The organism is Flavobacterium muglaense, from assembly GCF_014305155.1.
Taxonomy (GTDB): Bacteria; Bacteroidota; Bacteroidia; order Flavobacteriales; family Flavobacteriaceae; genus Flavobacterium; species Flavobacterium muglaense.
In genome coordinates this window covers 1-44,964 of the sequence record NZ_JACRUK010000032.1, presented here as the reverse complement: position 1 = coordinate 44,964, position 44,964 = coordinate 1, and the positions used below count along the sequence as shown (strand labels likewise).

Annotated in this window: 32 protein-coding genes and 3 pseudogenes; 22 read left to right on the top strand and 13 right to left on the bottom strand. The window is 35.3% G+C overall.

What is annotated here, in order from left to right; all coding sequences use genetic code 11:
* Positions 1–143: 143 nt before the first annotated feature.
* The 13 genes from H8R24_RS12460 to H8R24_RS12400 all read right to left on the bottom strand — a co-directional run bounded on the left by H8R24_RS12460 (position 144) and on the right by H8R24_RS12400 (position 17,635).
* Positions 144–1,316: an acyl-CoA dehydrogenase family protein gene (locus tag H8R24_RS12460; RefSeq protein ID WP_187021259.1), complete on the bottom strand. Its 1,173-nt coding sequence runs from the start codon at positions 1,314–1,316 to the stop codon at positions 144–146.
* Between the two features lie 202 nt (positions 1,317–1,518).
* A complete protein-coding gene (locus H8R24_RS12455; RefSeq protein WP_187021257.1) occupies positions 1,519–4,572 on the bottom strand; it encodes an efflux RND transporter permease subunit in 3,054 nt (1,017 codons plus the stop codon).
* A 79-nt stretch (positions 4,573–4,651) separates the two neighbouring features.
* Positions 4,652–5,602 carry an efflux RND transporter periplasmic adaptor subunit gene (locus H8R24_RS12450; RefSeq protein WP_187021256.1) on the bottom strand — a complete coding sequence of 317 codons (951 nt, stop codon included), beginning with the start codon at positions 5,600–5,602 and terminating at the stop codon, positions 4,652–4,654.
* Positions 5,571–6,809 carry a TolC family protein gene (locus H8R24_RS12445; protein WP_187021254.1) on the bottom strand — a complete coding sequence of 413 codons (1,239 nt, stop codon included), beginning with the start codon at positions 6,807–6,809 and terminating at the stop codon, positions 5,571–5,573. The genes H8R24_RS12450 and H8R24_RS12445 overlap by 32 nt, the downstream gene beginning before the upstream one ends.
* Positions 6,810–6,837: 28 nt before the next feature.
* Complete coding sequence (locus tag H8R24_RS12440; RefSeq protein WP_187021252.1) at positions 6,838–7,854, bottom strand: YncE family protein; 1,017 nt, start codon at positions 7,852–7,854, stop codon at positions 6,838–6,840.
* Between the two features lie 52 nt (positions 7,855–7,906).
* Positions 7,907–8,527 carry a phosphatase PAP2 family protein gene (locus H8R24_RS12435; RefSeq protein ID WP_317172594.1) on the bottom strand — a complete coding sequence of 207 codons (621 nt, stop codon included), beginning with the start codon at positions 8,525–8,527 and terminating at the stop codon, positions 7,907–7,909.
* A 42-nt stretch (positions 8,528–8,569) separates the two neighbouring features.
* Positions 8,570–9,064 carry a PepSY-like domain-containing protein gene (locus tag H8R24_RS12430; protein ID WP_187021250.1) on the bottom strand — a complete coding sequence of 165 codons (495 nt, stop codon included), beginning with the start codon at positions 9,062–9,064 and terminating at the stop codon, positions 8,570–8,572.
* Positions 9,065–9,150: 86 nt separating this feature from the next.
* Positions 9,151–10,443: a sensor histidine kinase gene (locus H8R24_RS12425; RefSeq protein WP_187021248.1), complete on the bottom strand. Its 1,293-nt coding sequence runs from the start codon at positions 10,441–10,443 to the stop codon at positions 9,151–9,153.
* Positions 10,440–11,120, bottom strand: coding sequence for a response regulator transcription factor (locus H8R24_RS12420; protein WP_187021246.1), 681 nt, complete (start codon positions 11,118–11,120; stop codon positions 10,440–10,442). The genes H8R24_RS12425 and H8R24_RS12420 overlap by 4 nt, the downstream gene beginning before the upstream one ends.
* A 240-nt stretch (positions 11,121–11,360) precedes the next feature.
* Positions 11,361–12,785 (bottom strand): TolC family protein, encoded by a 1,425-nt coding sequence (locus tag H8R24_RS12415; protein ID WP_394354175.1) that lies wholly within the window; start codon positions 12,783–12,785, stop codon positions 11,361–11,363.
* Positions 12,772–15,951: an efflux RND transporter permease subunit gene (locus H8R24_RS12410; protein ID WP_187021242.1), complete on the bottom strand. Its 3,180-nt coding sequence runs from the start codon at positions 15,949–15,951 to the stop codon at positions 12,772–12,774. Before H8R24_RS12410 ends, H8R24_RS12415 begins: the two co-directional genes overlap by 14 nt.
* Before the next feature lie 28 nt (positions 15,952–15,979).
* Entirely contained in the window at positions 15,980–17,062 is a 1,083-nt protein-coding gene (locus tag H8R24_RS12405; protein WP_187021240.1) for an efflux RND transporter periplasmic adaptor subunit, read from the bottom strand.
* 168 nt (positions 17,063–17,230) lie between these two features.
* Complete coding sequence (locus H8R24_RS12400) at positions 17,231–17,635, bottom strand: hypothetical protein (protein WP_187021238.1); 405 nt, start codon at positions 17,633–17,635, stop codon at positions 17,231–17,233.
* Positions 17,636–18,512: 877 nt separating this feature from the next.
* Here H8R24_RS12400 and H8R24_RS12395 point away from each other — a divergent pair.
* The 22 genes and pseudogenes from H8R24_RS12395 to H8R24_RS12295 all read left to right on the top strand — a co-directional run bounded on the left by H8R24_RS12395 (position 18,513) and on the right by H8R24_RS12295 (position 44,767).
* Positions 18,513–18,851: a P-II family nitrogen regulator gene (locus tag H8R24_RS12395; protein ID WP_187038206.1), complete on the top strand. Its 339-nt coding sequence runs from the start codon at positions 18,513–18,515 to the stop codon at positions 18,849–18,851.
* A gap of 34 nt (positions 18,852–18,885) precedes the next feature.
* Positions 18,886–20,091, top strand: coding sequence for an ammonium transporter (locus H8R24_RS12390; protein WP_187020771.1), 1,206 nt, complete (start codon positions 18,886–18,888; stop codon positions 20,089–20,091).
* Between the two features lie 349 nt (positions 20,092–20,440).
* Positions 20,441–20,722 carry a DUF3667 domain-containing protein gene (locus tag H8R24_RS18195; RefSeq protein WP_225876840.1) on the top strand — a complete coding sequence of 94 codons (282 nt, stop codon included), beginning with the start codon at positions 20,441–20,443 and terminating at the stop codon, positions 20,720–20,722.
* Positions 20,723–20,804: 82 nt separating this feature from the next.
* The gene (locus tag H8R24_RS12385) at positions 20,805–21,524 is read left to right on the top strand and encodes a hypothetical protein (protein WP_225876841.1); all 720 of its coding nucleotides are present in this window, start codon (positions 20,805–20,807) and stop codon (positions 21,522–21,524) included.
* 174 nt (positions 21,525–21,698) lie between these two features.
* On the top strand, positions 21,699–22,031 hold the full coding sequence (locus H8R24_RS12380; RefSeq protein ID WP_187020773.1) for an ArsR/SmtB family transcription factor: 333 nt from the start codon (positions 21,699–21,701) through the stop codon (positions 22,029–22,031).
* Positions 22,032–22,050: 19 nt separating this feature from the next.
* Positions 22,051–22,521 carry a DUF6428 family protein gene (locus H8R24_RS12375; RefSeq protein ID WP_187020775.1) on the top strand — a complete coding sequence of 157 codons (471 nt, stop codon included), beginning with the start codon at positions 22,051–22,053 and terminating at the stop codon, positions 22,519–22,521.
* 18 nt (positions 22,522–22,539) lie between these two features.
* Entirely contained in the window at positions 22,540–23,172 is a 633-nt protein-coding gene (locus H8R24_RS12370) for an arsenate-mycothiol transferase ArsC (RefSeq protein ID WP_187020777.1), read from the top strand.
* Between the two features lie 2 nt (positions 23,173–23,174).
* Positions 23,175–24,245, top strand: a complete 1,071-nt coding sequence (gene arsB, locus H8R24_RS12365; protein WP_187020780.1) for an ACR3 family arsenite efflux transporter — start codon at positions 23,175–23,177, stop codon at positions 24,243–24,245.
* A 310-nt stretch (positions 24,246–24,555) separates the two neighbouring features.
* On the top strand, positions 24,556–27,063 hold the full coding sequence (nirB, locus tag H8R24_RS12360; RefSeq protein WP_187020782.1) for a nitrite reductase large subunit NirB: 2,508 nt from the start codon (positions 24,556–24,558) through the stop codon (positions 27,061–27,063).
* 37 nt (positions 27,064–27,100) lie between these two features.
* Positions 27,101–27,478, top strand: coding sequence for a nitrite reductase small subunit NirD (gene nirD, locus H8R24_RS12355; RefSeq protein WP_187020784.1), 378 nt, complete (start codon positions 27,101–27,103; stop codon positions 27,476–27,478).
* Positions 27,479–27,659: 181 nt separating this feature from the next.
* Positions 27,660–28,247, top strand: coding sequence for a DUF4202 domain-containing protein (locus H8R24_RS12350; RefSeq protein WP_187020787.1), 588 nt, complete (start codon positions 27,660–27,662; stop codon positions 28,245–28,247).
* Between the two features lie 13 nt (positions 28,248–28,260).
* Positions 28,261–30,057 carry a sensor histidine kinase gene (locus tag H8R24_RS12345; RefSeq protein ID WP_187020789.1) on the top strand — a complete coding sequence of 599 codons (1,797 nt, stop codon included), beginning with the start codon at positions 28,261–28,263 and terminating at the stop codon, positions 30,055–30,057.
* A 94-nt stretch (positions 30,058–30,151) separates the two neighbouring features.
* On the top strand, positions 30,152–30,811 hold the full coding sequence (locus tag H8R24_RS12340) for a response regulator (protein ID WP_187020791.1): 660 nt from the start codon (positions 30,152–30,154) through the stop codon (positions 30,809–30,811).
* 165 nt (positions 30,812–30,976) lie between these two features.
* Positions 30,977–32,458 (top strand): MFS transporter, encoded by a 1,482-nt coding sequence (locus H8R24_RS12335; protein ID WP_187020793.1) that lies wholly within the window; start codon positions 30,977–30,979, stop codon positions 32,456–32,458.
* A gap of 61 nt (positions 32,459–32,519) precedes the next feature.
* On the top strand, positions 32,520–33,218 hold the full coding sequence (locus H8R24_RS12330; protein WP_187020795.1) for a Crp/Fnr family transcriptional regulator: 699 nt from the start codon (positions 32,520–32,522) through the stop codon (positions 33,216–33,218).
* A gap of 424 nt (positions 33,219–33,642) precedes the next feature.
* Complete coding sequence (locus H8R24_RS12325; protein WP_187020798.1) at positions 33,643–34,902, top strand: alginate export family protein; 1,260 nt, start codon at positions 33,643–33,645, stop codon at positions 34,900–34,902.
* Between the two features lie 26 nt (positions 34,903–34,928).
* A pseudogene (locus H8R24_RS12320) lies at positions 34,929–36,308 on the top strand (CmpA/NrtA family ABC transporter substrate-binding protein).
* 157 nt (positions 36,309–36,465) lie between these two features.
* Positions 36,466–37,554, top strand: a complete 1,089-nt coding sequence (locus tag H8R24_RS12315; protein WP_187020800.1) for an ABC transporter permease — start codon at positions 36,466–36,468, stop codon at positions 37,552–37,554.
* A 63-nt stretch (positions 37,555–37,617) separates the two neighbouring features.
* A pseudogene (locus tag H8R24_RS12310) lies at positions 37,618–38,457 on the top strand (ABC transporter ATP-binding protein).
* Positions 38,458–38,487: 30 nt separating this feature from the next.
* A complete protein-coding gene (locus H8R24_RS12305) occupies positions 38,488–39,309 on the top strand; it encodes an ABC transporter ATP-binding protein (RefSeq protein WP_187020802.1) in 822 nt (273 codons plus the stop codon).
* Between the two features lie 362 nt (positions 39,310–39,671).
* A pseudogene (locus H8R24_RS12300) lies at positions 39,672–43,184 on the top strand (molybdopterin-dependent oxidoreductase).
* A 140-nt stretch (positions 43,185–43,324) separates the two neighbouring features.
* Positions 43,325–44,767: a rubredoxin gene (locus H8R24_RS12295; RefSeq protein WP_187020804.1), complete on the top strand. Its 1,443-nt coding sequence runs from the start codon at positions 43,325–43,327 to the stop codon at positions 44,765–44,767.
* The last annotated feature ends 197 nt before the right edge of the window (positions 44,768–44,964 follow it).

The window sequence follows — 44,964 nt, the reverse complement described above, 5'->3', positions numbered from 1 at the left end:
CTAATTATTAAGATGATGAAGCATAAACACATTGGATTACAAATAATTAAAATAAGTACATAACTTTACACCTCTAACAATTTAAAATTGTAGCTCATTTTCCGTTTAACGGCAATACCAAGCCCGAATTCATACAGACTTCTTTATTTTAAAAGGTCTTTAAACAAACGACGCGCAATCAAAATTTTCATGATTTCATTAGTCCCTGCATAAATGCGAGTCACCCGATTATCAGCATACATGCGAGCTATGGGGTAATCCCACATATAACCGTAACCACCAAACAATTGCAAGCAGTCATCCACCACTTTACCACACATATCCGTAGCCGAATATTTAATCATGGAAGCACTCTCGCTAGATAATTCGTGCTTGTCCATCAACTCGATACAACGGTCTAGAAAAGCTTGATGTATTTGCATTTGCGTGACAGATTCGGCTATTTTAAATTGGGTGTTTTGAAATCCCGCTATAGCCAATCCAAAAGCCGTGCGCTCCGTAGTATATTTTATCGTATCTTCAATAGCACCTTCGGCAGTGGCAACCGCCATAATCCCAACGGTTAGTCGCTCGCGAGCCAGTTCTTTCATCATAATTTTGAAACCCATTTTTTCATCTCCTAAACGGTTTTCTTTGGGCACTTTGACATTATCAAAAAACAATTCGGCTGTATCCTGTGATTTCATTCCGATTTTTTTGAGGGGTTTTCCTTTGTTGAATCCTTCCATATCCGATTCCAAAATCAATAAAGTAACTCCTTCATCAGCTGTATTTACATTTGTTTTCACAGCAACTATAGCCATATCACACATATACCCATTGGTGATAAAGGTTTTTTGGCCGTTTACTAGATAATGATCCCCTTTATCCTCAGCAGTAGTTAGCAACGCTTTCAAATCACTACCGCAATTGGGTTCTGTCATTCCTATTGCAGTAATCAGCTCGCCTTTTGCCATGAGCGGCAAGTACTTTAATTTTTGCGCCTCGGTGCCATAATTAAGTAAATAAGGCGCTACAATATCCGAATGCAAGGAAAAACCTGGACCAGTAATTCCTTTTTTGGCAAACTCTTCAATAAGTAAGGAATTAAAGGTAAAATCTAATCCGCCACCGCCATACTGCTCCGGCATATCAAGGCAAAGTAAGCCCAACTCCCCCGCTCTTTTCCAAATGTCACGAGATACCATTCCTTGTTTTTCCCATTCATCCAACTGCCCCATTATTTCATTCGAAATAAATTCTTGAATCATGGACTGCATCATTTTATGCTCTTCGGTAGCGTAAATTTTTCTTTCGATAAGGATATTTTGTAGCATAAAAATGATTTTTAATTAATTGAAAAAGGAACAGTAATACAGTTCGAATAGTAATTTATATTCTTTTCTAAAGTTAAGCCTTTTATTTTATTTTGTTTCAAAAGACGTTCTAAATTACGAGTGACCGTCAAACAAAAAGCCGAAACGGTGTGTTTCGGCTGATAATTCAATTTTATTAAGTCTAATCTATTTTGCTGAAAAACTATAGAAAATGTTTGAAATGTTTTTCGTTTTTATAAACCAAAGCTAACAATGTAGGCAGTACAATCAATAATAAAGGCATCGCAATCAAGAATCCGCCTATCACTGCAATAGCTAATGGTTGATGCAATTCAGATCCCGTTCCTATACCTATAGCCAAAGGCAACAAGGCTATAATCGCACCCAAAGCTGTCATTAATTTTGGACGAAATCGAGTCGAAATCGAGTAAACAATTGACTCCTTCAGGTTTCTGGTTAACTTGAAGGTTTCTCTAAATTGTAGGAAAGTAAAAATAGCATTTTCGGCAATGATCCCTACTATCATTATTATTCCTGTATAACTTCCCACGTTCAATGGTGTAGCTGTAATAAAAAGTAAAAGATAACTTCCTGCAATTCCTAAAACCGAAATTAATAATATCACAAACGCTACTCTAAAATCTCTAAAAAGGAATAAGATCACCCCAAAAACCAATAAAGAGGAAGCAATTAAAATCATTAACAACTCTTTGAACGACTGTTGCTGCTCTTTATAAGCTCCTGCGTATTCAATATAATAACCGCTTGGCAAATGAATTTGAGCAGTGACTTTGGTTTGTATTTCTTTCATCACACTTCCTAGGTCTCGGTTGTCTAGTCGACCTGTTACCACAGTCATCATTTGTAGATTTTCTCGCTCGATCTCGGCGACTCCTTTTTCGATCGAAATAGTCACTAAACTAGTAATTGGAACAGATTGTCCGTTGGGTAAAAAGACTTTAAGTTGCTTAATATCCTCCAAACTTCTTTTCTTACTATTGGCATAAATCAATCGAATTGGGATTTGTTTTTCATTTTCCAATACATTACCTACTATATTACCTTCTAGCGCTGTTTGCATTTGAAATTGCAAGTCAGCAGGCGCAATACCATATTGCGCCAGTTGAATGTAATTAGGTTGAATATTAATTACCGGTCCAGCCAAAACAATTCCATCAAAAACATCAGCCGTTCCTTCCACTTTTTCAACAATAGCCGCAACCTGTTTGGCTGTTTTTTGCAATTGTGCTTGATCATTACCATATACTTTGACTTCAATTGGTGAAACTGAACTCATCAAATCGCCCAACATATCCCCTATTACTTGACCAAAATCGATCCGCAATACAGGCTGAGTTGCTTCCACTTTGGCGCGAATTTCATCAATTACATCATTACTGGTTTTACTCCTGTCTTTTTTTAACTGAATTAAATAATCGCCTCGATTGGGTTCCGTAATAAAAAAACCCATCTGAGTACCAGTTCTACGACTATACGCCTCTACTTCGGGAATTTTAATTATGATTTTCTCTACTTCATTCAACATTCTATCTGTTTCTTCAAGTGAAGTTCCTGGCGGACTTTCATAATCAAGAATGATGCTTCCTTCATCCATTTCTGGTAAGAAACCCGTTTCTAAATTGGGCAAAATAATAAATATAGACAGCATTAATACAATACAAAAACCAATGCTTATGAACGGTCTTCCAATGAAATACGAAACCCAATTTTGCTTTTTTACCTCATGAATTTCAGGAAGTATTTCAGTTTCTGTAATTACACGATCTTTTTTCGAAAGCAATAAATAGACGACTGGTAGCAGCAGCCAAGTAACAAAAAACGAACAAACCAAGGTGATAATCATCGTATCTGTTAGTACTTTAAAATACGAGCCCGCTACCCCACTCATTAAAACAAATGGAAAGAAAATCACAATTGTACTAATCGAAGAACCCAGCATGGCTGGAAATAAATATTGAATTGCTTTTTGCAAAAGCGTAACCGTAGGTTCATCTGGATGCTCTTCGTGGGCTCTATGGATTTGTTCTACAACCACAATAGCATCATCAATAATAAGACCTAGTGCCGCTGCAATAGCACCCAAAGTCATAATGTTAAAAGTCTGACCTGTAAGATATAAAACAATTAATGTAAGCCCTAAAGTCACTGGAATAATAATCAATATCGTTGCACTTGCTTTGGCTGATTTCAAAAACAAAACTGCCACAATTATAGCCAAAAACAAACCAATCAACAAACTATCAGTAACACTTTTTACAGCATCATTTACAAAGGTAGCTTGTTCATAAAATGGTTTAATACTAATGCTTTTTGGAAGTATTTGCTTTAAATCTTGCAATTTAGCATTCATCGCGTCCGAAAGCGAAATTAAATTTGAATTGGGCTGCTTAATCACAGCGACCAAAATACTTTCTTTCCCGTTGGCATTCACTTTTATAAACTCCTTGGCTTCTCTTATTTCAACAGCAGCGATGTCTTTTAAAGTAACAATTCCTTTGCCATTATTACGCACCACTAAGTTTTCTAACTCTTCTTTTTTGTCAACTTGGGCATCCGTAATCGTTAAATACAAATACCGATAATCCGCTAAATACCCATTTGATTTGATGAAATTCGTCTGACTTAATACTTGTGAAACGGCATCTGGAGTAATACCTAAAGCGGTCATTTTACTGAAGTCCAACGACAACCAATACTCTTTTTCTTTACCTCCAATTATTCGTATTTCCGAAACGCCATCTATTTGTGAAAGGAACGGTTTTATCGTAAAATCGGCTATTTTCTTTAACTCAATAGCCGACACTCCTTTGCCTTCGATCGCATACCCAATAACAGGCAAAATAGATGGGTTCATTTTCTCTACCGTGATTTGAGTATCCGGCGGAAGATTATTTTTGATTTGGTTAATTTGTTCTTCGATACGTGTTTTACTCAAATCAATATCTGCTTTCCAATCCATAAAAGCCGATATCTCACAACTACCTCGACTGGTTATGCTACGAACCGTTTTTAAATCTTGCACTTTTTTTATGGCATTTTCTAAAGGTTTCGTAACCGTAATCATCATTTTATCTACCGGTTGTTGTCCTGCATCGGCAATGATTTTTATTTTCGGGAAAGTAATTTCGGGAAACAAACCCGTTTGCATTTTCGAATAGGCAAAAAAACCGCCCAAAATAATAAGGAAGATGATGGCGCTTAGCCCATTTTTATGTTTTACGAAGAAGTTGTTCATTTCATTTTTTATTTTTACCGCTAAGGCGCAAAGTCGCTAAGTTTTTTAATACTAAAGGCTGATGACTAAAAACTAACCACTATTTCCTCATCACTTTTACTTTAATCGTGTCAGCAACACCATAATTTCCAGTTAATAAAATCTTATCATTGGCAGTTAAAACTGGAGAAATAACTTCTATTCTGTCTTCTGTTTGAATTCCTTTTTTAATGGGGACTTTAATCGCTGTAGTGGCATTTATCATTTTCATTATCCAAAAATCAGTTTCGGTTTCATTGCTTAAAACGGCGGCTTTGGGCAACGAAATAGCATTCGAACTAGACGACTTATTGATGCGTACTTTTACGATTAAGTTCTCAGGAATGTCTTGTTTTCCGTTTATTTTCAATACTACGTTTTGTGTTTGTGAAGCTGCATCTACTGTAGGTGAAAATTTTTGCACAGTCGCTATTTTAGCACTTCCATCAGGCAAAGTGACATGAAGTTGCTGCCCAACAGCAACATACTTTTTTAATTCATAAGGCAAACTCAATACAAGTGCAAAACTATTAGCATCATTAATTACAACCAATGGATCACCATCTTGTACATAATCGCCTTGTTGTACATTTACCATTGTAACGATCCCACTCGTGTTGGAACGCACCCGTATTGCGCCGCCAAAATTCAAACTCGGATCAATTTTGTTTATCGTATTTCCTAATACTTTTGATTCTCTTGTTTTTATCGAAAACAAGGTCGATCCATTGTTTACAAAATCATTGATCGCCACATTAACGGAACTCAGATACCCCGTAGCATTTGCCTTAATACTGTTTTTTACTAAGTAGGTGGCCGTTGCATTGAGTTCCATAAAATTTTCAATTCCTGCAGTATCAATTGTTGTAACGGTAACTGGAATACTGGCATCAATTGGTTTTTCGGATACAGCATTCTCTTTACATGCTATAAAAAGCAACGGAAATAGTAGTATAAAAAGGAATGATTTATTCATAATATTAGTCATTTGAGCTCCAATAATTGATTTCATTAATCAGTTGAAATGTATTTATTTTATTTTGAGAAATTGTATTATTAATACTAATCACATTTCCTATAGCGATCATAAAATCAGTAATTTGGGCATCACCCGAAAGCAATAATTTTTTGTTAGCTTCAATTAGTGCGTCACTAATTTGCAACTGAGATTGCAATTGATTTTGTATTTCTTCAGTTTGTTTTAAACGTTGATTTAGCAATAATAACTGTTGCTCAAATTGTTTATTAAAATTATTTTTATACGCTAAATTAGTAGCTAAAGCCGTTTCATTTTTTTGATGTAATAACGTTTTCTGATTTCCATCATATATAGGAATTGACAATCCTAAACCGATACTAAAACCAAAGTTTTTATACCCTTGATTCACAAAACTCGACATATAACCCGCATCACCCAAAAATGAAAGTGATGGTTTATAACTGTTGTCAATCAACTTATTTTGATTACTGATTTTTAAACTATCCGTTTCAAATTGCTTTTCAAAAAGAGTGTTTTGTTCTTTTTGAATACTTTTTAAACTAATCGCTGGTTTTACTAAATTTACAAAACTTACATCGGTTTCTCCTGACAAATAATTAAGCAAACCCAAATCATTTTGATATTGTTGCTTCAACTGCAACACTTGCAATTCTTGTTGCTTTAAGGTAGCCAGAAAAATCAAATAATCCGTTTGTTTATAAATGGAATTTTGAGTCAATTTCTTCAAGATAACTGCTTCGTTTTTAAGAAGCTCAACCATTTTTTGATTATAAACGACTTGCTCAGCACTTCCATAGGCAGTGACGTATTGCGCGATTATAACTTTATTCAAATCTTTTATTGCTATTTTTTTATTTAGCGCTAGTCCTTCTTTGATAATTTTAAAAGTCTCTGCCTGTGTATCGATTCTGTTTTTGCCTATTATTTTTTGGTTGAATCCAACTAATCCCGATACGGACTGACCGTTACTCAAAGCAGTATCATAACCAAATCCATTATGATTAGGTGCTACATACGCATTTAAATTTGCTGCAATTTGGGGTTTAAAACTAGCTATAACCAACAAACTATCAATTGAATTTAATTGCATTTGATTAGACAAATCTTTTAATAAAGGGGAATTGGTTTGTGCTTTTTCGATATAAAACGCCAAGTCCTTTTCTTGTGAAAAAGACTTGACAGTTATTAGAAAAAACAAACTTAAAAATAGTATTCTCATTGGATATATTTATAAAAAAATAGCGGCTTTATTTAGCATCGACTACTAAAACTACAAACGTGTTAGGAATGATACTTGATCTTGGATGCGGATTTTCGGTTGTAGGTGCTGGTTTATCACCAAAACTAGCCGTAGCTAAATACAACCGATTGGTGGTTTTATCCAAAGCAATCGTTCTCGCTCCTTTTTGCGTTTTCACCGTTTCTAAAACCGAAAAACGCCCCTTTTTCGATTCTTTTACAACCGTAATTGTACCGTCACCATTGGAACAAAAAGCAAGTTTGGTTTTTGGATTAAAAGCCACACCATCGCAACCTTCGCCAATAGGGATTGTTTTAATCACTTTCCCATTTAAGGCATTTACAACAACCATTATATTATTGCCACAGACAGAAAATAATCGATTCGTTTCTAAATCTATTGCTAAGCCTGATGGCTCCTCTCCAGGTGCAATGCTCCAGGTGTTTGTAACTTCTAGTGTAGAAGTGTTGATCGTCTTTATTTGGTTTTTATCTTCAATATTCACATAAACCAACCCTTTAGTATTCGTTACTGAAAATTCAGGTTTCCCACCTAGCGGAATGCTCTTTACTACTTTATTTGTAATTGCATCGAGAACCGTTGCATCATTGGATTTTCCATTATATGTAAAGACTTTTTTAGAAAAAGCATCATATAATATAGCATCTGGATTTTCAGCAGGCAGAACCACTTTTTCGATTAATTCATAAGTCGTCAAATTAATAATAGAAACCGAATTGTCTTTTCCATTTGAAATAAATGCTTTATTTAAATCATTTGCAATAGCGATACCATGAACTCCCTTGGTGTCAGGAATGGATGTAAGGAGTTTGTTCGAATGCAAATCAATCACATTCACTTCACTACCATGAGAAACAAATAAATGCTGATTCACCTCGTCAACAACTGCATAATCCCATCCTTGATTGCCCGGGATATTAATTTTTTCTAAAACTTTATAGGTTTGACCAATACATGTGGTAATGGAAAAAATAGTAAGGAGAGATACCCGTATTTTATTCATAATAATCTTTTTAGATAATGATTTTTTTAGATAATGATTTTTTTATTGAAAACTATTCTTTTTTACCATCGAAAAGGATTGGTTTATTTTTCTTCTTATTAATCCATTTATTCAATTTATAAGAAAGATAAGCTGATCCAGCTCCTACAATCGCACCCGCAGCAACATCAGTAGGGTAATGAACTCCTAAATCCATCCGAGAATAACCAACAGCGCTTGCCCAGAGAAAAGAAGGCGCTATAACATACCATTTAGGAAATGCTAAACTCAAAGATGTAGCTGTTGCAAACGACTCTGAGGTGTGTCCAGATGGGAATGAACCACTTCCGCCCGAAGACATTTTTTCAATATCTGTATAAGTTACTGAAGGCCTGTCTCTTTTTATGGAATATTTTAAAGCAGTCGTTATAAAAGCGTTGACCAAAAATGTTTCTCCTATAAAAATTCCTTTCTTTTTTAAATCGGCATCTTTATTTATCGTTCCAATTGAATAAATAATCAACGGAGCTGCAATACTTATTGGTGAAGCGGAATTAGTAATCGCTTTGAAAGTGGGATCTAACGATCTGTTACGCTCCACATTTATTTCTCGTAAAGTTTGAATGTCAAAATTTTGTGCGTAAGTGCTTATTGAAAACGAAATAAGCAACATATAAACGATCACTTTAATCATTGAAAAAATGAATTAAATAGTTAAAAAAAGTTTCCTTTGGCATTACACTCCCGTAACTATTTTTATAAATTTTCCTTTGGCATCAAATAAAATATCGCACGCTTTTCCTTCTTTTTTAATCTCGACTTCGTACGTTATTACCTTTTTATCATCTGTGATTTTAGCTGTTTCAGTGATTTTATTTGTTGGATAATTTTTCTTTAAATATGGTAAAACATCCGCAGGCAATTCGTTTTTTTTAATGGCTATTTCAAGTGCTTTACAATTTCCCTTTGCATCATATAAAGCCGAAGCATCAGTACCATTAATTTGAAATTCAGCTTCATAATTTGCCGCTTCTTTTTCCCAACTTGCTTTTTGAGATGGAAACTCTTTGGCAAATGCTGCTTTTACAAGTACGGGTATTGTTTCTTTTTTAGGTTTCCCTTCTGCTTGTGCAAATATGCTTGCGCTAACAATTATTGCCCCTATTAAAAAGATGTTCTGTACCGTTAACTTGAAGTTTTTCTCTGGCGTGCTTTGATCGATTGTGTTCATTGTTTTTTTGTTTAAAAATGGAAGCCATAATGCTTTATTAAACAAATGTCTGTAACAATTCTATTGCAATTCTATGCCTTTGTAATTCACAAAAAAATCTTTTGGGATTGCAACACCCTCAAAACAAAACAATGCCTATCGTTTACAAACTGATAATGTAAAGACAACCCGCTCACTTCGGCTATTTCATAGGCAATCGCTAAGCCTAAACCTAGCGAAGCATCAGTTGCTATGCTTTTATGAAATCGCTCAAAAACCAAAGATGTGTCAAGAGCTTGACTTATTCCAGTATTTTCGACTATTATTTCGTTGCTATTAGTGGTAATAGTAATACTTCCGCCAATAGTATTATGTCTAATAGCATTTTGAACCAAATTATTGATTAGCACTAAACACAGATCAGAATTCATATTAATCAATAAATCAATCGTTGTATTGTGCAACAAATTTATCTTTTTATTGGCAATAGAATCTTCAAAAAGCAACAAGGAAGCATCCACAACCTTTGCAACAGCTACCATCTCTGTCGATTTAAACTGCCTGTTTTCGATCTTTGTGAGCAATAATAGTGATTTATTGAGTCGACTCATTTTTGCGCAAGCGTCATCAATAGCAACAATTAAATCGACTTCATTTTCTTGTAAATTCTCCGATTGAATGAGTAAATCTACTTTAGACTTAATTACAGCTAATGGCGTTTGAATTTCGTGTGCTGCATTCTCGGTAAATTTCTTTTGACTATTGTAATCTGTAATCATTTTACCCATCATCTTTTGCAACGAATTATTAAGCACTGCAAACTCTCTTGTAGTTGATTTTTCAAATATTGGAACCCTGTTATCGCTTGCACGAAAACCTTCTAGGTTATTCACTGCCGTATAAAAAGGCTGCCACATTTTTTTTGAAATCCAAAAATTGAGTACTAACGAAATCAAAAAGAAAGTCGCTAAAATCCCTACTAACAAATATAAAATCCCCTCAATTAATTCGTCATATTCAATGGTACTCCGCCAAATTTTAATTTGGAAATTAGCCTTTTCTCCCTGTACAAAAGCCGAAATCATTCGATTGGGAGCCATCTCATTTTCGCTCTTATCTAAAATTAAAGTATCCGAAAAAATGATTTTACTACCGTTTCTGAAATTATTTTTAAGTGTTTTAGTAATGGTAGCTTCTTTCGTTTTTATTAAAAAATCGATAGAAACCGAGTCATTTTCAGCTAAATAATGCTCAATCAAATGCACTCGATTTAGCAACAATTCATCATTGCTATGTTTCACCTCATCAGTAATTACTTGGTAGCAAACAAAACCAAATAAAAGTAACAAAGGGATACTCATCAACACATAGTAAAGACTGGTTTTAGAGAGTAGTTTCATCGTTGAATTTTAAAATTATACCCGATCCCGTATATAGTATGCAAGTAATCTTCACATTTTTTCTCAACTAATTTTTTACGAAGATTTTTAACATGGTTGTATATAAAATCAAAATTATCAAGCCGATCAGCGTCATCACCCCACAAATGTTCAGCCAAAGCACTTTTACTCACTACACGATTTTTATTTGCAATAAAATACAGCAGTAAATCATATTCTTTTGAGGTCAATAATACCAATTCATCGTGAATAAAAACCGTACGCTCTAAGGGGGAAATTCTAATTTCATTCAATATAATCTCTAGATTTCCATCAAAACTTTTCCTTCTAATTAATGCTTTTATTCTCGAATTCAGTTCTGATAAATGAAAAGGCTTAGGCAAATAATCATCGGCGCCAAGATCGAGTCCTTTGATTTTATCATCCAAAGCATTTTTGGCCGATATAATAATGATACCCGCCTTTGATTTTTGGTTCTTTACTTCGTTAATCAAATCTAAACCAGAACCCCCTGGCAAAGTAATGTCTACCAAAATACAATCATAATCATACAAAGCAATTTTTTGTTGGGCCTTAGTATAATTCGATGCCAGCTCTACTACATTTCCTTCCATTTCAAAGTATTGCTTAATACTTTTTTGCAATTCAGGTTCGTCTTCGATCAATAAAATTTTCATACTTCGTGTTCTATTATACTTTGATTGCTAATTTGGGTACAATAATAGGATCCAAATCTATTTCAAAACTATTAGTAACGCCAATTTACAATTAAAATCACCAACTTATTAAAAACCAAATACCATAAAATAAGATGAGCCCGATATAAAATCGAGCTCATCCACTTGAAAACTAATTGTAATAGTAACACCACTAACCAAGTATGCTATTTACAAAGATTTTCAATTAATAACAATATACTATTTCCATCCACCACCTAGCGCTTTGTATATTTGTACAAAAGCATTTAGTTGGTCTTTCTTGGTTTCAACCAATTCTAGTTTAGCATCAAGCGCATCACGTTGCGTCATTAAAACCTCAAAATAATCGGCTCTAGCTGATTTAAACAAATCATTTGCCACACTAATAGACGTATTTAATGCCTTTACTTGATCTGTCTTTAAAGCATAACTTTTTTCTAAGTTATTGATATTTGCCAATTGATTAGAAACCTCTAAATAGGCATTCAAAATCGTACGGTCATAATTGTATAATGCTTGTAACTGGCGCGCATTTGCATTAGCAAACTCTGCTTTAATCGCGTTTTTATTAATTAAAGGTGCCGCAACATCTCCTATTAAATTATACAATAACGACTCCGGAAACTTTACTAAATAAGATGTTTTGAACGCTTGTAAACCAAAGGCAGCCGAAATATCAAGAGAAGGATAAAACTCCGCTCGGGCCACTTTAACATCTAGTTTAGCTGCTGTTAATTCCAACTCTGCTTGTTTAATATCAGGTCTATTTGCTAACAATTGTGATGGAATACCTGATTGAATCGACGCAGGCAATAAGTTCAAGAACGCATTACTATCTCTCACAATTTTCTCAGGGTAACGACCTAACAAGAAGTTAATCGTATTCTCTGTTTCAACAATTTTTTGATTGATTTGAAACTCCATACTTTTAGAAGCCAAAACTTCGGCTTGAAACTTTTGTACAGCCAACTCAGTTGCTCTAGCAGCTTCTTTTTGAATTTTTACAATTTCAAGTGCGTTTTGTTGCAATTGGATATTTTGCTTCACGATCGCCAATTGACTATCAAGAGCAAGCAATTCATAGTACGAATCAGCTACTTCTGAAATCAGATTGGTAATTACAAAATTCTTTCCTTCAACCGTAGCTAGATATCTAGTGACTGCCGCTTTTTTCGAATTGCGTAATTTTTTCCAAATATCCACTTCCCAATTTGCGTAAGCGCCCACATTGAAATCAGTCAACGCTTCTGGGAATTCTTTGCCTGGAGCAATTTCGGTCGAAGCATCACCCGCACCTTGGCTCGTGTATCGCCCTACTTTTTCAACACCCGTTCCAGCTCTTAAACCAACTGAAGGCAATAAAGCTCCTTTTCGTACTCGAATGTCGTTCTTAGCCATTTCGATTTCTTGCATTGTAATCAACAATTCTTGATTATTTTGCAAAGCCACCGTAATCAAGCTTTTTAAATTAGGATCTTTAAAATAATCATCCCAACTTAAATTTGAACTATTTGCACTGTCTTTTGAAGTACCAAAACTAGCTGGAACTGCTTTACTATCAGGCATTTTTAAGGCCATGGGCGCCTTGCAGCTTACCACTGCAAGACCCATACCTAGTACGATACTAAATTTATATAATTTCATCAGATTCATTTTCAATTAAATATTCGGTAAATGGATTTTCGTCTTCGTTTTTATGAAACTTATGTTTCTCAGAAATGGTTGCAAATATGAAATACAAACCCGGAATGATCACAACCCCGCAAATTGTACCTACAAGCATACCACCTGCCGCAGCAGATCCCAATGTTCTATTACCTATTTTCCCAGGATCAGAGGCCAATGCTAATGGAACCAATCCAGCAATAAAGGCAAACGAGGTCATTAAAATAGGTCTAAAACGAACCATAGCACCTTCCATAGCAGCGTCAATCACCGATGCTCCTTGACTGTGCTTATGAGCGGCAAACTCTACAATCAATACGGCATTCTTACCTAGAAGACCAATAAGCATAATGAAAGAAACTTGGGCATAAATATTATTATCCAAACCAAATAGTTTTAAGAATAAAAAGGCTCCAAAAATCCCTGCTGGAAGTGAGAAAATAACAATCAATGGCAAAATAAAACTCTCGTATTGCGCTGCAAGTACTAAATACACAAAGCCCAAACAAATCAAGAAAATATAAATAGCTTCATTCCCTCGAGCCACCTCATCTGCAGATATACCTGCCCAATCTATACCAAAACCTCTAGGAAGTGTTTTCGCAGCTACTTCATTCACCACCTGAATCGCAGTACCACTACTAAAACCTATCGCTGGTGCACCACTTATCTCGGCAGCATTGTACATATTATGTCTAGTAATTTCTGATAAACCATAGACTTTTTTCATTTTCATGAAAGCAGAGAACGGAACCATCTCATCGCGATTGTTTTTTACATACAATTTCAAAATATCTTCTGGAAGTGCTCTATACTCCGGCGAAGCTTGTACAATTACTTTGTATTGACGGTCGTATTTAATAAAGTTGGTTTCATAATTACTTCCCACAAGTGTAGACAACGTATTCATAGCGTTCTCGATACTCACCCCTTTTTGCTGTGCAATATCATTATCGATATCAAGCATGTATTGTGGGAAACTCGCGCTATAAAATGTAAATACTGAGGTTAATTCTGGGCGTTTTTTCAATTCAGCCACAAAATCTCTACTTACCTTTTCCATTTTCTTGTAATCGCCGGAACCTGCTTTGTCAAGTAAACGCAATTCAAATCCACCGGCAGCTCCATATCCTGGTACCGCTGGAGGTTGGAAATATTCAATAGTAGCACCCGAAATATCTTTGGTCTCTTCCTCTAATTGCTTGATAATTTCCACTACATTTTCATGACGATCTTCCCAACTTTTCAAGTTGATCAAACAAGTTCCGGTGTTGGCACCTGTTCCCTCGGTCAAAATCTCATAACCTGCCAAAGCAGAAACCGATTTCACACCGTCTACTTTTTCGGCTATTTTTTGCAATTTCTCAGCTATTTCATTGGTTCTTTCTAATGAAGAACCTGGAGGCGTTTGAATAATAGCATAGAACATTCCTTGATCCTCACTTGGAATAAATCCAGAAGGTAGACTGTTGTTAATAAAAAATATACCCACACAAAACGCTAGCAATACTCCAATTGAAACCGATCTTCGGTTAATAAAAAGGTTTAATACTTTTTTATAACCATTTGATAAATGATCAAACTTATTATTGAATCCATCCAAAAATCTATTGATCAAATTTTTAGGGCGTTCTTTACCATGATTATTTTTCAACATTAAGGCACACAGCGCAGGTGTTAAAGTCAAGGCTACAATTCCCGAAAGGATAATTGCAGTTGCCATAGTGATGGAGAACTGACGGTAGAAAATACCTACTGGTCCAGACATAAATGCAACCGGAATAAATACGGCTGCCATCAAGAAAGTAATTGCGATAATCGCACCACCTATTTCAGACATTGCTTTTTTAGTCGCTTTTCTAGGCGAAAGATGCTCTTCCTCCATTTTCGCATGGACGGCTTCAATTACAACAATGGCATCATCTACCACTACCCCAATGGCAAGTACCAATGCAAACAATGTAATTAAGTTGATGGTAATTCCAAAAAGCTGCATGAATGCAAAAGTACCAACTAAAGATACTGGAACTGCGATTGCAGGAATTACCGTTGAGCGCCAATCTCCAAGAAACAAGAATACCACTAAACCTACTAGAATAAAGGCTTCAACCAATGTATGAATTACTTTTTCGATAGAAGCATCTAAGAATTTTGAAACATCATAGCTAATCTCATAATCCATTCCTTTTGGAAACGATTTCTTTAATTCTTCCAGTTTTGCTTTTACATCTTTAATAACTTGACTGGCATTACTACCGTATGATTGTTTGATGGTAATAGCAGCAGATGGTTTTCCATCAATACTAGAATAAATATCATACATTGAACTACCAAATTCTACATCTGCAACATCTTTTAAACGCAACAAAGCTCCGTCAGCGCGAGAGCGCACAACAATATTCTCGTATCCTTCTTTAGTAGTGTACCTCCCTTTGTATTTTAATACATACTCAAAAGCTTGAGAACGCTTACCAGAGCTTTCACCTGTTTTACCTGGCGATGCTTCTAAACTTTGATTACTTAACGACTCCATTACCTCATCGGCAGATATCTTGTACGCTAACATTCTATCTGGTTTCAACCAAATACGCATGGCGTAATCTCGATTTCCAAGAATATCCGCAACCCCTACACCGTTCACACGTTTTAAATCAGATAGAATATTGATATCTGCATAATTGTAAAGGAACTTTTGGTTGGTATTGGGATCTTTACTGAATAAATTGACATACAAAAGCATGTTTGGTTCTTCACGGGTAATTTTTAATCCCTCACGTACTACTAACGGCGGTAATTTATTAATTACAGAAGCCACACGGTTTTGAATATTAATCGCAGCTTGATTAGGATCAGTTCCAAGGTTAAAAACAACTTGAACAGAGGCTTCCCCATCATTTCCTGCATCCGAAGTGATGTACTTCATTCCAGGAACTCCGTTGATTGCTCTCTCCAGCGGAATAACTACTGCTTTAACCATCAACTCACCGTTAGCCCCAGGGTAATCAGCAGTAATGTTTACTTTTGGAGGCGAGATAGCAGGGAATTGTGTAACTGGAAGTCCGGTCATAGCCAATACTCCCAAGAAAACAATAACCAACGATATTACTATCGATAATACCGGTCTTTGTATAAATTTATCAAACATTTTTTTATTTTTTATATCGTTAAAAACACTATTCTGCTCTCAATCTCAAGCTTGATAATACTTTGGTTGGACTTAGATAATCATACTTAATTTTATCATTATCATTGGCTTTTTGAATTCCGTCAAGCACAATTTTATCGTTGACAGTAATTCCTTTATCCACGACATACAAATCAGGCATCTCTCCCTTAATTGTTATTTCTTTTGATTTGATTACATTGTTTTTATCAACCACAAACACATACTTTTTATCTTGAATTTCATAAGTCGCTTTTTGCGGAATAACAATGGCGTTGCGTAAAGGAACAATCATTTTTACTTGACCTGTTTCTCCGTTTCTTAACAATTTATCCGGATTTGGGAAAACTGCTCTAAAGGCAATATTTCCTGTTTCATTATCAAATTCTCCTTCTACAAGTTCGATATCTCCTTTGTATTTTAATACATCGTTGTTAGCCAAAACAAGATCAACTTTTTTATCCGCACGATTTTTAATATCGGTTTCATAATTCAAATATTCCGGCTCTGAAACGTTGAAATAAGCAAACATTTTACTGTTATCAGAAAGGCTAGTTAACAATTCGCCTTCATCAATTAAACTCCCTAATTTTTTAGGTATACGGTCGATAGTCCCCGCAAATGGGGCTCTAATCTCTGTAAAAGACAAATGTAGTTTTGCTAAAGCTACTTCGGCCTGCGCCTGCTGTAGTTTGGTTAAAGCCAATGATTGTTCGTTTTTCGAAACAATATTTTTATCAGCCAAAGTTTTGGCGTTTTGCAATTCAATTTGTGCTCCTTTTACTTCTGCTTCAGCTTTTAACAATTCGGCTTCATACATTTTAGGCATAATTCGAAACAATAATTGCCCCGCTTTTACATATTGACCTTCATCAACATAAATATTTTGTAAAAACCCTTTTTCTTGTGCGCGAATTTCAATGTTTCGAACCGACTTTATTTGGGAAACATAAAGTTTAGTAAAAGAGGTATCTATTTGAACTGGATTAGTCACAGTAAAATTGATAGCTTCTTCTTTTTCTTCCGTTTTTTTGTTACAACTAACAAGGAATAACGCGGCCATTAAGCCCGAGATCATGACAATTTTTTTCATGGTGTAAAAATGGTGATTTAGGAAATGAAGTTTTGGAATGCATAGATTCCGTTGGTAAGTGAAAAGGTGTAGTTGCCTGAAAAGACATAGGTCTTCCAAGGAGAATTAGCTGTATTATTCAATAATAAAAAGTACAGCTTAGTCTCAACAACTAATGTGTACTGTTTATCATATCCTCAATACGCTTTGCGCGATGTAGATGGGTGTAGATTGGCCGTTTAAAGGCTTAGTAAAGTAAAATCGATTGTAAGGAAAAGTGGCAATAAGAGACTTATCATTTGATAAATACCACTTTACTAGTTCAGAAGATTTGAACTTAGTAATACTAGAATCGCTTGAATTGTTGTAATCATCTCCGCTTGAATATTCTTCATTCAAGTCAAAATCTGTAAAGGCAATTATCGTTGACGCATGCCCTCTTTTAGAATGTAAAAACTCATGGTGTGTTTTCACAGGAATATTGAAACGTATGGTTTGAGCACTAGAATTCTTCTGCACAATACTAGCGTGCATTTTAGTCCCTCCTGAAAAAAGTAAGGTGAAGAAAAAAGTGATATGTAATAGTGCTCTCATTTGAGCGCAAATGTAAAAAAAATTATGAAGGTTAAAATAGCTGTTGTGTTAAAAAAAAGCCAATCTATTTACCTTCTTTAATTTCTAGTCCGAATACTGCAAAACTTTAAAGATTCCAGTGAAAAAATCGACAAAAATTCAATAGCAAAACGTAATAAAACTGCACTAATTAAGCTGGTTATAGCTCTTACTTCTAAATTACTAACAAGTTTTTTATGGATTACTCTTTTGCAAATGGCTAGCGTTAATCATCCTTTAAAATAATTTTATTCTACTAAAAGCAGACCGTACTGCCGTATTGAAGTGATCTAAAACGGTATAAACACTACCCTCCTCTTACAATATTGAAAATTGACAACTAAAAACATTTGGACTCCCTATACTACAATTCAAAATCGATCTGCTCTAAAAAAAAAAAAACAAAAACATATTAAAATAAAAACACCCTATTAAAAACAGGGGTGTAAACTGAATAATTATTACAAAAAAGACCAAATAGCAATAAAATTAAAATAAAATTAAAATTTTAAACAAAAAACAAGGGGTTAGTTTCATTATTTCAATTGCGAATACTGTAATTTTTTTAAAATTATAATGCCAATTATTTATTATTTATAAGTCCTATTTTGTTATTAATAATTCTGCTTCTTTCAAGTCAAAAAAACTTTTGTCGATTCTTTATCTTAAATAAAAGTCAATACATTCGCAACAGACCAAAACGTTGTTTTATCAAAAAATAAACAGTTAAACGAGTTTTTTAATACATAATAATTCATAAAAACAACAATAAGGTAAACATAATTCAATAAATACTTAAAATATTAAAAATCAGTTTTTAGCAAAAACAAATCTAAATCAATTATAAAACCAGTTCATTATGAAAAAAATCGAAGCCATTATTCGAAAATCAAAATTTGATGAAGTTAAAGAAGCTTTACATAAAATAGAAGTCAACTTTTTCACCTATTGGGATGTAACCGGAGTAGGAAATGAAAAAGTAGGACATGTTTATAGAGGAATCACATACAGCACCTCAGACATCCAAAGGAGGCATTTGTCGATTGTGGTATCTGATCCTTTTTTGGAAAAAACAATAGAAGCTATTTTAAACTCGGCTGCCACTGGACTAGTAGGTGATGGGAAAATTTTTGTATCGGATGTACAAGAAACCTACCGAATAAGAACAAAAGAAAAAGGAACAGACGCGGTGAACTAACCGCCATCAAAACTAACTAATAAAATTACAAAATATGGATACGAATACTGCAATGGACTTAATGTGGGTGTTAATCGCTGGATGTTTAGTGTTTTTCATGCAAGCCGGTTTTACACTGGTAGAAACTGGTTTTACAAGATCAAAAAACACGGGAAATATTATCATGAAAAATTTGATGGACTTCTGTATCGGGAGTCTTGCCTTTTGGGCCGTTGGATATTCTTTAATGTATGGAGAATCTATTGGCGGACTCATTGGAGATATGGGCCAGTATGCATTTTTTGATAGCCTTCCTGATATGCATAGCTTATTCTTTCAAACAGTATTTGCCGCTACTGCCGCAACTATTGTATCGGGAGCAATAGCAGAAAGAACTAAATTTACCACCTATTTAATATTCTCTTTACTAATGACTTTGGTTATCTATCCCATCTCAGGAAGTTGGGTTTGGAATGCAGGTGGATGGTTAGCCAAAATGGGGTTCACGGATTTTGCTGGTTCAACAGTAGTACACGCTGTTGGAGGATTTGCATCGTTAGTCGCTGCAGCCTTGGTAGGCCCTAGAATAGGGAAATACACTGATGGAAGATCTAATGCAATTCCTGGACATAACTTGATGTTAGGCGCTTTGGGAGTATTTATTTTATGGTTGGGATGGTTTGGTTTCAATCCTGGTTCGCAACTTGCCATCTCTGGAGACAATGCCTTCAAAGTAGCAGCAATCTTTATTACTACAAACCTTGCTGGAGCAGCTGGAGCATTAGCCGCAATGTTCTTGACCTGGATATTTTATAAAAAACCAGACATTTCAATGACCTTAAACGGAGTTTTAGCCGGATTAGTTGGTGTAACCGCCGGTTGTGCTGCCGTAAGTCCTGCAGGAGCTTTAATGATTGGACTAATCTGCGGAATTGTAGTCGTATTTTCAATCGAATTTATTGACAAAAAATTAAAAATTGATGATCCTGTTGGTGCCGTATCGGTTCACGGAGTTTGTGGTGCATTAGGAACTATCTTAGTTGGTCTTTTTGCTACAGATGGTGGTTTATTTTACGGTGGTGGTTTTGACAAACTAATCGTTCAACTTACTGGTGTTGGCGCAATCGTTGCTTGGGCATTAGCTACTTCATTTATTGTACTGTTTATATTGAAAAAAACAATGGGATTAAGAGTTACTAAAGAAGAAGAAATTGACGGCTTAGACATTCACGAACACGGAACAAATGTGTACAACGATTAATACTCAAACTGTACTTATAAAATAACCCCTAAATCAATACTCTTTATTAAAACACACCCTCATGTGTTTCAGTAGAACTTACAACTTGCCAACTATAAATTAATTGGATCAATATTGTTTAAATTCGAAAAAACTACAACAAGAGCTATACTTGTTGTAGTTTTTTATTTAAGATAATATTATACTTAAACTACATAAAGTCTTAAAATTTTATGTTTTATTTAAAATTTTATAATTTATAATGTAATAAATACACCAATTTACAGAAGTTAATAAAAAACTAAAACATAAAACTTGTATTGCTAAATGAAATAGATTTACCAAAAAAACTTCATTAATAGCATACCTTATGTCCAAAGAAAAACTAAGAACAGACAAAACATGTTTAAATTGTAGCTTTGTAGTAGACCAACGCTACTGCCCCAATTGCGGACAAGAAAACACCACAAGCACGAAGTCTTTTCACCATTTATTCATTCATTTCTTTGAAGATTTAACCCATTATGATAATGCTTTTTGGAAAACTATATTCAATCTCTTTTTTAAACCTGCAGCACTAACAAAAGCATATCATTCTGGAAAAAGATTATCTTTTCTTGCTCCCGTGCGCCTTTATTTATTTATTTATTAGCTTCATTACTTTTCTATCTATTTCATTATTCCCTAATGAAACTGGAAACAAAAGCGGTTACAAACCCAAGAAAAACCAAATTATGGTTCCCACCATAGATTCCTTACATATTGAAGAAAAAGGAGTTGATGGGCTAACAAAGTTTGGCATTATTTCACAAGAGAACAATGATGTATTCAAAAAATTATTTTTTCAATCTAAGAAAGTAGATACCAATTTCAAAGTCAAAAAAGCAGTCAATATCTTCGAATTCAAAACCATCAATCAACTGGATTCAATTCAAGAAAACAGTTCTCAAAGAAATAAAGTAACCAAATCAGAATATTGGTTCTTTAAAAAATGGCTGAAAGTAAAAAACGAAAATACAAATGAACAAATTATAGACAAATTCACCGAATCTTTCACCCACAACCTTTCAAAAGTACTATTTTTATACATGCCTGTTTTTGCATTCATCCTATGGCTGTTTCACGATAAAAAGAAATGGTACTATTTTGACAATGGGATTTTTACGCTGCATTATTTTTCGTTCCTACTATTAGTCATTCTAAGTTTATTTTTCATTGACAAAATATTTCCTTTAATAGGTATGGATCCAGCATTAATATGGATGCATATTTTACTTAAAATAGCCGGGACTATCTGGATGTTGTATTATTTTTTCCCAGCACATCGACGCTTTTATGGTGAAAAATTCATGATTTCATCTGTAAAAAGCGCTTCAATACTAATACTAAACCTAGTGATTATTGCCCTACTAATGGCTGTTTATGCTTTGTACACCTATATGAATATCCATTAGATAAAAACAAAAACAACTCCCCTATTAACTTAAAACGGTTGTTTCACAATTAGATAGAAATCAAAAACCTACACCATATTAATTGATGTTGTAGGTTTTTATAGTAAACAAAACAGCACCTTTTCTCTGCTAATTGATTTTTATATCGTAATATTGCAATATAAATATATAACAATGGGAATCACAAAGACCGAACATTTCACTGAACAACAAAATGACTTGGCTATTTTGGCCAAGGCCATTGGTCATCCGGCGCGTATTGCCATTATCCAGCACCTTATAAAAGTCAATAGTTGTATATGTGGCGATCTTGTAAACGAGCTTCCGCTTGCACAGCCTACCGTTTCTCAGCATTTGAAAGAGCTAAAAAACGCTGGACTTATTAAAGGAAACTTCGAAGGAAACGCCATTTGTTACTGCCTTAACGAAGAAGGTTTTGAAAAAATTAAAGTTTTTTTCGAAAGTATCAATACCTACTTAGAAAACAAAAAAGATCACTGTTGCTAATTTTTAAAAAATAAAAATCATGAAACTATCCGAAATTAAAAAACAACTGAACACGCTTGAAAACGTCACTTTTCAATTGCCTGATGGAACTTATGTTCCAGAACATTTTCACGTTACCGAAGTAGGTTTAGTCACTAAAAACTTTATTGACTGTGGTGGAAAAGTCAGAAAAGAAACGGTTGTAAACTTCCAATTATGGGATGCTAACGACTTTGAACACCGCTTAAAGCCTAAAAAACTATTAGACATTATTGAATTGTCTGAAAAAGTATTGGGAATCGAAGATTTTGAAATTGAGGTCGAATACCAAGCAGGAACCATTGGCAAATACGACTTGGGTTTTAATGGAAAAGATTTTACTTTGTTAAATAAACTTACTGCTTGCCTAGCCGAAGATCAATGTGGAATTCCGCAAGAAAAACAAAAAACAAAACTGTCTGAAATTCCAGTGCAAGGCAATAGTTGTACTCCAGGTGGAGGATGTTGTTAATCTAAAATTTTCTATAAAATGATGCCATCAAAAACACAAATTTTCTCGACAATTGAAAAGGAAATTTTAAATTTTCATCCCGAAAACATTACAACAGAACGTAGAGCTATTTTACAACCTTTGATTGATTATATCCAAATCAAAGTGAGTAATAATGACGAAATTAGACTGAATTTCATCTGCACACACAATTCTAGAAGAAGTCATTTGTCTCAAGTTTGGGCACAAACTGCGGCTTCCTATTTTAATTTTAGCAATGTATTTTGCTACTCTGGAGGTACAGAGGCTACGGCGTTGTTTCCCGTTGTGGCTCAAACATTATCAAATTCAGGTTTTAAAATCAATACCTTATCCGAAGGAGATAATCCGGTTTACAGCATAAAATATACCGATAACGAACATCCTGTAATTGGATTTTCTAAAACTTTTGATGCTGATTTTAATCCAAAAGCCGAGTTTGCAGCTATCTTAACTTGCTCATCTGCTGATCAAGGTTGCCCTTTTATTGCAGGTGCCGAAAAAAGGATTCCAGTTACCTTTGAAGATCCAAAAGCATTTGATAACACACCACAACAAGAAGAAAAATACCATGAAAGAAGCATGCAAATTGCAACCGAACTCTTTTATGTTTTCTCACAAATTAAAAAATAAATATGTCGGCAAATAATTGTGCTCCAGTAGCAAACCGAAAAAAATTAGGCTTTCTAGATAGTTATTTAACGCTTTGGATTTTCCTAGCCATGGCCATAGGAGTAGCAATAGGCTATTTTATCCCTTCAAGCGGAAATTTCATCAATTCATTCTCCAGCGGAACGACTAACATTCCCCTAGCCATTGGACTAATCTTAATGATGTATCCGCCACTGGCTAAAGTAAAATACGAGCAAATGGGGGAAGTGTTTAAAAACACTAAAGTACTAGGCGCATCGGTAGTCCTTAATTGGATTATTGGACCTATTTTAATGTTTGCCTTGGCTTTAATTTTCCTAAACGGCTATCCTGAATACATGATTGGTGTCATCCTGATTGGTTTAGCACGTTGCATTGCAATGGTTGTAGTTTGGAACGACCTAGCCGATGGAGATCGAGAATATGCCGCTGGATTAATAGCGCTAAACAGCATCTTTCAAGTATTGCTTTACAGTGTTTACGCCTATATTTTTATCACTATACTTCCACCCTACTTTGGTTATACTGGATTTGAAGTCAACATCAGTATCGGTCAAATTGCAGAGAGCGTGGGTATCTACTTAGGAATCCCATTTGCATTAGGAATTATTAGTAGATATGCATTGATCGCATTAAAAGGAGCCGATTGGTTCGAAAACAAATTCGTACCTTTTATCTCTCCAATTACTCTTATTTCCTTACTATTTACAATTGTACTTATGTTCAGTTTAAAAGGAGAATTGATTGTTCAAATTCCTATGGACGTGGTTCGAATAGCGATTCCATTGGTTATTTATTTTACCATCATGTTTGTCGTGAGCTTTTTCATCGGAAAATATTTTGGAGCTGATTATTCGAAAAGTACCGCCATTGCATTTACAGCCACAGGAAATAATTTCGAATTGGCCATTGCGGTTGCCATCGGAGTTTTTGGTATTAACAGCGGACAAGCATTTGCCGGAGTTATTGGCCCCTTAGTCGAAGTTCCCGCTTTGATTGCATTAGTAAACGTAGCCTTTTGGTTTAGAAAAAAATACTATAGCACAACTACGTAGTCTTATTCGATTATAAAAATCGTTCAAAATCATAGACCGCAAATTCGCAAATTAAGTACCATCCTAATTTACGAATTTGCGGTTATTTTTTTTTCGAACACCCCTCTTCTTTTGCAAAACAGCCTTTTAAACCTACCTATTACATCTATTGTAATTTCGATTTTGTGATAATTCACCTCATTTTTTACCAAAACACTAATTTCAACCTTTCATTTTACGGATATGCTAATTAATATCCGAAAGCCATTTTTAAGTATTAAAATTAAGTACTTATACGTATATTTGCTACGTAATACTTAATTCATTTAGTATGATTAACATAATAGTAGTCGGAAACGGCATGGTAGGTTTCAAATTTTGTGAAAAATTCATTTCGAAACCAGGACAAGAGAAATATCAAATTACTGTATTTGGAGAAGAACCTAGGCGTGCTTACGACCGTGTTCACTTAAGTGAATATTTTGCGGGAAAAACGGCTGATGACTTATCGATGTCCACATTGGATTGGTATGCCGAAAACAATATTACTCTAAACACATCAGAATTAATTACGGATATCAATAGAGAACAAAAAACAGTACATACGCATCAAGAAAAAACGTATTCTTACGATTATATCGTGTTAGCTACAGGTTCTTCGGCTTTTGTACCACCTATTCAAGGGGTCGAAAAAGAAGGTGTTTTTGTCTATAGAACGATTGAAGATCTTGATGCTATTATGGCTTACGCCAAAAAAATAAAACAAAATGGCGCTACTGATGCTGCTGTTCTTGGTGGAGGATTATTAGGTCTAGAAGCTGCGAAAGCAGTTCGTGACTTGGGTCTAAACCCACATGTTGTTGAGTTTGCTCCTCGCTTAATGCCAAGACAATTGGACAAGGGTGCTAGTGATATGTTGCAATCCAAAATTGAAGAACTAAACATTGGAATACACCTTAATAAAGCCACCCAATATATTGCTGGTGATGACTGCATAACAGGGATGATGTTTGCCGAAGAAAAATTATTAAAAGTAGATATGTTAGTTATATCTGCGGGGATTAAACCTCGTGATGAACTGGGTAGAATTTCTGGACTTGAAGTTGGTGTTCGTGGTGGTATCGAGGTCAATAATAAGATGCAAACATCAGACCCATGTATTTATGCCATTGGAGAAGTAGCGTTATACAACCAAATGATTTACGGCTTAGTTGCTCCAGGATATGAAATGGCCGATGTGGCTGCCGAGCAAATTATGCAAGGCGAAAAAACGATGAGAGAAACCATCGATATGTCTACTCAATTAAAATTAATTGGTGTTGAAGTAGCGAGTTTTGGTGACCCCTTTATTGAAAACGAAAATGTTACTGCTATTGTTTATGAAAATAAATTTAGTGGCATATATAAAAGAATCAATGTTACCAAAGACGGTAAGACGCTTTTGGGCGGAATCCTAGTGGGAGATTCGAGTGATTATAATTGTTTGTTCCAAATTTACAGTAACGCAATGGCATTGCCTCAAAATCCCGAAGATTTAATTCTAGGTTCAAGAGGTGGCGAAAGTTCCACAATGGGCAGCGTAATGGACTTGCCAGACACTGCCGTTATTTGTTCTTGCGAAAATGTTACCAAAGGAAGCATCTGTTGCTCGATTACAGATGGGACTTGCGAAACATTAACTGATGTAGTGAAATTAACCAAAGCAACTTCTGGTTGTGGAGGCTGTAAACCTATGGTTGTTGACTTAGTAAAAGAAGCTCAAAAATCAATAGGAAAAGAAGTAAAAGAATCGCTTTGCGAGCATTTTCAATACACCAGACAAGAATTATTTGATATTGTAAAAATTAACAAATACACTAATTTTTACGAAGTAGTAGATCATCATGGTAAAGGAGACGGTTGCGAAGTATGTAAACCAGTAGTCGCTTCTATCTTCTCTAGTATTTATAACGATACGGCGAACAAACATGTTACTACCCAAGATACAAACGACAGATTCTTAGCTAATATTCAACGTAACGGAACCTACTCTGTAGTTCCAAGAGTTGCCGGTGGAGAAATCACTGCCGAAAAATTAATCGTTATTGGTCAGGTAGCCAAACAATTTGATTTATACACTAAAATCACTGGTGCACAACGTGTCGATTTATTTGGTGCGCACTTAAATGACTTACCAAAAATTTGGAAAATTCTTATCGATAATGGTTTTGAAAGCGGTCATGCCTATGGAAAATCATTACGTGCTGTAAAAAGTTGTGTGGGTAACGCTTGGTGTCGTTACGGAATGGATGACAGTGCTGGTTTTGCCATAGAATTAGAAAACAGATACAAAGGAATTCGTTCTCCACATAAAATAAAAGGAGGTGTTTCGGCTTGTATTAGAGAATGTGCCGAAGCTAGAGGAAAAGATTTTGGACTAATCGCGGTTGAAGGTGGTTGGAACTTATACATCTGTGGAAATGGTGGTGCAACTCCAAAACATGCGGTATTATTAGCAGAACAAATTGACAAAGCAACGGTACTTAAATACTTAGATCGTTTTTTAATGTATTACATCCGCACTGCGGGACCATTAGTTCGTACAGCCACTTGGCTTGACAAACTAGAAGGCGGAATGGATTATTTGAAAGAGGTAATTATTCATGACCGCATCGGGATTTGTGAAGCCCTAGAAGCTGAAATGGAAACATTAGTAGGCACCTTTGAATGTGAGTGGAAACAAGTAATTGAAAAACCAAGATTATTGAAGCGCTTTAGTCATTTTGTTAATAGTGATGAAACGGATGACAATATTGAATACGTGCCCTTAAGAGATCAAAAAATGCCAAAACCTTGGTAATTTCATTAAGGTTTGAAAGTTTTAAAAAATAAAAATCATGGAAAACATACTAAGTAAATATAAAACTGTTTTAGCTACCGAGGCTACAACTTGGTTCAAAGCCGGAAATATCAAAGATTTCCCTAGTAATAGAGGTGGCTGCATCAAATACAAAGACAAACAAATTGCCATTTTTAATTTCGAAAGAAGAAATGAATGGTATGCGTGTCAAAATGCTTGTCCGCACAAACTAGAGATGGTCTTATCAAGAGGTATGACTGGATCAGCGGATGATGTACCAAAAATTGCTTGTCCCATGCACAAAAAAACATTTTCATTAATCGATGGATCTAACTTAAATGGGGAGGAATATGCAATTGCAACCTATCCTGTAAAAATTATAAATGATGAAGTGCTTGTGGGTTTTATAGATTAAACTGCAATTACTTCGTTTAAAATAAACCGCAAATTCGCAAATTACAACTTCAAAATGAGGGGCTAATTGGGGAATTTGCGGTACTTATTTTTAGCATACAAAGAACCTCTGTTGTAAAACCCATCCTTACCATTACATTTAAAACTAATAAATATGTACCTTTGATTATATCCTTTTTAAAATGACAAACACAGCTTTTTATAACGCCAGCAACTTAATTGATGCCGAAAATGCACAAGACCCTAACACTGAAGTATACCAATCTATAAGCTACCCTAAAGAGCTTTTATATTCGAATAGAATGTACGAAAAGCTTATGGAGTTTGAACCAAATGCTTCTGAAGAAGTGCAAATAGCATCCAAAGCACAACACATTTGCCGATGGAAAATAGGTCGTGATAGTTACCCAATGGATCGCGTGGGCTATTTAAAATGGCGCGAAGAGTTGAAAAAATTTCATGCTACTACAACGGCTTCAATCTTAGAAAAAGTAGGTTATGATGCTGCTTTTATAGCACGTGTTTCTTTTTTAATTGAAAAAAAACAACTAAAAAAAGACGAAGAAACACAACTATTAGAAGATGTCATTTGTTTGGTTTTTCTTAGCTATTACCTAGATCCTTTTGTACAAAAACACGACCGAGAAAAAATGAAAAACATCATTTTAAAAACTTGGAATAAAATGTCTGACAAAGGACATCAAGAAGCCTTAAAAATCAATTATAGCGCTAGTAATCTTGATTTAATTAAAGAAGCATTGGGATTGTAATCTTAATTTTTAGATGAAAAAAAAGTACCAGCAGTCGATTGCCAATTTGAATTTTATAAAATTAAAGCGAATGTATCTTTTTGCTTTGATCACCATTGCCATCACGGTACTATTAAGTCAATTACTTATTCAGCACAACTTAAACAGTCAATTGAATGATTCCAGACTGATCAATATATCTGGAAAACAACGCATGTTAAGTCAGAAACTAGTCAAAGAAGTTTTAATCTTGAACTTAGTGACTGATAACATCAAAAGGAAAAAAGAAATTTCGAAAATTAAAGAAACTTTTTCTCTCTGGCGATCCACTCATTTTGCCTTAGAAAAAGGAAGTGATAGCTTGCATTTCCCAACAGATAAAAGTCCCGAATTGCTCCAGTTATTCAAAGCGATACAACCTAATTTTGACAGTATTGTAAGTGCTACTACTCTATTATTAGAAAACAATAACAACTCACAAACACCTCAGACGGTACAAACAATTCTGGATAATGAAGGATTGTTTCTATCTAATATGAATAAAATAGTAGGGCAATATGAGGCCGAAGCATTGCAAAAAGTCACCTTGCAGCGCAATACAGAGTACGCTATTTTAGGATTTACACTTTTAGTTTTGCTACTTGAATTTCTCTTTATTTTTAAACCTACAAATCAAAGAATTGAAGAGCTCATTGGTCAACTTTTTGATTCTGAAAAAAAGGCAATCAAACTAGCGCAAGACACCGAATTGTTGAGTGAAATAAAAGAGAACTCAGTCAAAGAACTTAAATCTCTCAATTATGCAATGGAGAACACCCTACTCTACTGCCGTGTGGCTCCAAGTGGTAACATTATACACATGGGCGAAAAGTTTGCCAAATTATTACAGTACAATCCTTTTTTAACCGAGAAAACCTTTTCAGAAGCACTGACTCCCGTTGACAAAGAGCAACTTATACTAGAGCGAATCTTTACTGAAAAGCAACGCACAGGATGGCAGGGCGAAATAAACATTACCAATCGAAATGACGAATCCATCTATCTGGAACTCTCTATGATACCCGTAACGATCAAGAAAGACGAGTCGGAATTATTAGTGATTTGTTTTGATATTACGGAGCGCAAGAAAGCACAACAGGAAGTGGAACGACTGAACACTGAAAATATTGATAGCAAAATCAACCAACAAAAGGTAATTTCGAGTAAAATCATTGAAAACCAAGAAAATGAACAAAACCGAATTGCACGTGAAATTCATGATGGAATTGGACAAATGCTTACCGGTTTAAAGTTTAGTTTAGAAAGTATTGATCTTGATGACAAAGAAAAATCAGTACAGAAAATTGAATACCTAAAAAAGTTGTCACTAGATATTATAAAAGGAGTGCGAACGGCTACTTTTAATTTAATGCCTCCCGAATTAAGCGATCACGGAATTGTATCTTCACTTTCAAAATTGACACAAGAATTATCAAAACTGACGGGGAAAAATATTCACTTTTATAATAAAACAGGGTTTGACAAACGATTGGATTCTTTAATCGAAATCAATATTTACAGGCTCAGCCAAGAAGCCATAAACAACGCCATAAAATACGCCAACTCCACTGACATCGTTTTGCAATTATCGCATAGTGAGTCTATTTTAAGCATTATCATTGACGATAACGGCAAAGGATTTGACATTAAAGAAGTCGAGAAAAAACGAAATAGCGAATCTGGAATGGGCTTGCTGTTCATGAAAGAAAGAATACAATACATAAATGGCCGCGTATTTATCAACTCCATTCCTAACGAAGGCACAAGAATTACGTTTAATATTCCCATTTAAAACAGATTTATTTTCCACTTTTCAATAAATACGTATATTAGCAACTTACATTAGTTAATTATACGTAACCCTTCGTTTTTAAAATAAGTAAATTATGATGCATTCTATTAAAGTAGTTCTAGCCGATGACCATGTTTTTGTAAGAGATGGAATCAAATCTTTGTTAGAAAACGAAAAAAACATAGCAGTCGTTGCTGAGGCAACTGACGGTCTTGAAGCAATGGAAATTGTTGCAAGTACAAAACCCGACCTGCTTATTCTAGACATTAGAATGCCTAATATGACCGGAATTGAAGTGGTTGAAAAACTACGTAGTCAAAATAATAACGTAAAAATTGTGATGCTCTCCATGCACGAATCAGAAGAGTATGTTTTAAAATCGATAAAAGCAGGCGCCGATGGTTACTTATTGAAAGGTTCTAGCAAAGAAGAGTTTTTAAAAGCGTTGCACACGGTTGCTAATGGTGGAAAATACTTTAGTGGAGACATTTCATCGATATTGATCAACCAACTTACAACGGCAGCCGTTGTTGATGAACCCAAAAGAGTCTTGGCAGAAAATATTGTTATCACAAAAAGAGAAAAAGAAATCCTTAGCTTACTACTTTCAGGTAAAGGAAACAAAGAAATTGCCGAAGCCTTAGAAATCAGTAAACGAACAGCCGAGGTACACCGTTTTAACCTAATGAAAAAACTACAAGTCAAGAACTTAATTGAACTTGCGAATAAAGCAACTGAATATGCTTTAATATAATAGCCGCGGATAAACTAAAAAGGAATACTCTTTTTTAGCAAATTAATAATAAAACGAGTTTTAAACATAAATGTCTAAAAACTTTAATAAAGTACGTATTTATACTTATTTTTAGTGTTCAAAATACGTTATTATACTTATATTTACATAAAAAATATAAGTACAATGGAAAAATCAACTTCATTATTGCAATCGCACCGCATGTTATTTTTGAACACGCTGGCCTTCACTGTTTGTTTTGCTTGCTGGACACTTAACGGTGTATTAGTCACTTATTTAGTTGACAAAGGTATTTTTAATTGGAGCGTTGTTCAAATAGGATGGCTACTGGGAATTCCTATCCTTACAGGTTCGATTATGCGTTTGCCCATCGGGATACTTACTGATAAATTTGGTGGTAAATACGTATTCTCGGCCTTACTATTACTTTGTTCTATCCCTTTATTTTTATTGCCTTTGGCCAATAGTTTCTTCATGTTTGCCATACTTAGTTTCTTCTTTGGAATGGTAGGAACAAGTTTTGCGGTAGGAATTGGATATACTTCAATTTTTTATCCAAAAGAATGGCAAGGAAGAGCATTAGGAATCTTTGGAATGGGTAATGCAGGTGCTGCTATTACTACTTTTATGGCCCCTTCATTACTCAATCATTTTTCTGTTGAAGACCCACAAAACGGTTGGAAAATACTACCAATTATCTACGGTGCCTCTTTATTAATTATTGGAATTTTATTTTTAGTTTTTGCAAAAAACAAAAAAATGGAAAAATCGACCAAAACAATACCACAAATGCTGTCTACTTTAAAAAGCGCTAGAGTTTGGCGTTTTGGAGCGTACTATTTCTTAGTTTTTGGCTGTTTTGTAGCGTACTCACAATGGTTATTACCTAATTTCATGAATGTATACCAAACAAGCTTAGTGATGGGCGGCATGTTTGCCACCATGTTCAGTTTGCCATCTGGAGTAATTAGAGCATTTGGTGGTTATTTATCAGATAAATTTGGTGCTCGAAAAGTCATGTATTGGGTATTAAGCTCTTCTGTAGTATTAAGTGCTTTATTGATGATCCCAAAAATGGAAATTAAAACAGCAGGTCCAGGAGTTATGGCGGGAAAAACCGGGATCGTAACACAAGTAAGTCCTACGAATGTGCGAATTGACAACAAAGATTTCCCAATCGACTCTAAACCAGAAGCGACAACAACTGGTAATATCTTTCCAACAAAATCATCTTGGCAAAAAGTAATTGTAACGCAAAATCAAAGTGTGAGCAAAAAAGAATTATTAGCCAAAGGAGTAACTCGTATCACCTTTGATGCAAACATGTGGGTGTACCTTATTCTTGTAATTTTGATAGGTGTTTCTTGGGGGATTGGTAAAGCAGCAGTTTACAAACACATTCCTGAGTATTTCCCGAACGAAATAGGTGTTGTAGGTGGAATGGTAGGTTTACTAGGTGGTCTGGGAGGTTTCTTTGGTCCTATTATCTTTAGTTACTTATTAACTGTTACTGGAATATGGTCAAGTTCTTGGATATTTGTTCTATTGTTCTCTGTAATCTGTTTGATCTGGATGCATGTTACCATCACTAAAATGATGAACGAAAAACAACCAACTATGTCAAAACAAATAGATAGAAAAAACTAAAACAAACTCCTTTGATTGTTATAAATAGAATCTGAAACACCCCCTTTAAAATGATACAAAAATGAAAAAAATAAACGCAGATTGCTCTATTTGTATCAACACGAACTGTTTTATAAAAAAGCATTCCCATCTGGAAAAAATGCAAGATTATTTACTGCAAAAAACAAATTTCAGTTGCAAAAAAGGACAACAATTTATGATAGAGGGAGCCCCCATGCAAGGATTGTATTTTATCTATAAGGGAAAAGTAAAGGTTTTAAAAACGGGAATTTATGGAAAAGAACATATTGTTAGACTAACACAAGAAGGTGATACCGTAGGTTTTCGAGGATTTGGTACAAGCAATAAGTACTTAATAGGAGCTTCGGCACTTGAAGACACGGTTTTGTGTAATTTTAATAGCCAAGTCATGGAAGACATTCTTAAAAACATCCCCGAATTCACCTATGACATGATGCTCTTTTATGCCGAAGAACTCAATAAAAGTGAAAATAATGTCAAAAAAATTGCTCAAATGAACGTGAGAGAACGCGTTATCGACACACTATTATACCTTTTGAAAAAATTCGGTCAAATAAATAATCTAATTGATATAAACCTGTCCCGAAAGGAAATTGCCGATTTTGCAGGAACTACTGATGAACAAGTAACTCGCATTTTTTCTAGCTTAAAAAAAGAAGGACTTATAAAAATTGTAGGCAAGAAAATAAGCCTCCTTCAAGTTGAAAAAATGAAACAAGAAGTTATAGAACACCGTTAATTTCAAAATTTAAGAAACCAGGTCTTACTGAATTAAAAACTCAATAGCCTACTTTTTTATTTCTTACCCAACTAAAAGTAGTTTTGGAATTTTTTATAATATCATTTATCTCCTCAAAATACAGAGGTAGTCTCACAATAAAGACTGCCTCTTTTTTTATGCAAAAAAACCAGATTTACGTATGCTAATACGTGTGTTTTTATTCATTTTAATCCATACGTAATTATACAACACACTAAAAAACAATGCGTTAATCAAATAACCTGTATTTACACCTATTTTAAAAGGCGAAACACCAAACTAATAGAAGCTTAAAAAGCTAAAATACAGTGCGTAAATCGTGTTTTATAAGTAAAACTACGTACGTACATTTACTAAGTAAATAATTCGAAAGAAATCAAATATCAATTAAAAACCTTTTATTATGAAGTTACTAAAAACAATCTGCCTTTCTTTTATGGGAGTTATAAGTACCGCTACTTATGCACAAGATTTTGATGCCAACATACAAATTAGACCTCGATACGAATATAGAAACGGATTTAAAAGCTTATTAAAAACAGGAGACAGCCCTACTTCATTTATATCGCAACGTTCTCGATTGAATTTAAATTTCAAACAAGATAAATTAAAATTGAAATTGGCCTTACAAAATGTACGCACTTGGGGAGACGTCGCTACAACAACTACTGCTGATAAAAATGGTATTGCAGTTTTTGAAGCGTATGCAGAATATAGTTTTGATGACAAATGGAGTGCCCGTCTTGGTCGTCAATCCTTATCGTATGATAACCAACGCATCATGGGTGGAATTGACTGGATCCAGCAAGGACAAAGTCATGATGCCGCTTTAATCACTTATAAAACGGCCAAAAACCAATTGGACTTAGGATTTGCACATAATGCCAATGCCGAGAACCTACTAGAACCAACAACAGCATACACAACCAATTATAAAAACATGCAATATGCTTGGTATCATACTAACATTGAAAAACTTAATGCAAGCTTCTTATTCTTGAATGCTGGCTACCAATATTTAAAAACACCAATCGATTTACAAACAGATTACATTCAAACTTACGGAACTTATTTGACCTATAAAGGTAAAAAATGGGACTTTGATTTCGGATTATACGGACAATCAGGAAAAAGTAGCGGAATCGATTTGGGTGCTATGAACGCAGGGGGAAACTTAGGATATACCGTTTCTGATAAATTCAAAGCCACACTAGGATACGAGTTCCTTTCTGGAAAAGACCAAAACGATACCGACACCAAAATTAAATCATTTACACCACTATTTGGAACCAATCACGCCTTTAATGGATTCATGGATTATTTCTACGTAGGGAATCACAAAAACAGCGTTGGTTTACAAGATGCTTATTTGAAACTCGATTTCGGAATCAAAAAAGTAAAATTCTCCTTGACTCCTCATGTATTCTATGCTCCAAATAAAGTCTTGGCTGCAGGGGTAGAACAAGATTCTTACTTAGGAACAGAAGTAGATGTAACAGCAGGATACAAAGTATATAAAGACATTATGCTAGTAGCAGGATATTCACAAATGTTTGGTTCATCTACTTTAGAAACTTTAAAAACAGGTGATGCTAGCAAATCGAATAATTGGGCTTGGGTAATGATCAACATCAACCCACAAATATTTTCAACAAAAAAATAACAATCAACAACTTAAAAAAATAGAACATGAAAAAATTAGTGTTTAGATTATCAGTACTCGCTATTACCTCATTAAGTGTGATAAGCTGTAAAAAGGACGATAAAAAAGAAGCTACAACTGGCGCTGAAACGAGCTCAACATCAAAAACAGAGCAGTTGGTTTTAGAAAAACCACAAGTGACTTTAGGATTTATAAAATTGACCGATATGGCTCCTTTGGCTATAGCCAAAGAAAAAGGCTTCTTTGAAGACGAAGGTTTATTTGTCACTCTTGAAGCACAATCCAACTGGAAAAATGTATTAGACCGTGTGATTGATGAACAAATTGACGGATCCCACATGCTGGCAGGACAGCCTATTGCTGCAGCTGTAGGTTTTGGAAGACAAGCCAAATTAGTGACCACTTTCTCGATGGATTTAAACGGAAATGCCATCACTGTTTCTAATGATGTGTGGTCAAAAATGAAACCAGGATTACCTATGAAAGATGGAAAACCAGTACATCCTATTAGTGCTAGTGCTTTACTTCCTGTTATAAAGGAATACAAAAATGCCAACAAACCATTTAAAATGGGGATGGTCTTCCCGGTATCAACACACAATTACCAATTGAGATATTGGTTGGCCGCAGGAGGAATTAACCCTGGACAATATACCAAAGACAATGCACAAGGGATGATCAATGCCGATGTATTATTATCAGTAACAGCACCACCACAGATGCCGGCTACGCTTGAAGCAGGTACTATCAACGGATACTGCGTAGGAGAACCGTGGAACCAGCAGGCAGTAAGCAAGGGAATTGGAGTTCCTGTAATTACCAGTCGTGATATTTGGAAAAACCACCCCGAAAAAGTATTTGTAATGACGTAAGCTTTTATCAATAAAAACCCCAATACGGCAATCGCAATTACTAAAGCCCTGATTAGAGCAGGAAAATGGTTGGATGATCCGAAAAATAGATTAGAAGCCGTTAAAATTTTATCAAGTCCAGCGTATGTAGGTGCCGATGAAAATGTATTGAAAAACTCGATGACAGGAACCTTTGAATATGAAAAAGGAGACAAACGTGACGCTGCTGACTTTAACGTATTCTTTAAAGACAATGCTACGTATCCATACTATTCAGACGGAATTTGGTTTATGACGCAAATGAGACGTTGGGGACAAATCACCGAATCAAAACCAGCAGAATGGTATGCATCAAAAATCAAAGAAGTGTACAAACCAGAAATTTGGACAAAAGCAGCGGAACTATTAGTAAAAGAAGGAAACTTAGACCAAGCAGATATTCCTACTACAGATGGTTACAAACCAGCAACGGCCGACTTTATTGATGGTGTAAAATACGATGGTAAACAACCATTAGAATATATTAAAAGTATGAAAATAGGAAATAAAAACTAAATCATAGCATAATGTAGTTGGGGATGTTGTAGTTGCATCCTCAACTTTTTATTAAAAAACTACAATTAGAATGGTTTGTTACAATGGAAAAATGAGTTTTTAATAGCAATCAATTTGCACTCCTTCCAACCAATTTTAAATATATAAAACTAGAAACATGAAGACTAAAATAATAAAAGCGGTACAATTTATTGGACTGGGTTACTTAGAACCACTCATTAGATTATTGACTGGAGAAGATTTGAAAAAAAATGGAAAGGAAGCATTTAAAAGAATCCTATTTCCTCTTTTATCAGTGGTATTATTTATCTTATTATGGCACTCTTTTTCTAGTTATTTAAATAATGTGGAATCCGAAATAAAAATTGAAAAAGCATTGAAAGATCAAGGTCCTGAAGCGGCAAAAAAACTAGAAGCTTGTATTGCATCAGGTGACATCAGTTGCAGACCCAATTCCTTGCCTTCTCCTGCTATGGTATTATCGGCTGTAGGAAAGTTATGGGACGATCATAAAATAATGGCTGCCAAAAAACAAGAATTTATAGACAAATACGAATCTATAAATGCAGAACGAGAAGCCAAAGGGCAAATAAAAATTGTGTATACAGGCCGACCATCATTTGTAGATCAAATCGTAACGAGTTTAAAAACCGTTTTTGCAGGTTTCCTGCTCTCGATTATTATAGCCGTTCCCACAGGAATTTTATTAGGATTGAGTACTACTCTACGAACATCCTTCAACTGGATTGTTCAAATATTCAAACCTGTATCACCAGTAGTTTGGTTACTATTAGTTTCTATGATTGTAAAAACAGTTTTAACCAATGTTGATGTCGAGAAATCATTTGTCATCTCCTTTATCAGTGTTGGTTTATGCTCTATGTGGGCAACACTTGTTAACACCAGCGTAGGAGTTTCGTCAGTAGATAAAGATTACATTAACGTGGCCAAAGTGTTGCAATTGGGAACTTTTAGCAAAGTTTTCAAAATCATCCTTCCCTCCTGTTTCCCGATGATTTTCACTGGATTGCGTATTACACTTTCTGTAGCTTGGATGGTATTGATCGCAATTGAATTATTGGCGCAAAGCCCTGGTTTGGGTTCATTTGTATGGGAAGAATTCCAAAATGGCTCTAGCGATTCTAATTCGAAAATTATTGTAGCCATGTTTGTAATTGGTATCATCGGATTTATGCTGGATCGCGTCATGATGATTTTTCAAAAATTACTAACGTTTACTGATTAAAATTCGTAGTAGAGAGCTCTTGTTAGAAACTTTTAACTTTTAAACTTTAAACAAAAAAAAATCATGGCCTATTTAGAACTCATAAATGTTTGTAAATCCTACGGTGAAGGCAAAAACAAAACCGAAGTATTATCCAACATCAACTTAAAAATAGAAGAAGGAGAATTTGTTGCGATTGTAGGTTTTACAGGTAGCGGAAAAACCACCTTAGTCAATCTAATTGCGTGATTAATTGAACCCGATTCGGGAGAAATTTTATTCAAAGGAAAACCCATTCAAGGCACCAGTCATGAACGTGGCATCATCTTTCAAAATTATTCTTTGCTTCCGTGGCTTAGCGTTTATGACAATATTGCCATGGCGGTAAAAGCAGCTTTTAAAGATTGGACCACAAAACAAGTAGAAGAACAAGTAAATGGTTTTATCAAAAAAGTAAATCTTGCGCATGCAGCGCACAAAAAACCAAAAGAACTCTCAGGAGGAATGCGTCAACGTGTGGCTGTAGCGAGAACACTAGCAATGAAACCCGAATTGATTTTGATGGACGAGCCTTTGGGCGCATTGGATGCTTTGACAAGAGGAAATTTACAAGAAGAAATCCTATCGATCTGGAGCGAAGACAAGCGCACCGCTTTATTGATTACCAATGATGTTGATGAAGGTGTATTTATGGCCGATAGAGTCATTCCGTTGCGTCCTGGTCCAAAAGCCACTTTGGGTCCCGAGTTTGAAATTGAAATTGATCGCCCTCGAAACAAAATTGCCCTAAACCATTTGGACAGTTTTAAAAAATTAAGAAATTCAATTATCGAATATTTAATGGAAATTGGACAAGAACGAACAGCTGGAATACCTATTAGCAATTATGAATTACCCGATTTAGTACCTACTAAATTCAATTAAAATTCATTATAATCTAAAAAGAAAGAAACCATGATAGACGCCATTTTAGACAAAGAAAAAATAGATCGTGACCCACAGGGATTCGAAAAATACATGTTAGAGTTATCCAACCTAACCAAAGTTTATCCCACGCCCACAGGTGATTTTGTAGTTTTAGAAAATCTAAATTTAAAAATTAAAGAAGGGGAATTTGTATCCATTATTGGTCATTCGGGTTGTGGAAAAACAACCTTACTTTCGATGATCGCAGGATTAAACCCCATTTCTGGTGGTCAAATCATATTAAACGGAACTCCAATTTCAGGTCCTGGACCAGATCGAGGAGTTATCTTTCAATCTCCAAGTTTACTACCTTGGATGAGTGCTTTGGAAAATGTATTATTGGGAGTCGAAAAAGTTTTTGCCCATGCTACCAAAAAGCAACGGGATGACATTTGTAAATACTATCTAAGCAAAGTGGGACTTGACGGCGCCTTTGACAAAAAAGCCAAAGACCTTTCGCAAGGAATGAAACAAAGGGTTGGTATTGCACGAGCATTGGCTTTAAAGCCACAAATATTATTGCTTGACGAACCTTTTGGAATGCTAGATTCTTTAACAAGAGGAGAATTACAAGACGTTTTATTAGAAGTTTTAGACAAAGAAAAAACCACCGGAATCATGATTACACACGATGTTGATGAATCCATTTTCCTAGCAGATCGTGTCATTATGATGACCTCTGGACCAAGAGCGCAAATAGGCGATATACTAGACATTAATTACGAAAGACCGCGAAACAGAAAATCCATTCTAGAACATCCTACTTATTATGATAATCGCGAACATTTAATTAATTTCTTGGAACATTAGAAATAAAATCGCTACTACTTAAATGTAGTTAGCAAACTAAAATATTTTAACACGAATGGCACGAATTAGCCCGAATTATTTGGTGCACATTCGTGTAATTTGTGTTTTATTTTTTTTAACCTGAAAAAGCAGCTTAGCTGTTAAATACCCTATTAAAGAGGAATAGAATTTATCAATGTTATAATTTAACCCCAGCTTTTGCAATAATTTTTGAGTTTACAGCGTCAGATTCTACAAATCAATAAAACTGACTAAAAACAAATCTGAATTACGTATTATTACGTATTAATACGTGTTTTTTAAACTGTGATTAACTAAAATCTAGTTAACTCTCATTTTAGAAACAACTAAGATCATACCTAATGCAAAATCCAGAAATCAAAACTACGTGTTCCTATTGTGGTGTAGGCTGCGGAATTATTGTAACAAAAGATTCCAAAAATGGCGTAACCGTGCGCGGTGATGAAAATCATCCTGTAAATAGAGGAATGCTTTGTTCTAAAGGGATGAACTTGCATTATGTAGCCAATGACACTTCGGATAGGATTTTGTATCCAGAAATGCGTTGGAGCAAATCCCACCCCATGGAAAGGGTTAGTTGGGACGCAGCAATGGATCGAGCTGCCGCCGTTTTTTCGTCAATTATAAAAAAATACGGGCCAGATAGCGTGGGGTTTTACGTCTCAGGACAATGCCTTACCGAGGAATATTACTTAGTAAACAAACTGGTAAAAGGATTTTTAAAAACCAATAATATCGATACTAACTCTCGCTTGTGCATGAGCTCAGCCGTGGTGGGATATAAAAAAACTTTTGGAGAAGACTCGGTTCCTATCGCCTATGATGATATTGAGCTAGCAGATACTTTCCTGATCACGGGAGCAAATCCGGCTTGGTGTCACCCTATTCTATTTAGACGATTAGAGCAACACCGTGAAAAAAATCCTAAAGTCAAGGTCATTGTAATTGACCCAAGACGCACGGACACAGCAGCCACAGCCGACTTGCATCTTCAAATTATACCGGGCTCTGATATTATATTGTACCATGCTTTAGCCAAATGCATTATCGAAAGAGGGTATTCGGATAGTGATTTTGTGAAAAAAAATACCGAAAACTACCTTGCTTATAAAGAACTTGTTCTAAGTACTTCATTAGAAAAAGCATCCAAACTATGTGGCATTTCTGTTAGTGATATCAAATTAGCTGCCGATTTAATTGGTAAGGCCGAAGGTTTCCTATCACTTTGGGCCATGGGGCTTAATCAAAGTGCCATTGGGGTGGATAAAAATACCGCATTGCTCAACATTTCCTTATTAACAGGCCATGTGGGGAAACCCGGTTCCGGTCCTTTTTCATTAACGGGTCAGCCCAATGCTATGGGCGGTCGTGAAGTGGGTGGAATGGCGAATTTACTCGCGGTTCATAAAGATTTAGGCAACCCAATTCACCGTCAGGAAGTAGCTGATTTTTGGGGAGTAGATGCTATTTCTCCAAATCCAGGATTGACAGCAACCGAAATGTTTGACGCTTTAGAATCTGGAAAAATGAAAGCCATTTGGGTCATTTGTACCAATCCATTAGTGAGTTTGCCTGATTCTAGAAGAGTCGAAAAAGCTTTGGCGAAAGCCAAATTTGTAGTGGTACAAGAAATATCACATAATGCAGATACGGCTAAGCATGCTGACTTACTCTTGCCCGCTGCGGGTTGGTTAGAGAAAGAAGGTACAATGACCAACTCCGAACGTCGTATTTCCTATTTACCCAAAGGAATTAACCCACCAGGAGAAGCACTATCTGACGTAGAGATCTTGATTCGTTTTGCTAAAAAAATGAATTTTACTGGTTTCAATTTCAATACTACCGAAGAAGTCTACAAGGAATACTGTCAAATGACTAAAAATACCTCAATTGACATTTCCTTTTTAAATTATACAAGACTAAAAAACGAAGGGACTTTTCAATGGCCTGTTCCCGATTATGGACATCCCGGAACCCCTCGTTTATTTACGGATAAAAAGTTTTATACGCCTTCGCAAAAGGCAATTTTCAACCTGCCAACCGCTATTGAAAACACTTCAGAACAACCTACAGATCAATATCCGTTTATCCTTACTACGGGGCGCGTGAGAGATCAATGGCACACCATGACTAAAACTGGAAAAGTGTCTCGATTGATGACCCATAGCCCGAGCCCATTATTATAAATTAATCCTATTGACGCGTTTAAAACAGGTATTAAAAACGGTGATATCGCCTTAATAACTAGTAAAAACGGAACCGTTCGTGTAAAAGCAAAGGTGACGGATAGCATCAAGGAAACCGTTGTTTTCTTACCCATGCATTGGGGGAAACAGTTAGAAAACGATTTGAATCGAACAAATAACTTGACCAATACCGTAGTGGATCCAGTTTCTAAAGAACCTGATTTTAAATTCACCACTGTATCAGTTACAAAATACAGCAAACCTTTCCAAAAAATTGCCATTGTTGGAGCTGGAGCGGCGGCTTTTCGCTTTATTCAGAATTATAGAGAAATCAATACAACCGATGAGATTATTGTTTTTTCGAATGAAATAAATCCGTTTTACAACCGCGTTTTATTGCCCGAATATGTAACAGCCGAACTGTCTTGGGACAAACTTTTAAAAATAAAAGACGACGCTCTAGGCAAATTAAATATTACAATGAAATCTGGCGTAGGGATAGATTCGATCAATACAAACGCCAAAACCTTGGTTGCTAGTGATGGTTCCCAGCATAATTTTGACAACTTAATCTTGGCCACAGGTAGCCGCCCTTTTATCCCAGAAAATGCCCAATTGCATTTACCAGGACGCTTTACCATTCGAAAAAAAGAAGATGCAGACCGACTTAAAAACTACTTAGACAACACTGGTTTGAGTCCGCAAGAGCAACATGTTGTCATTGTAGGAGGTGGATTGCTCGGTTTAGAATTAGCTGCTGCCTTAAAGCATAAAAAAGTAAAAATTACTATTATTCAAAGGGCTTCAAGATTGATGGAACGCCAGTTGGACCGTGTTTCAAGTAAATTATTGGCCGAAGAGGTACAATTGCGTGACATTCAAATTTATTTTGATAATGAAGTCAGTACCGTATTTGAAACTGATAATACAAATGAACTGGAAATCGCTTTAAAAAGTGGACGTATCCTGACCGCAAATGCCATTGTGTACACGATAGGAACGATTCCTAACATTGAAATTGCCAAAGAAGCTGGCATTAGTTGTGGTCGTGGTGTAAAAGTAAATCAATACTTGCAATCTTCTAATCCGGATGTTTTTGCCATTGGAGAAATAGCCGAATTCAATAACCATTTGTTCGGGATAACCTCAGCGGCAGAAGAGCAAGCGGATATATTGGCCAATTACCTTGGCGGCGACATTAGCAGTTATTACAAAGGTTCGGTTTTAATGAATATCTTAAAACTAGAAGATATTAACCTTTGTAGCATTGGTCAAATTGAAATTCCCGAAAATGATGATTCTTACGAAGAAATTATTTTTGCCGACTTGAAACAGCGTTATTACAAAAAATGTATCGTTAAGGATGACTTGCTAATTGGTGCAATTTTGATGGGCGATAAAAATGAATTTGCCGAATTCAAGAGCATGATCGAAAGCAAAATCGAATTGTCGGACAAGAGGAATTCACTTTTACGAGGCAGCTCGAATGCTAAACCAGTTTTAGGAAAACTCGTTTGTTCCTGCAGTCAAGTTGGTAGTGGAAATATTGAAGAAGCCATAAAAAGCGGAACCGCTAATTTCACCGAATTGTGCAAAAGCACCGGAGCTGGTTTAGGCTGTGGAAGTTGTAAAATCGAGGTTAAAGAGATATTATCTAAATGTAAATAACAAGAAGTAATCAGTGTTCCGTTTTTTAGTATTCATTTAAAAACTGCCTACTACAAACCAGCACTTTAAATTATCCAATAAAGACGAACCGATTACCCAATAACTGAACACTGAACACTAATTACTGAATACTATAAACTATGGAACTAACGAGATTAATAGTAAAAGGAGGCGTTATTTCACCAGGTGAATTGCGTGATATTGTAAACATGGGATTGGAACAAGGGCTGAAAGATTTTTCTTTTGGATCTCGACAAGATATTATTTTTCCTAATGGGTTTGTCAACCTAGAAAACTCTGAAACAACAAAACACCACGTTATTTTTCCCGATGAAAAAAGTGGCAATAACATTGTTTCTTCCTACGTTGCCACAGATATTATTAGAAATACCAACTGGCTTACCGGAAACAAATTCCTGTATATATTAGAACAATTTAAAGACCAACCGGCTTTAAAAGTCAATATCACCGACCCAAAACAACAACTCGTTCCGTTGTTTACTGGACATATTAACTTCATTGCTTCAGAGCATGAGGATTATTGGTTTTTGTACATTCGTTTGCCCAATTGGGAGCGCATGGAAGTCTATCCCGTGTTGATTTACAGTTGGGATATTTCAAAAATTTATTACGAAATTGAAAAAGTAGTTAGCGAAGATGCCTACGGTATCGATATGATCTTTAGTTTGGTCAGCGAAGCTTTGGACACCAATAACAGAACAATTGATAAACCATTGAACGTTCCTTTTTATCCGTTTCCGTATTACGAAGGCATGAACCGATTAGGAATCGATCAATACTGGTTGGGTTTGTATTGGAGAAATAATCTATACGATTTAGAATTCTTGAAAGAAATGTGTGAGTTGTGTTTTGACTGTAAAATAGGAAAAATATGCATCACGCCCTGGAAATCATTTATTGTAAAAGGAATCCCTAAAGACCGAAAACTAGACTGGGAGAAATTCTTAGGTCAAAAAGGAATCAATGTTCGCCACTCCCTTTTAGAACTCAACTGGCATTTACCTGTAGCAATGGAATGGGCGCTGAATTTAAAAACGTTTTTAGTGCGCACCCTAGACCAATTTGACATTAGCACCTACGGACTAACCTTTGGAATTGCAGAGTACAACAGAGACGGTCACTACTTTACCTCTATTGTGGTGGAGAAAAATGAATTACCAAAAGACTTGGCTTCTATAAAAATTAGAGATACGTACAATGTGCTTTACGCCAAGAATTTTGATCCCAATAAACGGGAATACATCGTGCATGCGCAGGATGTGGACAAACTGGAATTGCCGACTATTTTAATCGAATTAAGTAAAAAATATTTTGAAGAATTAGGGAATCCAATTACCGAAATTGAAGCTGCAACCGCTGTCAAAAAAGAACTAAAAGCGCACGAAATTCATCAATGTCAGGAATGCTTAACCGTTTACAATGCTGATTATGGAGATCGAGAACAAGGCATTGAAAAAGGCACTTTGTTCAAGGGTTTACCTGTGGACTATTGTTGCTCCCTTTGCGAAGCACCAAAATCAAAATTCATTGCGTTGCATCTTGAAAAACTGGGTGCTGTTTAGTTTGGAATATAAATGATTTATCAAAACTGAATTACAAAGTTTTTTTTTACCACATAGAAGCATAGAAAAAAAGAAATAGATAGAACAATCATTGTTTAATCATAGCTAATCTATGTGAATAGTAAAGCCCTATCAACCTCTTTTTTAAAGACAATAACGGCTATGTTTCTATGTGGTAAGAAAAAAATAGACAGAAC

Bases quoted from the DNA above. Each gene is read 5' to 3' on its own strand.
- H8R24_RS12460 (WP_187021259.1), bottom strand. From the start codon at position 1,316: ATGCTACAAAATATCCTTATCGAAAGAAAAATTTACGCTACCGAAGAG.
- H8R24_RS12455 (WP_187021257.1), bottom strand. From the start codon at position 4,572: ATGAACAACTTCTTCGTAAAACATAAAAATGGGCTAAGCGCCATCATC.
- H8R24_RS12450 (WP_187021256.1), bottom strand. From the start codon at position 5,602: ATGAAATCAATTATTGGAGCTCAAATGACTAATATTATGAATAAATCA.
- H8R24_RS12445 (WP_187021254.1), bottom strand. From the start codon at position 6,809: ATGAGAATACTATTTTTAAGTTTGTTTTTTCTAATAACTGTCAAGTCT.
- H8R24_RS12440 (WP_187021252.1), bottom strand. From the start codon at position 7,854: ATGAATAAAATACGGGTATCTCTCCTTACTATTTTTTCCATTACCACA.
- H8R24_RS12435 (WP_317172594.1), bottom strand. From the start codon at position 8,527: ATGATTAAAGTGATCGTTTATATGTTGCTTATTTCGTTTTCAATAAGC.
- H8R24_RS12430 (WP_187021250.1), bottom strand. From the start codon at position 9,064: ATGAACACAATCGATCAAAGCACGCCAGAGAAAAACTTCAAGTTAACG.
- H8R24_RS12425 (WP_187021248.1), bottom strand. From the start codon at position 10,443: ATGAAACTACTCTCTAAAACCAGTCTTTACTATGTGTTGATGAGTATC.
- H8R24_RS12420 (WP_187021246.1), bottom strand. From the start codon at position 11,120: ATGAAAATTTTATTGATCGAAGACGAACCTGAATTGCAAAAAAGTATT.
- H8R24_RS12415 (WP_394354175.1), bottom strand. From the start codon at position 12,785: ATGAAATTATATAAATTTAGTATCGTACTAGGTATGGGTCTTGCAGTG.
- H8R24_RS12410 (WP_187021242.1), bottom strand. From the start codon at position 15,951: ATGTTTGATAAATTTATACAAAGACCGGTATTATCGATAGTAATATCG.
- H8R24_RS12405 (WP_187021240.1), bottom strand. From the start codon at position 17,062: ATGAAAAAAATTGTCATGATCTCGGGCTTAATGGCCGCGTTATTCCTT.
- H8R24_RS12400 (WP_187021238.1), bottom strand. From the start codon at position 17,635: ATGAGAGCACTATTACATATCACTTTTTTCTTCACCTTACTTTTTTCA.
- H8R24_RS12395 (WP_187038206.1), top strand. From the start codon at position 18,513: ATGAAAAAAATCGAAGCCATTATTCGAAAATCAAAATTTGATGAAGTT.
- H8R24_RS12390 (WP_187020771.1), top strand. From the start codon at position 18,886: ATGGATACGAATACTGCAATGGACTTAATGTGGGTGTTAATCGCTGGA.
- H8R24_RS18195 (WP_225876840.1), top strand. From the start codon at position 20,441: ATGTCCAAAGAAAAACTAAGAACAGACAAAACATGTTTAAATTGTAGC.
- H8R24_RS12385 (WP_225876841.1), top strand. From the start codon at position 20,805: ATGGTTCCCACCATAGATTCCTTACATATTGAAGAAAAAGGAGTTGAT.
- H8R24_RS12380 (WP_187020773.1), top strand. From the start codon at position 21,699: ATGGGAATCACAAAGACCGAACATTTCACTGAACAACAAAATGACTTG.
- H8R24_RS12375 (WP_187020775.1), top strand. From the start codon at position 22,051: ATGAAACTATCCGAAATTAAAAAACAACTGAACACGCTTGAAAACGTC.
- H8R24_RS12370 (WP_187020777.1), top strand. From the start codon at position 22,540: ATGATGCCATCAAAAACACAAATTTTCTCGACAATTGAAAAGGAAATT.
- arsB (WP_187020780.1), top strand. From the start codon at position 23,175: ATGTCGGCAAATAATTGTGCTCCAGTAGCAAACCGAAAAAAATTAGGC.
- nirB (WP_187020782.1), top strand. From the start codon at position 24,556: ATGATTAACATAATAGTAGTCGGAAACGGCATGGTAGGTTTCAAATTT.
- nirD (WP_187020784.1), top strand. From the start codon at position 27,101: ATGGAAAACATACTAAGTAAATATAAAACTGTTTTAGCTACCGAGGCT.
- H8R24_RS12350 (WP_187020787.1), top strand. From the start codon at position 27,660: ATGACAAACACAGCTTTTTATAACGCCAGCAACTTAATTGATGCCGAA.
- H8R24_RS12345 (WP_187020789.1), top strand. From the start codon at position 28,261: ATGAAAAAAAAGTACCAGCAGTCGATTGCCAATTTGAATTTTATAAAA.
- H8R24_RS12340 (WP_187020791.1), top strand. From the start codon at position 30,152: ATGATGCATTCTATTAAAGTAGTTCTAGCCGATGACCATGTTTTTGTA.
- H8R24_RS12335 (WP_187020793.1), top strand. From the start codon at position 30,977: ATGGAAAAATCAACTTCATTATTGCAATCGCACCGCATGTTATTTTTG.
- H8R24_RS12330 (WP_187020795.1), top strand. From the start codon at position 32,520: ATGAAAAAAATAAACGCAGATTGCTCTATTTGTATCAACACGAACTGT.
- H8R24_RS12325 (WP_187020798.1), top strand. From the start codon at position 33,643: ATGAAGTTACTAAAAACAATCTGCCTTTCTTTTATGGGAGTTATAAGT.
- H8R24_RS12315 (WP_187020800.1), top strand. From the start codon at position 36,466: ATGAAGACTAAAATAATAAAAGCGGTACAATTTATTGGACTGGGTTAC.
- H8R24_RS12305 (WP_187020802.1), top strand. From the start codon at position 38,488: ATGATAGACGCCATTTTAGACAAAGAAAAAATAGATCGTGACCCACAG.
- H8R24_RS12295 (WP_187020804.1), top strand. From the start codon at position 43,325: ATGGAACTAACGAGATTAATAGTAAAAGGAGGCGTTATTTCACCAGGT.